Origin of the sequence: Bradyrhizobium sp. LTSP857 (genome assembly GCF_000938285.1) — a bacterium.
Classification (GTDB): Bacteria; Pseudomonadota; Alphaproteobacteria; order Rhizobiales; family Xanthobacteraceae; genus Bradyrhizobium.
Map to the genome: position 1 here is coordinate 781,246 of NZ_JYMS01000049.1, position 57,671 is coordinate 838,916.

A 57,671-nucleotide genomic window follows, 5' to 3' on the forward strand; every position below is an offset into this window, starting at 1 on the left:
AAGCGATCGTGCCCGTGTGGTCGTGATCCGCCAATTCGGTCCACAAGCCTTCAAGCGCACGCGCGGATGCTGCAAGTCCCTTTCCGGTGCGAAACAGATTCTTGTCGAACGGATGCATTTCGGCACGCACGCTGGCTCGAATCGCAGTGAGATCGACGGTCTGCACGCGCCTGCGCGGCTCGCGCCCGAGACCAAGTAGCCGAAAACGGCTCGTGCCCGTCTTCACGCCGCGTGCCACGCGCGCGGCGGCCCGTCCGGCGAACACACCCGATGAAAGCGCCCAGGCCGAATTGACATTGCCGCCGCCGGAGATCGCGCCCGCAACCTTCTCGCGTGAAGCATTGTCACCGGCCACGAACAGGCCTGGAACCGATGTCGTGCCATCCACATCGTGCACCCGCACTCCTCCGATGCCCCGAATGGTGCCGTCATTGTGCAAAGTGATCTCGAACCGGTCGCGGTATGGATCGATGCCCCAGCGATCGAACACCAGCGGCACGTTCGGCGAGATCGTATGCAGCCGCGCCTTGATGTTATCAGGCAGACGATGCAGCGAGCAGTAGACCGGGCCGCGCTGGAGCGCGCGCGCAAGACGGATAGTCTGGTCGGGGCCGAACGGAAGATCGAGCTCGTGCCCGTCGGCGTCGTAATAGGTCGCAAACGCATAGGCCATGGTTCGCGTCATCGTCGAATGCGCCGGCGCAATGGTGTAGGCCGCAGTGAACTCCATGCCGGACATCTCTGCACCTGCCTCGGCCGCCATGAGATAGCCATCCCCCGTGTTGGTCCACGATCCCAGAAGATGGGACAGGAAGCTGGTCCCGCCGGCTGCGAGCACCACCGCTCCCGCCTCGATCTGGTACGCCCGCCCGCCATCCTGCCGGCGCTGGCCACGGGCACCGCCAATCGAGCTATCGGATCGCGCCAAAAGTTCGAGGACCGGCGAATGATCGAGGATGGTGACGCCGTGGCTCAGCACCTGCTGGCGCAAGGCGCGCATGTATTCGGGCCCCCGCACAGCGCGGTAATTCACCCGTCCCTCGTCATCGACCCCGAATTTGTAGTAGCGGGCCAGCGTCGGCAACGTGCGCCAGGTCTGGTCGAGGATGCGATACATCCACTCCGCTTCGCCAAGACCAAGGCCGCTCGCAACACGATTGGCCACGGCCGCATCGCGCGCCGCCGGAGGATCGGGCGGGACCCACCAATGACCCGGCCCAGCCGCGGCCGTAACGCCACTGGTGCCGCAATAGCCCTTGTCGGCCAGAACGACTTTCGCCCCGGCCTGTGCAGCGGATGTCGCCGCCCAGGCGCCCGCCATCCCGCCGCCGACGATCAGCACGTCGGCATTTATCGACAACTCTTCGGGTGGCGATGACGCCATGCTCTCACGCTGCTTTGCGCGCACCGGCGCCGGCGTCGGCGGCTGTCAGCGCCTGGCTGAGATCCGCCAGGATATCGTCGGGGTGCTCGATCCCGACCGACAGGCGCACATAGCCAGGCGTGACACCGGCGGCGAGTTGCTCGGCCGCGGTGAGTTGTTGATGCGTCGTCGACGCCGGATGAATGGCCAGCGACCGCGCGTCACCAATATTGGCGACGTGATAGAACAGTTTTAGCGCATCGATGAAGCGCCGGCCGACCTCGACGCCGCCTTTCAGCTCGAAGCCGACGAGGCCGCCATAGCCGCCTTTCAGATAGGCGTCCGCCCTGCGCCGGTTCTCGCCGCTTTGCAGGCCGGGAAAGATCACGTTCGAGATCAAGACGTGCCTGGCAAGGAAGTTCGCGACCTTGATGCCATTCTCGTTGTGCTGACGGATGCGCAGCGGCAAGGTTTCGAGCCCCTGGATGAACTGGAACGCGTTTTGCGGCGCGATCGATGCACCGAGATCGCGCAGCAGCCTGACGCGCGCCCGCAGGATGTAGGCGATCGGGCCGAGCGGCTTCGCGGCCTCGGTCCAGATCGCGCCGTGGTAGGCGTCGTCGGGCTTGTTCAGAAGCGGAAAGCGATCGGCGTGCGCCGCCCAGTCGAAATTGCCGCCATCAACGATGGCGCCGCCGATCGCAGTGCCGTGGCCGCCGATATACTTGGTCGTGGAGTAGACCACCACCGCAGCGCCGTGCTCGAATGGACGTGCAATCAGGGGCGACGCCGTATTGTCGAGAATGAGGGGAACGCCGAGCGATCGGCCGATGTCGGCGACCTCCTTGATCGGAAAGACGTTGAGCTTGGGATTGGGAAGCGTCTCGCCGAAATAGGCCCGCGTCCCGGCGTCCGTTGCGCGGCGGAAGTTCTCGGGATCCGCTGGATCGACGAACCGGACCTCGATGCCGAACTGTTTCAACGTTTGCGAAAGCAACGTCCAGGTCCCGCCGTAAAGATCGGTCGAGGAGACGACATTGTCGCCAGCCTGCGCGATGTTGAGAATCGAAAATGCGGTGGCGGTCTGCCCCGACGCTACGGCAAGCGCAGCCGCTCCGCCCTCCAACGCAGCAAGCCGCGTTTCAAACGCGTCCTGCGTCGGGTTGCCGATGCGGGTGTAGATCGGGCCGAGCTGCTCGAGCGCGAACAGGCGCGAGGCGTGATCGGTGTTCTCGAACTGGAACGACGTGGTCTGGTAGATCGGAACCGCCACGGCGCCGGTGGCCGGATCGGCGCGATACGATCCGCCGTGCAATGCCAGCGTCTCGAAGTTCCGGGTCTCCAAAGCCATCTGCAACTCCTTCGCTCTCAAGGGCTCGCGCGGCGCTCGGTCCGCCTCGCCTGTCGATCGAAGGATGCGTTTGGATTTCTGCGCTGTCGAGCGGGTAGGGAAAATAGCGATGCGCGTGCTGCCTGATCGCGGTTTCGGAATTCGTTTGTTCCTGATCGTTCGCCGAATTGGAAACAAACTCACTCGCACAAAAGAGTCCCAGAGTGGGCAAAGGGCGCTTGCTCAAAAACAAAAATCTGAAAAACAACCCCATGCACAGTAGAACCGCCACCGGCCGGTTGCCGGGGGTGGGGCGGCTTAAGCCCAGGTCAGGCTTGGTTGAATCGACACGCGGGCGCAGAATGCGACGCAGCTCTCCGTGGCGAGGGCAAACCACCAAGCAAGCCTGATTTCATCAAGCTCAGGCCCTTTGACTCGTCGGGCAAAACAGCGGCAAGATCGGATCGTGGAAATCAGGCTCGCGAATGATATTCTCGCCCAGCCACACTCCAGCGCAGCCTTTCCCTACCGAGAGCGACCACCGCACAGCGAACGTTGCGAATTCGCGCATACGACAGTTTTGCGCTTCATTCGACGGTCGCGGCACGATATCTGCGTCTATCGCAAAGCCACCGACGGAACGTGCTATGCTGCCACGCCAATTGCACCTGAACGTCAACCTGCTTCACTCCGGCGTCTATCCGTCGGCATGGCGGCTGCCGGACAGCGATCCGCGCGCCTTCTTCGATCTCGGCCATTACGTGCGTGTGGCGCAGATTGCAGAGCGCGGTAAATTCGATGCGATCTTTCTGGCGGACTCGCCGGCCGTGAACGACCGCATCGACTATCGGTCGTTCACGTCGCTGGAACCGACGATCGTGCTGGCGACTGTCGCGGCCGCGACCAGACATGTTGGGCTGATTGGAACGGTGTCCACAACTTATAACGAGCCCTACAACATCGCCCGCCGCTTCGTGACGCTCGACCATGCCAGCGGCGGACGCTCGGGATGGAACGCGGTCACGACGGCCGACGCTGCTTCGGGCCGGAATTTCGGCCTCTCGTCCGTGACCGAGCACAAAGCGCGCTACAAACGCGCCAAGGAATTCACCGAAGTCATCCACGCGCTGTTCGATAGCTGGGAGGACGACGCTTTCGTCGGCGACAAGGCCAGCGCTCGCTTCGTTGATACCTCGAAAGTGCACCCGATCGCCCATCGCGGCCCGCATTATTCGGTGGCGGGTCCCTTGAACGTCCCACGATCGCCGCAGGGACGCCCGGTCACCGTGCAAGCGGGCGGGTCGAACGACGGCCGCGATTTCGCGGCCGCCTACGCCGAAGCCGTGTTCACGTTGGCACAGAGCATTGAGGAAGGCGTCAGCTATGCCCGCGATCTGCGCGCACGGGCCGCCACCTACGGCCGTTCCGGAGATTCCATCGTCATCCTGCCGGGACTTGCCACCGTCATCGGCAGCACCGAAGCGGAGGCCAGGCGGCGGCAGGACGAACTCTGGGAATTGGTACCGATCGAATACAGCCTGGCGCGGCTTGCCGGCACGCTCCAGATCGACCCTGCACTGCTCGAGCTCGACAAGCCCCTGCCCGATCCGTTGCCGTTGCCGGTCAACGCCAATCACACCATGTTCCAGGGCACCGTGAATCTCGCCCGGCGCGGCAATCTGACGGTACGGCAGCTTATCCGCGCGCTCGGCGGCGGCGTCGGGCATCGCATCATCGTCGGCACGCCGGAGCAGATCGCCGATGATATCGAGGCCTGGTTCAAGGCCGGCGCCGCGGACGGCTTCAACCTGATGCCGGATGTGCTGCCGTCCGGGCTGGAGACCTTTGTCGATACCGTCGTGCCGATCCTTCAGAAGCGCGGGCTGTTCCGGACCGAATACACGGGATCGACGCTCCGCGATCATTTTGGCCTGCCGCGACCGGAGAGCCGCTTCGCGAAGCAGACGCCGGAGGTGGCATCGGCCTAGCCGCTTCCACGATCTATCCCCGCGACTGGACCAGCCCCTCGGCAAGTCCCGCCGACTGCCTCGCCCGCACGCGCGGGATCACCTCGTGTGCAAACCGACGCATCTCGGCCTCGAACGGCTGGAATTGCAGCATGAAGAGTTCGATACCGGCTGCATGGAACGCCTCGATGCGCGCCGCAACCTCGTCATAGCTCGCGACCAGTCCCGCTGCGGTGCCGCCATTGCTGCCGACGCGCGGCGTCTTCTGCATGGTCTGCATCATCACGACCTTGGGGTCGGTATTCTGCTTCTGGATCGCCTTCATCGGCGCGTCCTTTGCGGCCAGGCTAAGCAGCCGCGCGTGGGCGGCCTGCGCCTGCTCCCGGGTTTCGCGGGCGACGACAAAGGCAGAAAGGCCGAAACGCAATGGCGGCGTTGCACCGCGCGGACGCGCCGCGACATCGGCGATCAGGCCGGCCACATCTTCCAGAGGCTGACCGTTGATGAACCAGACGTCGCCGTGGCCGGCAACCAGATCGCGCGCCGGCTCGGATTCACCGCCGACATAGATGGCCGGGCGCTTGCGGTACAGGCTGGTCGGGCGCAGCGCGTAATCGGTGACGTTGAAATGCTCCCCGCTGAAGTTGAGACGCTCACCCTCCATCAGGCGGGTGACGACAGATATCCACTCCCTGCCGTAAGCATAACGGGCATCGTGCTCCGGAAAACCGATCCCCGCCTTCTCCAGTTCCGGGCGGTTCCAGGCATTGACGAGATTGAGCGCAAACCGGCCACGGCTGATGTTCTCGATCCCGAGCGCGAGCTTTGCCAGCACAACGGGGTGATAGAGATACGGCTTGATCGCAGCGATGATCTCGATGCGCTTCGTCAGCGCCGCAATCGCCGCCGCCGCACTCCAGGCCTCGAGTTGATCGAGGTCTTCCTGATGCGGATTGATGGTGTGTTGCGCGATCAACGTTGAATCATAACCGAGCTCTTCAGCCGCGAGCACGAGATCCCGATTGCGTTCCCAGGACGCATCATAAGGCTCTTCCGGATCCTGATGCGCGGCCCGCGGGCCATGCACCAGCGCCCAGATCCCGAAGCGAAGAGGTGAGCTCGCCATCGTACTCTCCCGTGACTTTCCCGGCTCATGTTAGCAATCGTTACTCGTTCTCGCCAATGGCCGGCGCGAGATCAAGCATATCCGCCATCAAAAGATGTTCTTTGTCGCAGACCTGCGCCGTGACGACAGCAGATCACTCCGGAGCGGACGACAATTGAAATAGCGCTCTATTTCTGCCGGCGTGATTTCGTGGGACATTTTGCGCTGAACGAGGTCTCAAATCTTGAGCAATATCGAACTGAGCCAAATCGAACGCACGGTGATCGGTGCGGATGGCGGCCTGCCGTCGCAAAGCAGCGACACATCGCTCGCATCGGCAAGCAGGCTTGGCGCTCGCGGCCTTCTGCTTCTGTCCTGGCTTGCACCCGTGTTGCTGGTCATCGTCTGGGAAGCGCTTGCGCAAGCGGGATGGCTCTCGCCGCAGGTGCTGCCCGCACCCAGCAAGGTCATCCGCACCGCGTTCAAGCTGGTGACCACCGGAACCTTGCTGAACGATCTCGGTGTGAGCTTGCTGCGCGCCGCGGCGGGCTTCGCGCTGGGTGCGGCGGTCGGCGCCGCATTCGGAATTCTGGTCGGCTTCTCGCGGATTGCGGAGGCTACGATCGATCGCAGCGTGCAGATGATCAGGGCCATCCCCTTCCTCGCCTCGCTGCCTTTGGTCATTGTCTGGCTCGGCGTCGGTGAAGCGGAGAAGATCTTCCTTGTGGCGCTTGGCGTCACGTTTCCGATCTACATCAACACCGTGCTTGGCATCCGGCAGGTCGACCCCAAGCTGCTCGAGCTCGGCCGGGTCCAGGGCCTGAGCTCGATCCAACTGATCAGCCGCATCATCCTTCCCGGCGCGTTGCCGTCGATCCTGACCGGGGTTCGCTATGCTCTGGCCACGGCATGGCTTGCACTGGTCGTGGCCGAAACCATCGGCGCGCAGTCGGGTATCGGCTTTCTCGCGATGGACGCACGCGAATTTCTGCGCACCGACGTGATCATCCTGACCATCGTGATCTATGCGCTGATCGGCATCGCGGCCGACGCCATCGCCCGATTGCTCGAAAGGCGCCTGCTCGCCTGGCATCCGAATTACGGAGCGGCGCGATGAACGTTCATGTCGCTCCGCGTTACGCAGCGCCTTCCGAGTCAGGACCGGCCGTCATTGTCAGCAATCTCGTCCGCCGCTACGGCAGCCGCGTCGTCATCGAGAAGCTGAACCTGCGCATCGAGCGCGGCGAGTTCGTCGCCCTGCTGGGCGAGAGCGGTTGCGGCAAGACCACGCTGTTGCGGGCCCTTGCCGGCCTCGATCCCGTCCAGGGCGGACGCATCGTGGCGCCCCGCCGGCCGGCAGTGGTGTTTCAGGAACATCGGCTGCTGCCCTGGGACAACCTCTGGCGCAACGTCGCGCTCGGCTTGCAGGCCCAAGACGCGCGCGAACGCGCCGCCGAAGCGCTCACCGAGGTCGGCCTCGGTGACAGGCTCGACGACTGGCCGCGCAACCTCTCCGGCGGACAGGCGCAGCGCGTGGCGCTCGCTCGGGCGCTGGTGCAGCAGCCCGAGCTCCTGCTGCTCGACGAGCCGTTTGCCGCACTCGATGCGCTGACCCGAATTCGCATGCATGAGCTCGTCCGCGAACTGGTCACCAATCATCAGCCAGGCGTCCTGCTGGTCACCCACGACGTCGACGAGGCGATCGCCCTCGCCGACCGCATCCTGGTGATGCGTGATGGCGCAATCGCCTTTGAGCATCGCGCGGCGCGCGACGGTTCGGCATCCATCTCGCGCGCGGAGCTGCTCGGCGAGCTTGGCGTGATCTCTCATTCTCCCAACTAGGTTCTCCGGAAGGCCAACATGTCCGATTCCTCCATCGCCAAACCCTCCCGGCGCAGCTTCCTCGGCTCCGCAGCCTTCGGCATTGGCGCGCTCGCCGGCATGAACATCTCTGAGCTCGCGCAGGCCGCGCCCGGCCGCACCACGGACACGGTCCGCCTGACCTGGGGTCTGGGCGGCCTCAACCTGATCGCCAGGGAGCGCGGCGAGTTCGAGAAGCAGCTCGCCAGGGACGGGATCAAGGTCGAATGGCTTGGGCCCTTCCCGAACCACGCGCCGACCTTGCAGGCTGTCACCGGCGGCAGCGCCGACTTCAGCTTCGGTGGCAGCACCACGCCTGCGCTGGCCGCCATCATTGCCGGTTCACCGCTGGTGTTCACGCAGTTCGTGGTCTACGAGCCCCGCACCACGGCAATCATCGCCAAGGACGGCTCCGGCATCGACAGGATCGAGGATCTCGTCGGCAAGTCGGTCGCGGTCAATCGCTCGGGCCTCGGCGAATTCCTGCTGGTTGCAGCACTCGAGAAGCACAAGGTCGACCGCTCCGCGGTGAAATTCGTCTATCTCAATCCGCCGGATGCCGCGCCGGCACTTGCCGCCGGCAAGGTCGACGCCTGGTCGATGTGGAGCCCCGGCGTCGACATCGCCCGACTCGAATACAAGGCGCACGACATCTTCCTGGAAGGCCGCGACCTCGAATTCCAGATCGACTACACGTCCTACCTGACCACCCGCAAATTCGCGACCGACAACCCTGCACTGGTCCGCGCGGTGACCGACGCGTTCCGCGCCGAAGGCAAGTGGGTCTCGGAGAACAGCAAGGACGCCGAGTACATCGCGCAGAAAGCCGGGAAATACAGCGACGAGGTTCGCGACCGGTTCATCGCAATGAAGCGGCAGTATCGCTACTTCGCGGTCAACGACGAGCAATTCATAGGCGAGCTGCAAAAGGCCGCCGACTGGCTCGTCGCCCGCAAGGTTCTGCCCGAACCGGTCAAGGTGACCGATCACCTCGCCCAGCTCTAAGTCCGTTCCAACAGGCCGAGGCAATGAACAAGACCGTATCCACGCCCTCTCTGACGCCGTCCGAACCGCTCAAGACCCGCTCATCGGAACTGGAGGCCTTGCTCAACCACATCGCCGAAGGCGCAAGCGATCGCGAGCGCGACCGCGTGCTGCCGTTCGACGTGATCGATCTCATTCGCCACGCCCGTCTCGGCGCGCTGCGGCTCCCGGTAGGCGCCGGCGGCGCCGGCAGCACGATCCGTGATCTCATCGCATTCGTCATCCGGCTCGGCGAGGCCGACGCCAATGTGGCGCATATCCTGCGCAACCATTTCAGCGTGGTCGAGCGGCTGGTACGCACTCCCAAGGATGAACAGAGCCGGCAATGGCAGAAGGCGGTCGCCGAGGGAGCCATCATCGGGCTTGCAACGACCGAGCTCGAAAGCCCCCTCGTCGGCAATGTGACGCCGGGTACGACGTTCACACCCGATGGGAACGACGATTATTTGCTGAACGGCACCAAATATTACAGCACCGGGACATTGTACTCGGATTATGTCCTGGTCCGCGCTGCCGATCCGTCCGGCGCGACCGGCACCACGATCGTGCCGATCAAGCGCGACGGGATCGAGCTGGTCGACGACTGGGACGGGCTCGGGCAGCGTCTTACGGCCACCGGCACGACCCATTTCCGCAACGTCAGCGTCAAGCGCGAGGAAGTGGTGTTCGATGCGCCTGATACCGGCTACGGCGTGCCCTACTCCAATACGTTCGCCCAGCTGTTCCTGACGGCGGTCGTTGCGGGCATTGCGCGCGCGACGCTGCGAGATGCGACAACGCTGGTGCGCTCGCGCAAGCGCACGTTCTATTACGCGCCGACTGAAATCCCGACCGAAGACCCGCTTCTCCAGCAGACGGTCGGCCAGATCGCCAGCGGCGCTTTTGCGGCCGAGACGGTCGTGCTCGCGGCGGCCGAAGCGCTGGACGTCGCGACCGACGCCTTCGACACCGGTGCCTCCAACGCGGCAGAGGCAGCTCACGCGGCGGCCCTGCTCTCGGCCAAGGCAAAAATCATCGCGGACGATTTCGCCATCCGCGGCGGCAGCCTGCTGTTCGATGTCGGCGGCGCGTCGGCCACCAAGAAGGTCACCAACTTCGATCGACACTGGCGCAACGCACGGACGCTGTCGTCGCACAATCCGACGACCTACAAGGCGCGTTCGATCGGTGAACACGAGATCAACGGCACGCCGTTGCCGGCGAAGGGCTTCTTCTAGGGAAGCCGATGCCGGCATGCGACGGTCCGACGCAAGGAGAGACTGACATGGGAAGGTCGGACATCCATCTCGTCACCGACGGCAACGAGATCGAACATCAGTTCCGCGCGGTGATGCGCCGCCTCGCTGGCGGCGTCAGTATCATCACGGCCGGGCATGACGAGGACATCAACGGCATGACCGTCACGTCCCTGACATCGCTGAGCGCGAGTCCGCCGCGCGTGCTGGTCAGCGTCAACCGGCAGGCGTCATCCTTCGCGCTGATCGAGCGCTTCGGCGTATTCGGCGTCAACATCCTGGGCTCCGACCAGCAGGAGCTGGCGAGCCGGTTCAGCAACGGTCGTCTCAAGGGCCCGCAACGTTTCGAAGGCGTTCCGTGGTCTGCGGGGACGTCGGGCGTGCCGCTGCTTGGCAACTCGCTGGCGACCGTCGAATGCCGGGTCGAAGAGATCATCGAGCGCTACTCGCACGGGATCATCGTTGGAAGTCTCTTGAGCTTCGAGCTGTCATCCCAGCTGTCCGGACTGGTCTACTGGAACGGGCAATACATCGAGATCAATCACGATGTCGACCTCGATCTGCTTGCCGAGATCAGTATTCCCCTGGCCCATGTCAGGTGACATTATCATCCGACACCACCCCGATGGGACTGAGGCGGTATGAAGCACGAAATCCCCCACGAACCATCCGACGACGAGGCGCGCGCCCCCGATAGCCCGACGCAGCGGCGGTGGCAGCTCGAACGGGTCGTCGCCGCGCTCCGCGTCTCCCGGGAGGAGACCCACAGCATCCGCCGGGATGGCGAGGCCCGCCGCGCCCCCTCGCGCGAGGCGCTTCAGGCGATCCTGGACGGCCTGACCGAAGCGCTGTTCCCGCGTCACTATGGCCAGTTCGATCTCGACGGCGAGAATATCGACTACTTCGTCGGCAACCGTCTCAGCATCGCGCTCGACGGACTTTGCGACCAGATTCACCGTGCTGCGCTCTTCATCGGCGACGAGCTCACGCCCGGATTCCGGCGCGACGACACGGTCGAGCTGACGCGCAAATTCGCTTCCCAGCTACCCGACGTGCGCGGGCTGATCATCAGCGATCTCCGCGCCGCCTTCGTCGGCGATCCCGCGGCGAGAAACTTTCCGGAGATCCTGATCGGCTATCCCGGGATGACCGCGATCATCCACCACCGCCTGGCCCACATCCTCCATCAGCTCGGCGCGCGGCTGATTGCGCGGTTGGTGGCGGAGATCGCGCACACCCGGACCGGGATCGACATTCATCCCGGCGCCAGCATCGGCTCCGGCTTCTTCATCGACCACGGCACCGGTGTCGTCATCGGGGAGACCGCCATCATCGGCGACAATGTGCGCATCTATCAGGCGGTCACGCTGGGCGCCCGTCACTTTCCAACCGACGACGAGGGCCATCTGATCAAGGGCGACGCGCGGCATCCGATCGTCGAAGACGACGTCGTGATCTATGCCGGCGCGACGATCCTTGGCCGCATCGTCATTGGCCGCGGCTCAACGATCGGCGGCAATGTCTGGGTGACCAGGGATGTGCCGGCCAACAGCGTGGTGACACAGGCCACGGCCGGAACACGATCGGCCTAGACGCCCGCCAGCTCTCAACACCCTAACGCGGCATCATCTCCGTCTCGCGGCATTGCCGCTAGATTCATGCTCGCTTCGCATTCAACAACGCAAATCCATTTCATCGACATTGCTCTCGCTGACGCCATAGAGTTCGGTCCAATCGTGCCGCATTGACGGCCTGCATCCGGACATCCGAACCATGAGCAACCAACGGCAGCTTGTCCTCAATCTCTTCATCTACCCCGGCGGTCACCACGAAGCCGCGTGGCGCTACAAGGGATCGGCGTCGGATCGCATTCTCGACATCACCTATTACCAGGAGCTGGCGCAGCGCGCCGAGGCGAGCAAGTTCGACGCCATCTTCTTTGCAGACGGACCGGCACTGGCCGATAACGTCCGCTACGCCCAGCGCTTTCGCTTCGAGCCGATCACGTGGTTGGCGGCGATCGCGGCCGTCACCAGCCGCATCGGCCTGATCGCGACGGCATCGACGACCTATACCGAGCCGTACAATCTGGCACGGCTGTTCGCGTCACTCGACCATCTGAGCCGCGGCCGGGCCGGCTGGAACATCGTCACCACCAGCGCGCCACAGGCGGCGCAGAACTTTGGCCTGCCCGAGCATCCCCCGCACCACGAGCGCTACGAGCGTGCCCGCGAATATCTCGACGTGATCTCGCGGCTCTGGGACAGCTGGGAGGATGACGCGCTCGTCAACGACCCCGCCTCGGGCATCTTCGCCGACACCAGCAAGATCCACACGCTCGACCATGTCGGCAAGCATTTTCGCGTGCGCGGTCCGCTGAACATCTCTCGCACCCCCCAGGGCCGGCCGGTCTATGTGCAGGCTGGCGCCTCCGACGACGGCCGCGCCTTCGCCGCCCGTTACGCAGAGGCGATTTTCACGGCTCACCAAACGCTGGAGTCGGCCAGAGCCTTTTATGCGGACATCAAGCGCCAAGCCCGCACCTTCGACCGCGGCCCCGATGAGATCAAGATCCTGCCCGGCATCAGCCCCTTTATCGGCAGCACGCAGGCCGAGGCGGATCGCCTTCAGGACGAGTTCAACGAGCTGATCCAGCCCGAATATTCCCTGACCCAGTTGCGCCAGATGATCGGCGTCGATCTCACCGGATATGATCTCGACGGTCCCGTCCCCCGGCATCTGATCGACACCGCGAGCGCGCGCGGCGTCGCCAGCCGCTTCAAGCTCGTGGTCGACATCGTCGACCGCGAAAAGCCGACGATCCGCCAGCTGGTGCAGCGCCTCGCCGGTGCGCGCGGCCACTGGGTCATCGCCGGAACGCCGGAAAAGATCGCAGACAATATCCAGACCTGGTTCGAAGGCGGCGCGGCCGACGGTTTCAACGTGATGCCGCCCTGGCTGCCCGGCGGCATCGATGCCTTCACCGAGCACGTCGTCCCGATCCTGCGCAAGCGCGGCCTGTTCCGCGAGGAATACACCGGCACGACCTTGCGCGAGCATTACGGCCTCGTACGGCCGGCGAGCGTCTACTCCAACGCGGTCAAGGCGATCGCCTGAGACCGCACCCGCACTCACCTTCAAACTCGAGATCAGTCAACAGACATGAAGACAGCGTTGTTTCTCCTCTCCGGCCTTTTGGCTCTCTCCCCCTTCGCCGCCGTAGACTCTCTGGCCCAGCAGCCCGCGAAACCCGAGCTGAGGGTCGGCTTCGTGCCGGGGCCGTATATCGATGAGTTCAAGATCGGGGTTGAGCCCGAGCTGAAGAAGAAGGGCTACAAGATCCGCTATGTCGAATTCTCGACCGGCCTTGAAGCCAACAACGCCGTGTTCAAATCCGAGATCGATGCCAATGTAATGCAGCACACGATCTTCCTCGATTCCTACAACGAGCGGCAGAAGACCGATCTCGTCGGCATCGTTCACGTCCCGACACCACCGATGGGTCTCTATTCGAAGAAGCACCCGCTGGGTTCGCCGATCAAGCCGGGTTCCAGCGTCGCGGTGCCGAACGATCCCGTCAATCTGCAGCGCGCGCTGTGGGTGCTGCGCGACCTCGGCCTGATCGAGATCCGCGATAGCAAGCCGGTCGAGGTCTCCGAGCTCGATGTCATCAAGAATCCCGGCGGCATCAAAATCGTTCCGCTCGAGGCCGCGCAGGCGCCGCGGGCGCTCGACGATGTGGATTATGCCGCCGTCCAGGGCAATTTCGCGATCTTCAGCGGATTGAAGCTGACCAACGCCTTTGCACTGGAGAAGATGACGACGCCCTACATCAACGTGCTTGCGGTGAAGAAGGCCAACGCCAATTCCGAATGGGCCCAGGACATCGTCGCCGGCTACAAATCGCCGACGTTCAAGGTCGCGATCCAGGCCGACCGGTTCTATGACGGGTTCACTTTGCCTGATTACATGAAGTGAGCGGAACGCATGTTCGAATTCACGCTTGAATGGGCCAACCGCCGTTCCGTTGCGGAGCTAGTACCGTGCCGATCGTTGTGCTGACGACAGCGAGCGGCGCGATATGCCCTCAACCAAGGGCCTGGCTTGCCAGCGCGTAGGTTACGGGCATCTCTTCAGAACGCTCGTTGGGATCGCGGAAGTGTCCTCCCAACGACATCGTCGTAACGGTGTCGAAGACAGCCAGGCCCGACCGAGCGACGAAGGAGGAGAATTCCCCGTCAGCAAGGTGCGTATCAAGCCTCAGAAACTCTCCATCATGGGCAGTCACATGCGGCGCCACCACAGCAATCGCGTCTCTGTCGTTCGAAGCCACCACAGGACCGATGACATGCCCTCGCCCAAACGGACGGCAGAGCGCAAAGGCCTCGAGGCGGCCACGCCGGTAGAGGCCAAAGCCAACGGATTGCTGCAGGAGAGCTGCGAGCAGCTCGAGGCGACATGCACCAAATCCTTGCGCATCAAGTTCAGCGACACCCGCAAGATCGGCTTGATCCAGACGACGCAGTTCGGCTCCTTCGGGAGGGCGCGGCATCTCATCGGGTCGCCGCGCCTCGGCTTGACGCTGGAAAACCGTTCTCTCAAGGCGGAAGCCGAGCGACAGATAGAGCTTGCGCGCTGCACGCGTGGCATTGAGGCGCAGATTGCGTCCCTTGCATTCGGACAGAACGCGCTTCATCAGCCACTGCGCGGTGCCGAGGGCCTGAAGACGCGGAGAGGTGATGACCATGGCAACGGTGGCGAAGTCTGAGCCATGGGGAAACCACATGGCCGATCCGAGTACCCGTCCGATTTCGTCGTGAGCCACGATGCCGTGGCCAACCTCACGCAGAAACTGCCAGTCCTCGGCGCGATGCGGCCAGCCGACGCCAATTGACAGCGCATGGAGCCAGTCAAGCTCGACCGTATCGATATCGGCCGCATGTGCCTCAAAAGTATCGACTGTAAACGAACTGGAGATGCGCTTTTCCATGGCTCCCTCTCGATGAGCCCAATATCGATCGAATGATCTCACTCCGGGCGCACTCGAGCGGCCCAGGCGAGATCAGCATAAGCCATACGCCGCCGCAGAATGCATTTCAAAATGACCGCGGCGCGAAACAATCCACCAAATCGCAATCGCATTCGGCATGGAAACGAGCCCTCGTCCGCTTATGTTCCCTCCATCCGGCGAGTTCGCCATCTTCTGCCCCTGCAAAATCGACCAATGGCTTTTCTGTTCAATTCCGACGCCGAACGTGGAGCCGTTTTTCGCAACGCCTTCGCTCGCGAGCTCCCCGACCTGCCCTTCGCAATCGATTCCGCCACGATCGATCCCGATCAGGTTCGCTACGTGATCAGCTGGACGGTGCCCCATGGGCTCGAACGCTATCGCAATCTCGAACTGCTGTTTTCAGTTGGGGCCGGCATCGACCAATTTCCGCTAACATCGATACCATCCGAGGTGAAGGTGGTCCGGATGGTGGAAGACGGCATCATCCGGATGATGCAGGAATATGTCACACTCGCGGTGCTGGCGCTCCACCGCAACCTCCCGGCCTATCTCGATTTGCAGCGGCAACGCCAGTGGCGGCCTCTGCCGCAGAAGCAGGCTACCGACCGGCGGGTTGGGCTGCTCGGACTTGGCGTGCTCGGCCGCGCCGTGCTGGAGAGTCTGAAGCCCTTCGGCTTTCCTTTGAGCGGCTGGAGCCGATCAGCCAAGACGATAGAGGGCGTTGCGACATATTGCGGCCACGCTGGCCTCAGCCAAATGCTCGGCGAGACCGACATCCTCGTCTGCCTGCTTCCTCTCACGGCAGACACCCACGGGATCTTGGATCGCAGTGTGTTTGCGCGGCTGCCGAAAGGCGCGGCGCTGATTCATGCGGGACGCGGCGCGCAGCTCGATCACCTCGCGCTGCTGGCCGCTCTGGACGACGGTCAGCTCGCCGGCGCCGTCATCGACGTCACTGAGCCGGAGCCGCTGCCCTCCGATCATGCGTTCTGGACTCATCCGAAGGTGCTGCTCACCCCGCATGTGGCAAGTGCGACTCAGGCCGAGACCGCTGCGCGCGCGGTCATCGACAACATCAAGCGATACAAGGCGGGCCTCGATCTGATCGGGCTCGTGGATCGAACTCGTGGTTACTGAAAGGAGCCCAATTTGCTACTGAAATCGATTGATCCCAACCCGGCCTTCGCTCCAAAGGAGTCCGGTCCAACGCCAGAGCGGCTCATTGCCGGCACACCGCACTACAAGACCTGGGCACAAGACGCGGCCAAGGGCGAACTCGTCCATACCGGCGTATGGGAAGCGACGCCCGGCGAAACGCGTTCCATCAAGGGCGAGACCTTCGAGTTCTGTCACATCATCTCCGGCACCATCGAGATCACCCCGGACGGCGGCGATCCCGTGACCTTCACAGCCGGCGACAGCTTCGTCATGAAGCCCGGATTTACGGGCGTGTGGAAGACCATCGAGACCGTCCGCAAGATCTACGTCACGGTGGCGTGATGCCTTTCGGCTGATCCCAGGAGAAGGATGAGACATGCGGCAACTCAACGACAAGAACCTCTTCCGCCAGCAGGGTTTGATCGGCGGCCATTGGGTCGGGGCGCTCTCGGGCAAGACGATCGACGTGATCGAGCCGGCGACGCAGACTGCTCTTGGTAGCGTACCAGACATGGGGCGAGATGAGACTCGCGCCGCCGTTGCCGCTGCGGCCGAGGCGTACCCCGCCTGGCGCGCCAAGACGAGCGCCGAGCGTGCCGCGCTTCTGGAAGCCTGGCATGGGCTCATGATCACGCATCTCGATGACCTGGCGCGCATTCTGACGCTCGAACAGGGCAAGCCATTGGAAGAGTCCAGGGGCGAGATCCGCTACGGTGCCTCCTTCGTCAAATGGTTTGCGGAGGAAGCCCGGCGGATCGGCGGCACGACAATCCCGTCACCAACGCCCGACCGGCGCATCGTTGTTCTCAAGGAACCGGTTGGCGTATGCGCAATCATCACGCCCTGGAATTTCCCGAACGCGATGATCACGCGCAAGGTGGCCCCCGCGCTCGCGGCGGGATGCACAGTCGTGATCAAGCCATCGGACTTCACGCCCTATTCGGCGCTGGCTCTCGGGGTATTGGCCGAGCGCGCCGGAATTCCCGCCGGCGTCATCAACATCGTCACCGGCCTGCCGAGCGAGATCGGCGCGGAGATCATGGCCAACGAAAAGGTGCGCAAGATCTCGTTCACAGGCTCGACCCGCGTCGGCTCACTGCTGATGCGCGGTGCCGCGGACAGCATCAAGCGCGTGAGCCTCGAGCTCGGCGGAAATGCACCCTTCATCGTTTTTGACGATGCCGATCTCGAACTCGTGGTCGAGGGCGCAATCATGTCGAAGTTCCGCAATGGCGGACAGACCTGCGTTTGCGCCAATCGGATCCTTGTGCAGGCCGGCGTTTACGACGCCTTCGCGGACAAGCTCGTCGCCCGCGTCAAGGCCATGAAGGTGGGATCTGGCCTCGAGCCGGGCGTGGCTATCGGACCGATGATCAACGAGGCGGCGATCAGCAAGATCAACCGCCATGTCGCCGATGCGCTGTCCAAGGGCGCCCGTATCGCCGCTCAACCCGCGACCTTGCCCAAGGGTCCGCAATTTGCCGCGCCGATCGTCCTGACCGAGGCCACCACCGACATGGTGCTGGCGCATGAAGAAACATTTGGTCCCGTCGCGCCTCTCTTCCGCTTCGAGACCGACGAGGAGGCGATTGCCATCGCAAACGCTACACCCTACGGTCTTGCCGCCTATTTCTACACCCGAGACCTCAAGCGGTCCTGGCACGTTGCGGAAGCGCTGGAAGCAGGCATGGTCGGCCTCAACACCGGTATGGTGTCGACGGAGGTGGCCCCGTTCGGCGGTGTCAAGCAATCCGGCCTGGGGCGCGAGGGCGCGCAGGTCGGGATCGAGGAATACCTCGAGATGAAGACCTTCCACATCGGTGGATTGGGCTAAGCGGCCACGGAGCGGAGAAGGCGCACATCCGCGCCCTCCCCGCTATCCCGGCAAACGCTCAAGACAGATCGGCCCTCTGCGAGCGCGCGCATTTGTCCCCGTCAGGCTACTGAATGCGATCAAGCATCTTGTAGTACATTCCCACCAGCGGCAGGAACCACGGCTTGCCAAAGTGGCCGGGCACCGCAGGCCAGTCGAGGTCCTTCATCGGATTCCGGTCTTCGCGTCCAAGCATCGCATCGGCGATGATCATGCCGAGATGGGTCGACAGCTGCGCGCCATGGCCAGCATAACCCATCGCATACCACAGCCCGTCCTGATAGCCCGCGCGCGGGAAGCGGTCGCCGGTCATGTCGACGAGGCCACCCCAGCAATAGTCGATCTCTATGCCGGCGAGTTGCGGAAAGATTCGCGTGAGACCGTCAACGAGAATGGCGCCGCTCTTTGCGTCGGAGCGCTGGTCCGATGTCGCCGAGAAGCGCGCCCGTCCGCCGAATATCAGACGATTGTCGGATGCCAGGCGAAAATAATTGCCGACATTCATCGACGTGACGCAGGTGCGATTGCCGGGCATGACGGCCGCGATTTCGGCCGCGTCCAGCGGCCGGGTCGCTATGATGAAGCTGCCGACGGCGACGAGGCGTCGCCGGAAGTAACCGAAATTGGGCGTGGTATAGGCGCCCGTCGCAAGCAGCACCTGATCGGCGGTGACGCTGCCGCGAGGCGTCGTCAGGCGATGCCGCGATCCTTCGCGCGCCTGCGCCGTGACCGGTGCCTGCTCGAAGACGATCGCGCCGCGGCGCTTGGCGGCCTCGGCCAGTCCGACGCCATAGCGACCCATATGCATCATCGCGCTCTTCTTCGAGAGCATTCCGCCAAAGAAGGGCGAGCCGATCTCCGCGCCGAGATCCCGGGCGGACAGCAATGCTGTGTCCGGATCAACCTCGCGATGGACCACTTCGAAATTGCGCGCGATGGCATCGAAATGCTTCGGCTTGGAGGCGAGCTTCAGCTTGCCGGCGCGGCGAAAATCGCACGCGATGCCCTCCTCCGCGATCAACGCTTCGAGCGTGTCGATCGAGGCGTCGAGCGCGCGGTAAAGCGCGATGGCTCGCTCCTTGCCCAATTCAGTCTTGGCAGCGAGATAGCTGTGGGCCAGACCATTGTTGAGATGCCCGCCGTTCCGGCCCGATGCGCCGCCGATCACCCGGTCCGCTTCGAGAACGACAACCTTCGTACCCGCCTTCGCGAACTGGCGCGCAGCTCCCAGACCCGTGAAGCCACCGCCGATCACCGCAACGTCGTAGTGCCCCTCGACGGGACCTTCGGCGCCGCCGGAGAAGCGTGGTGCGGTATCGTGCCAGTAGGAGACGTATTTCACGACAGATCCCGCCGGCTCAGAGCCCGAACACACCTGGCAGACCGCCGATGTCCTTGATCTCGACATAGCCATAATAGGGGTTGGCGGGCTCGTGCCCCCGATTGACCCACACCTTGTTCTTGATGCCGAGGTCGTGAGCCGTCATCAGGTCATAGCGGAAGGACGAGGAGCAGTGCACCACGTCCTCAGGCCCGCAGCCCAGCGTATCGAACATGAACTCGAAGCCCTTCATGCGAGGCTTGTAGGATTGTGCCTGTTCGGCCGTGAACGCGGCGTGAAACGGCGCTCCTAGCTTCGCCACGTTGGACGGCAGTTGCGCATTCATGGCGTTGGAGAGGATGACGAGCGGAATCTCCTTGGCGACCTTGGCAAGGCCGGCGGGAACGTCGGGATGCGGCCCCCAGCTCGGCACCCGGTCGTAGACTATCCGTGCATGCTCGGCCTTGAAAGCAACGTCATTGCGCTTGCAGGCGCGCTCCAGCGCGTTGTGGATCACGTCGGCATAGGGTTTCCAGTCGCCGAGAATCTCGTCGAGCCGATACGCCGCGAAATCCCGCACGAGCGCAGCCATCTGCGGTTCAGGGAGATGCGCGCAATAGAGATCCTGCGCCGCTTCCGCCATCTGGAAATTCGTCAGCGTGCCGTAGCAGTCGAAGGTCACGTATTTCGGGCGAAACTGGCTCATCATTCCTGTCCTGGTGCGCTCGCACGATGTCAGGACCGCAACAATAGAGCGCCAGCGCGGCATAAGATGCGGCTTTTTCGCCGGCTGCGGTGGAAGATGTCGTTCGTGCGGCGGCCTTCAGACGATCTGCGTATCGCCAAAATACGAGACTGGTGCCGGACAGAAAAACCGGTCGATGATCCCGAGCACCATATCGCTCAGCGCCTTCCGCCCCGAACATCTCGAAGGTGCGTTGCGCCTTTCGCGTCAAGCCGGCTGGCCGCACCGCCTCGAGGACTGGCAAATGGCACTCGATCTGAGCGCGGGATTCGTCGCAATGGCGGCGAATGCTTCAACCGTGCTCGGGACGGTTCTGATGACGCCCTACAAGAGGGATGTCGCAACCATCAACATGGTCATCGTCGATGAAGCCGCCCGCGGGCGCGGATTGGGCCGTCAGCTCATGAAGGCCGTCACCACGCTGGCGGGTTCGCGCGCGCTGAGGCTCATTGCAACGGGCGAGGGCCTGCCACTCTATCAAAAGCTCGGCTTTTGCCGGGCCGGAACCATCGTCCAGCATCAAGGACAGGTCCTGCATGTCGCCCCGCCCACTAAAGCCCGGCCGGCCGAGTCGCGCGATATCTTCGGGATCCTCGAGCTCGACAGAAGCGCGTACGGCGCAGACCGGAGAGATCTGCTTCGTACGCTCGCGAAGGTCGGCCAACTCGCTGTGCTCTGCAACGGCCAGGGGCTTACCGGATTTGCGGCGCTGCGCCGATTCGGCAGAGGCGAGGTGATCGGTCCCGTCGTGGCCACGAACGCGGACGATGGGAAGGCTCTGCTCGCCTATTTCATGGCCGAGCGGGAAGGACGCTTCGTTCGCGTGGATACTGCCGAGTCCTCTCAATTAGGGGCCTGGCTCGCAGACAGGGGACTCGTCCGGGTGGACGAGGGCATTGCCATGCAGCGCCCTGTCGTTGCGCGATCCAGCTGCGCGCCATTGACCACATTCGCCCTCGCCAGTCAGGCTTTCGGATAAGCTGAGACTTTGATGCTCAGCAATTCGCTCATCGAGTTTGATCGAGCACATCTCGTCCACCCGGTTGCATCGCTGGCCTATGCTGAAGTTTGCGCCGCGCTGCAATATTAATAGGCATGCACAAGGAGTCAGCTGCACGCAGGCTCGAAATACTAGAAAGCGAGGCATCTTCGCAATTTTGTGCCGCGGCCCACGGTTTTTTCGACCGAAGCCGCGGGACTATCCTGCGAGACTTCGATCGCGGGAAGGAATGCACTCCTGAGTGGAGACGCGGCATGGTCGTTTTGACGGGACCGCGCCGGCGTCCACCCCAATTGCGCGACAGAACAATCTGCCGCTCACCGCAGCATGAGCCGTAGCCTTCCAGCGACGAGGGATTAACATGAGCGACACGACGACGAACTGGTCTTGTTCAGACGATGCCATGGTCGAGAGCGCTATTCGTCGCGGGGCTTCGCGCCGCGACCTTCTGAAGTTGATGCTCGCCAATGGTGTGGCTCTGGCTGCCGCCAGCGCTGTCTTCGGCCGCGCGTCGGAAGCGGTGGCGGCGACGCCCGTGAAGGGCGGCGCCATGAAAGCGGCGGCCTGGTCCTCCTCGACCGCCGACACGCTCGACCCGGCCAAAGCCTCGCTCTCGACCGACTATGTGCGTTGCTGCTCCTTCTACAACCGCCTGACATTTCTCGACCAGACCGGCGTGCCCCAGATGGAGCTCGCCGAGTCGATCGAAAGCGGCGATGCCAAGACCTGGACGATCAAGCTGAAGAAGGGCGTCACCTTCCACAGCGGCAAGGACCTCAGCGCCGACGACGTCATCTTTTCGCTGAAGCGCCATCTGGACAAGGCGACCGGTTCGAAGGTCGCGGCGATCGCTTCCCAGATGACCGACTTCAAGGCCGTCGACAAGAACACCGTCGAGGTCACGCTGGCGAGCCCCAACTCTGATCTGCCGACGATCCTGTCGATGCATCACTTCATGATCGTGGCCGACGGCACCACCGATTTCTCCTCGGGTAACGGGACCGGCGCCTTCACGTGCAAGCAGTTCACCCCCGGCGAGCGCTCGGTCGGCATGCGGAATCCGAACTATTTCAAAGGCGGCCCGAACGTCGATTCATTCGAGTTCTTCGCCATCCCCGATGAAAACGCCCGGATCAATGCGCTGCTGTCCGGCGATATTCATCTCGCGGCCTCGATCAACCCGCGATCGGTGCGCCTCCTCGACGGCCAGAGCGGCTTCGTGCTGTCCACCAGCACGTCGGGGACCTACACCGACCTGAACATGCGCATGGACATGGCGCCCGGCAACAACCGCGATTTCGTAGAGGGCATGAAATACGTGGTCAACCGCGAACAGATCGTCAAATCGGCCCTGCGCGGCTTCGGTGTCGTTGGCAACGACCAGCCCGTATCGCCCGCCAACGTCTACCACAATGCGACTCTCAAGCCGAAATCGTTCGACCTGGACAAGGCCAAATTCCATTTCCAGAAGGCCGGCGTCCTCGGTCAGACCATCGAGATCATCACCTCCGAGGCGGCCGGTTCGGCGATCGACATGGCGATGATTGTCCAGGCAACCGCCGCCCAGATCGGTATGAAGCTCGACGTGAAGCGCGTGCCCTCCGATGGCTACTGGAGCAACTACTGGCTGAAAGCGCCGATCCATTTCGGCAATATCAACCCGCGTCCGACGCCCGACATCCTGTTCTCCCTGCTCTACAAGTCGGATGCGCCATGGAATGAGAGCCGGTTCAGCTCGGAACAATTCGACAAGATGCTGCTCGAAGCTCGCGGCTCGCTCGATCAGGCCAAGCGTCGCGAGATGTACAATGAGATGCAGGTCCTGGTATCGGAACAAGCCGGCACCATCATTCCGGCCTACATCTCCAACGTGGATGCCATCACTGCCAAGCTGAAGGGACTGGAGCCCAACCCGCTCGGCGGCATGATGGGCTACGCTTTCGCCGAGTACGTCTGGCTTACCGCCTGATCGGCGTCGGCGAGGTCACGGCTCCGGCCATGGGAACCGGGGCTGAAGCAAATGACGAGCGTGGTGCGGGAGCGCGAATGTGAGAAGACAGGTTTCGTCGCTTGTGGTGAGGCGGCTTCTCATCGCCTTGATTACCCTCGTGATCGTTTCCTTCGCCGTCTTCTCTGCGACCGCGCTCCTGCCCGGTGATACAGCTACGATCCTGCTCGGGCAATCCGCGACGCCGGAAGCCGTCGAGGGCCTGCGCAAGGCGATGCATCTCAACGATCCCGCGATCATTCGATTCCTGAGATGGATGGCCGGCCTCTTTCAGGGTGATTTCGGCACGTCCTATGCGAACAATGTGCCGGTCGCCACCCTGATACGCGGACGGTTTGTCAATACGCTGAAGCTCGCCGGATTGACCGCCGCGATTGCCGTGCCGCTCGCGCTGACACTTGGTATCACCTCTGCGATGTGGCGCGGCACGCTGTACGACCGCATCGTGACCATCGGGACCATCGGCATCATCTCGGTGCCGGAGTTCATGATTGCGACGCTCGCGGTGCTGCTCTTCGCAGTCTATCTCAAATGGCTGCCGGCCCTTTCCCTCACCAACGAGGTCAAGTCGTTCTATGATCTGATGCGAATCTACGCCATGCCGGTCGCAACACTCACGATCGGCGTTTCCGCGCAGATGATCCGCATGACGCGCGCCGCCGTGGTCGAGACGTTGAACACGCCCTATGTGGAGATGGCGCTCCTCAAGGGCGCCTCGCGGCCCCGGCTGGTGCTGAGACATGCATTGCCCAATGCGCTTGGCCCTATCGTCAATTCGATTGCGCTCTCCCTGTCCTATTTGCTCGGCGGCGTGATTATCGTGGAGACCATCTTCAACTATCCAGGCATCGCCAAGCTGATGGTCGATGCCGTTTCGACCCGCGACCTGCCGCTGATCCAAACATGCGCAATGATCTTCTGCCTGGGTTATCTGGCATTGATCACGGCGGCCGACATCATCGCAGTCCTGTCCAATCCGAGGCTCCGATGAAGCAACCGAGCTTGTTCGGCCGGCTCGGCATGCGATTGGGCTATCGCTTCAATCTCATAGGCCTGTCGGCGCTGGGCATACTCCTTCTCTGGGCCGGCATCGCCCTTTTCGCTCCGCGCATTATCCCGCATTCCGTCGGCGAGATCGTCGACACCGATTATTTCGGACCTGTCAGTCGAGACCTGTGGTTTGGCTCCGACTATCTCGGCCGCGACATCTTTTCGCGCGTCCTGATGGGCGCGCGCTACACGCTCGGCATCTCGCTCGCCGCCGTCTCGATCGCCTGTTTCAGCGGCGTCGCACTCGGCATGACGGCGGCAGTTGCCGGAGGATGGCTCGACACCGTCCTGAGCCGATTTCTCGATGCGCTCAACTCGATTCCCAGCAAGCTGTTCGGCCTCGTCGTGGTCGCCGCGGTCGGCTCGTCGATCCCTGCGCTGATTGCGACGCTCTCGGTCATCTACACCCCGGGCGCCTATCGCTTCGCCCGCGCGCTCGCCGTCAATGTCAACACGATGGACTTCGTGGTGGTCGCCCGCATTCGCGGCGAAGGCCTGCCCTATCTCATCGCCTCCGAGATCCTTCCCAACATACTCGGTCCCGTGCTTGCCGATCTCGGCTTGCGCTTCGTCTTCATCGTGCTGCTGCTCTCCGGCCTCTCCTTCCTCGGACTCGGCGTGCAACCACCCTATGCCGACTGGGGGGCGCTGGTTCGTGAAAACATCGGCGGCCTGCCCTTTGGCGCACCGGCAGTGATCTTCCCTTCGCTCGCCATCGCGAGTCTGACCATCAGCGTCAATCTTCTGATCGACAACCTGCCGAGCAGGATCCGCGACCGGAGCGCCGAATGACGGGAAACCTCGTCGAGATCCGCAATCTCAGGGTTGAGGCAACGACCGACGCCGGCAGACGGGTCGAGATCATCAAGGGTGTCAGCCTCGACATCGCCGAAGGCGAGATCCTCGCCCTTATCGGCGAAAGCGGCTCAGGCAAGACCACGATTGCCATGACGCTCATGGGCTACACAAGGCCAGGCTGCGCAATCACCGGCGGCGAGGTGCGCCTGGCCGGCGTTGACATGATGAAGCTTTCGGAAGCGGAACGCGCCGGCATTCGCGGCACGAGCGTCGCCTACGTGCCACAGAGCGCTGCGGCCGCCTTCAACCCCGCGCTCACCATCATGGATCAAGTTGTCGAGGTGGCGCGGATCCACCGGCTCATGTCGCCTGCCGAGGCGCAAGCAAAAGCGCTTTCACTGTTCAAGGCACTGTCGCTGCCGGACCCGGACACAATCGGCAACCGCTATCCGCACCAGGTCTCGGGCGGTCAGTTGCAGCGCCTTGCCGCCGCGATGGCTCTGATCGGCCAGCCGAAGGTCGTCATCTTCGACGAGCCCACCACGGCGCTCGACGTCACGACGCAGGTTGAGGTGCTGCGGGCCTTCAAGGCTGTCACGGCGCAGCACAACATTGCCGGCATCTACGTCTCACACGATCTGGCCGTGGTGGCCCAGATCGCCGACAGGATCGTCGTGCTCAAGGACGGCACTGTCCAGGAAATGGGGACGACCAATGATATCCTCGAAGAGGCCCAGCACCCCTATACAAGGCAGCTGCTGGCCGCGTTCAGGCCGAAGACTCAGCAGCGGGAGCCTGAAGACGAGGGCACGACGAAGCGCCCGCTACTTCAGGTCGACAATCTGACGGTCGGCTACGGACCCCGCTCGCGCGATGGACAGCCGCTGATCAATGCCGTCCAGGCGGTCAGCCTCAGGCTGGATCGGGGGCGAAATCTCGGCATCATCGGGGAGTCCGGTTGCGGCAAGTCAACGCTGGCCCGGGCGATTGCCGGGATCCTGCCCGCTCATGCCGGCGACATCATCTTCAACGGTCGCGAATTGGGGAAGGCCGGCCGCAATCGCACCCGCAACGAACTCCGCCAGATTCAAATCGTGTTCCAGCATGCCGACACCGCACTCAACCCGGCGAAGTCGGTGGAGGACATCCTGAGGCGTCCCCTCACCTTCTACCACAGCATGCGGGGCAAGGCGCGCGATGCGCGCGTCAGCGAGCTTCTCGATCTGGTCCGTCTCCCCAAATCCGTGCGCCATCGATTGCCAGGAGAACTTTCAGGCGGCCAAAAGCAGCGGGTGAATTTTGCGCGAGCACTTGCGGCCGAACCGACGCTGATCCTGTGCGACGAAATCACGTCGGCGCTCGACACGGTCGTGGCGGCTGCGGTGGTTGAACTGCTGAAGGAGTTGCAGCGCGAACTCGGCATTTCCTATGTCTTCATCAGCCACGACCTGTCGGTCGTCGAGGCGATCTGCGACGAGATCGTCGTGATGTATCGCGGCCAGAAGGTCGAGCAGATCGCGTCGACCGGACTGGCGACCCCGCAGCACCCTTATACGCGGCTGCTGTTCTCTTCGGTGCCCAAGCTCGATCCTGGCTGGCTCGACAATCTGGAACAGAATCCCGAAGAGGTACGCGCCTATAGTCATCAGTAGAAGCGGCTGGTGCCGCTGGCGATCAGGCCGAAAACAGGCTGGTCAGCGGCATCTGCGAGCGTACGATGGGCGACTTGAGGACGACGAAGCTGAAATACTTGTCGATGCCGATATCCATGTCCGTCAGGCGCTCCATGATCGTCTGGTACTCGCCGATGCTGGCGGTCACAAACTTCATCATGTAGTCGTAACCTCCCGAGACGAGATGGCATTCGATCAGCTGGTCGACCTTGTCGACCGCCGCCAGGAAACGAGCAAAGTCGATTTGTCTATGGTTCTTCAACGTTACTTCGGTGAACACGGTCAACGTCTGTCCCAGCTTGCGCACGTTGATCAGCGCCGCGTAGCCCTCGATGTAGCCCTCGGTCTGCAATCTCTTCACACGCATGAGACATGGACTGGGTGACAGATTGACCAGCTCGGCGAGCTCGACATTGGTGATGCGGCCGTTCTTCTGGAGCTCGTGGAGGATCTTGATGTCGATCCGATCCAGCTTCATTGGTGTCTCTCCGTTGAGCACGCGCCAAGAGGCACAGCAGAAAATTTGGCACAACGAGCCGAAAGCTCACTCACCCCGCATCCATCGTCTTATCGCTGACATCGTATCTTCCAGCCAGGACGCTGTTTTGTGGCACAGCGAGCATACAGCATAAAATGCTGGGCTACCATCGAATCCAGCGCCGCCCGCGGCGATGCACGACTTATGCTGCGACGACCGAAATCCAGGAAGCCAGGATGCCCGCGCCACTCAGCCATATCGAGACCTCGCCGGATCTTCCCTCCAGCGCCGATGTGGTGGTCATCGGGGGCGGCATCATCGGGGTGTTCGCGGCCTACTATCTCACCCTGCGAGGCCTCAGCGTCGCTCTCGTGGAGAAGGGACGGATCGGAGCCGAGCAGTCCAGCCGAAACTGGGGCTGGTGCCGCCAGCAAAACCGCGATGCTCGAGAGTTGCCGATAGCGACCAAGAGCCTGGACTTGTGGGAGAGCTTTGGCGCTGAGAGCGGCGAGAGCACGGGTTTCTCCCGCTGCGGCCTTCTGTATCTCAGCAACGACGAGGCCGAGCTCGCTGGCTGGGCACGCTGGCGCGAGTTCGCGCGAACGGTCGGCGTCACCACGCACATGCTCGATGCGACCGCGGCAACGCAGCGCGGCGCCGCGACGGGGCGCGCCTGGAAGGGCGGGGTCTTCTCGCCAACCGACGGCATCGCCGATCCCGCCAATGCTGCGCCGGCGGTGGCGCGGACCATCCTCAGGCATGGAAGCACCGTGCACCAGATGTGCGCGGCGCGCGGGCTAGAGACCGAGGGCGGCCGCGTGAGCGCGGTCGTGACAGAGCGCGGCACAATTCGCACGCGTGTCGCCATATTGGCGGGCGGCGCGTGGTCCTCGTCGTTCTGCCAGCAGGCCGGTATCCGGCTTCCGCTCGCCTCGATCCGCTCGTCCATTCTGTCCGTCTCCGGCGGTACGAAGGGCCTGCCCGACGCGCTCCACACCGCGGCCATTTCGGTTACGAAACGCGGCGATGGCGGTTATACACTCGCCATCAGCGGCCGGGGCCGCATCGATCCGACTGCCCAGCAGCTCCGCTTTGCTCCGCAATTCCTGCCGATGTTCTTGCGACGCCGGCGCAGTCTGCTCCCCGGTGGTCTCGAAGGCGCGCGGTCGGGACATGAAACGCTACGCCGTTGGCACATCAATGGTCCGACACCGATGGAGCGCGTTCGTATTCTCGATCCGGCGCCTGATCGAAGCACAATCGAACTCACTCATCGACGCGCCCTCGAGCTGCTACCCGCACTGAGGGACACGAAGATCACTGCTGCATGGGCGGGCTACATCGATTCGACGCCTGATGGCGTGCCAGTCATTGGCGAGGTATCGCGTTTGCCTGGTTTGATATTGGCTGCGGGCTTCAGCGGCCACGGCTTTGGCATCGGTCCTGGGGCGGGCCATCTGATCGCCGACATTGCGACCGGCGCGGCGCCAATCGTGGATCCAAGGCCCTACCGGCCAGATCGCTTTGCTGGACTCAGCGTCGGAAAGGTCTCGGATTTCTAGGAATCGACGCTGAGAGGCGCGTTGCGGCGAAGTCCGATCCAGACTCGGAATTTCATCTTCAAGCAATCACTCGGTGGCCGGCGGCACTGCCTCTTACCTCGCCCCTTTCAACCGATCCGCCATGCACTCAGCAATGGCGACCGTGGTCAAATGGGTGTTGGCGCGCGGGACCTCCGGCATGATCGAGGCGTCGATCACACGCAACCCCGTGCATCCGATCACTCGGCATTCGTGATCGACGACCGAGCGCGCATCGTCCGGTGCGCCCATGCGGCATGTGCCGCTCGCATGCTGCGCGTCGCTGCACTCGGCGAACAGCCAGTCATCCAGCTCTGTGTCGCTAAGCGGCTCGTCCATCGGGCGACCGCTGGCGCCATAATCAACGCGGTGAGCAATATCGGTCACACCAGGTTGCAGGCAGATATCGCGCAGGCGGCGAACGCCGTCGCGCAGGCGCACCAGATCGCGGGGGTCAGACAGCATGCGCTCCTCGACCTCCGGATCGACGTCGGGGTCGGTCGTGGTGATACGGACATAGCCCTGGCTGAAGGCCTGATAGACGGAGACGGCGATGCGTCCCAGCGCCACATCAGCCATCGATTGCCGGGAGCGTGCGAGATTGCCGGCGATCATGATCATGTCGTTGTCGCCGGCGCCTGCGAGGCCAGACGAGTAGCGCAGGCAGCAATTGGTGTGCCGGTGCATCAGCGTGCTCACTTGGCTGCCTTCGCGCAAATGCAGCAGTGCGTTCACGATCGGATGGTCGAGCAAGTTCTCACCCACCGGTAAGTCCGCGCGGATCGGGATGCCGAGCGTCTCCAACAGGGCGACAGGCCCGATGCCGGAGCGTTGCAGGATGGCCGGCGAATGGATGGCGCCAGCGCAGAGGATCACCTCACGCGCCGCGCGGGGCGTATAGGATTGGCCGTTCACGCGGACCCGGACGCCGCTGGCGTGCAGCCGGTTGCCTTCGAAGGTGATGGTGTCGACCAGGGCATGACCGACGATGTCGAGGTTGGCGCGGCCGCGCGCCGGCTCCAGATAGCCGTCATTGGTGGAGATCCGCAGTCCGGCGTCGCTATTGATGGCATAGGGCGAGACGCCGGTGCCGGTCGGCGCGTTGTGGTCCTCACACCAGCCATAGCCGAGGGCAAGCGCGGACGAACGCAACGCCCGGTCGACATTGCCCCAATCGGGGATCGGAGCTCGATACACCGGGATCGGACCACGATCGCCGTGATAGGACGCGTCGGGGAAATTCTTGTCGGTCTCGAGCTTGCAGAAATAGGGCAGGATCTCGTCCCACGACCAGCCCGTGCAGCCCGCGGCCGCCCAGCGGTCGAGATCGTCGGGCACGGCGCGGATCGCGATCTGGCCGTTGATTGTGGAGCTGCCGCCCATGGCACGGCCGCGCCAGAGCAGCAGCGGCGGCTGCCGCTCGGTGCGTCGCGCCAGGAGCCTCGGCCAGCGGAAGTCGTCATCGCCGATGGCGTGCATCGGGTTCGGAATGCGGATGTGTTCCGGCGTGGTCGCGGTGCGCAGATCTTGCCCGGCCTCGAGCAGCAGCACGCGATGCGTCGGGTCTTCGCTAAGGCGCGCGGCCAGCGTCGCTCCAGCTGAGCCTCCGCCGACGATGATCGTGTCGTATTCCTGTTCAATCACGTCGGGTCACTTCCGCTGCCTGCGCTCGTTCCAGGGAGAAAATCGTAGCATGAGAGTGATACCGAATTCAGCTCCAACCAATACACCCCTCTAGGTTGCTGAATTTCCGGAAGCAGACTTTTGCATGTAGAATTGGCAATCCGCTCTTGCGACGGGGCAAGTTGACGAAATTGAGACAAGTGATACGTTTTAAATGCGTTTTCCATAAGCTGATTGAATCGAATGCCGGGGTACGGGCGTGAGGGCCGGCCAGTTGTGCCGCTCGTCACGCGTTCGCCCTGCCTCTTATGACCGGCGCGAGCGAATAGAGAGATTTGCTGACGTCGCATTGCTGCAGCGCGGCGACTTCAGGGGGCTAGTGTGGAGCAACCGGGCGAGCCGTTCGGCTCGGGATCGGAGTTCGGCCGCGCATGGTTTACCGACATGAACCTTTCATCGTTTTTGGGCGCAGGCTGGGTCCACGGTCAGCAGGTCCTGTGTGACGACGAAGGAATTCTGTTGTGCCGCGCCTGCCGTGAAAACAGCGACGGCGAGCGAAATATCGTACTGGCCGTGCTCCCGGCAGCGGAGCATCCAAGTCCACAGAGCCTTGATCGTCTTGCGCACGAGTTCGGATTGAAGGACGAACTGGACGGCGCCTGGGCAGCGAAGCCGCTGGAGCTTCTGCACGATCGCGCCCGAACCATTCTCGTGCTCGAAGACTTCGGCGGCGAGCCACTCACGTGGCTAATGGACGCACCCATGGAGATGGGAGACTTCCTGCGCCTCGCCATCCAAATCGCAGGAGCGTTGGGCAAAGTCCATCAGTGCGGTCTGGTGCACAAGGACGTCAAACCGGCCAACATCCTGGTGAATCGCACCGAAACAAGCGTGCGGCTTACCGGCTTCGGCTTTGCGTCGCGCCGGCCGCGAGAACGACAGTCCCTGGCGCCCCTCGAATCGATCGCCGGCACACTCGCCTATATGGCGCCCGAGCAGACCGGGCGCATGAACCGCTCAATCGATTCCCGCAGCGACCTGTATTCGTTCGGTGTCACGCTCTACCAAATGCTCACCCGCGCGCTTCCCTTCACCGCGACCGATCCGATGGAGTGGGTGCACTGCCATATCGCCAGAAAGCCAGCACCGCCAAGCGACCGCTTGGAGAATGTGCCACCTGCGGTGTCCCGGATCATCATGAAGCTGCTCGCCAAGATGGCCGAGGAGCGTTACCAGACTGCGGCCGGCGCCGAGAGGGACCTGCGGCGATGTCTTGCCGAATGGGAGGCTCAGCACCGCATCGACGAATTCCCGCTTGGCCAGCACGACACGCCGGATCGGCTGCTGATCCCCGAGAAGCTGTACGGGAGGGCGCGCGAGGTCGAGAGTTTGCTCGCCTCCTTCAGCCGCATCGTCAGGAGCGGCGTGCCGGAATTGGTGTTGGTTTCGGGATATTCCGGTATCGGCAAATCCTCGGTCGTCAATGAACTGCACAAGGTTCAGGTACCGTCGCGCGGGCTCTTCGCATCGGGCAAATTCGATCTCCACAAACGCGATGTCCCGTACTCGACGCTCGCACAGGCATTCCAGAGCCTGGTTCGGCCGCTTCTCGGCAAAAGTGATACGGAGCTGAGCGCGTGGCACCGCGACTTTCTGGAGGCGCTGGGCCCAAATGGACAGCTGATCGTCGACCTGATCCCCGAACTCAGGCTCATCATCGGCGAACAACAGCCGGTTCCGCAGCTTCCGCCGCAGCAGGCGCAAACCCGCTTTCAGGGAGTGTTGAAGCGGTTCATCGGCGTCTTCGCCCGCCCCGAACATCCGCTTGTGCTGTTTCTCGACGATCTCCAATGGCTCGACGCAGCAACGCTCGACCTGCTCGAGGATCTGTTGACGCGGTCGGATCTGAACCACCTGATGCTGATCGGCGCCTACCGCGACAACGAGGTCGATGCCGCTCATCCCCTGATGCGCATGCTCGACGTCATCAAGGCCGCGGGCGGAACGGTCACGGAGATCACGCTTGCGCCGCTCGGCCGGAAGCATCTCGGGCAGTTGCTTGCGGATGCGCTTCGCTGCGAGCCGGAGCAGGCGGCGCCGTTCACGCAGATGGTGCTCGACAAGACCGGCGGCAATCCGTTCTTTGCCATTCAGTTCATGTTCTCGCTTGCCGATGAGGGACTGCTGGCCTTCGACCACGACGCAGCATGCTGGTCCTGGGACCTCGATCGCATTCACGCCAAGCGATACACCGATAACGTCGTGGACCTCATGCTCGGGAAGATCACCCGACTGCCGGCTGCGACGCAGGCCGCCCTACAGCAGATGGCCTGCCTCGGAAACATCGCGGAGACCGCGATGCTTTCGATCGTGCTTGGAATTTCAGAGGAGCAGGTGCATGCAGCCCTGTGGCGGGCCGTCCGCCAGGAATTGGTCGAGCCCCAGGCGGGCGCATATCGATTTGTCCACGATCGCTTCCAGGAAGCGGCTTACGTGATGATCCCCGAAGACGACCGACCCGCGACCCATCTGCGGATCGGCCGATTGCTCGCGGCGCGCACGGCAGAAGAAGCAATCGAGGCAAACGTCTTTGAAATCGTGAGCCAGCTCAATCGCGGCGCGGCGTTGATCAGCGCAACGGAGGAGCGGGATAGACTGGCCGAGCTGAACCTGTTGGCCGGCCGGCGCGCCAAGGTGGCGACGGCCTTTGCCATGGCGCTCGCCCACTTCAGCTCCGGCGAGGCGATGCTGACGGATGACCGCTGGGAGCGGCAATATGCGCTCAGCTTCGCGCTGGCGATGCAACGTGCGGAGTGCGAATTCCTGACCGGCGAGCACGAGGCTGCGAAAGCGCGCCTCGCCGAGTTGGCGGGCCGTGCAGCCACTCTTCCCGACCTCGCCGCCGTCACGCGACTGCAAATGGAGCCAAAAGACCGCGACGTCGAAATTGGCCTCGCCTATCTACGCCGCGTCGGCATCGTGTGGCCGGCGCAGCCGACGTCGGAGGAGGTCGAGCAGGAATACCAGCGGATGTGGCGGCATATCGGTGAGCGCCCGGTCGAGGCGCTGCTGGAGCTGCCCCGGATGACCGATCCGGTCGCACGCGGCACCATGGACGTCCTCACCGTGTTGGTGTCGCCCGCCTGGTTCATCGACGAGAACCTGCGCCGCCTCATCATCGCGCGCATGACAAATCTGAGCCTGGAATTCGGCAACTCCGACGCATCGTGCCTTGCTTATATCGTACTCGGCACCGTGCTTGGGCCTGACTTTGGCGACTACGAGGCGGGCTATCGCTTCGCCCAGCTCGGCCTTGACTTGGTAGAAAGGCACGGATTGGGCCGCTTCAAGGCGCGCGTCTATCTGGGCTTCGGTAGCTGGACGCGGCATGTCCGGACGGGGCGGCCGCTGTTGCGGCGGGCCTTCGACGCGGCGCAGCAGGACGGCGACTTCAACTATGCGAGCTTTACCCGTCATCACCTCCTGACGCATCTTCTCGCCTGCGGCGATCCGCTTGTGGAGGTGCAGCGGGAGGCCGAAGCCGGTATCGACTTCGCGCGCCGGGCACGGGTTGACCTCGCGGTCGACAGGATCACCGGGCAGTTGCAGCTGATCCGCACGCTGCGCGGCCTGACGCCCAAGTTTGGCAGCTTCGACGATGCCGATTTCAGCGAGGAGCAGTTCGAGCGCCGTCTGGAGGCGGATCCGCAGCTGGTGCACGCTGCTTACTGGTATTGGATCCGCAAGCTTCAGGCGCGCGTCCTTGCTGACGATCCGACCGCCATTGCCGTGACGTCGAAGGCCGAAGAGCTGCTGTGGACATCGAAGGCGCTGTTCGATCGGGCGGAGTTGCACTTTTACGCTGCGCTGGCGCACGCCGCTCTCGACGATGCGGCTACCGCCGCGGAGCGCACCCTGCGTCTTGAGACCATAGCCGTCCACCATCGTCAACTTCAGCAATGGGCCGACATCAACCCGGAGGATTTTGCGGACCGCGCCGCGCTCGTCGAGGCGGAGATCGCGCGCATCGAAGGCCGCGAGCTCGATGCGATGCATTGCTACGATCGAGCGATCGGCGCGGCGCGCGCGAGCGGCTTTGTCCATAACGAGGCGATCGCCAACGAATTGGCCGGGCGTTTCTATGCAGCGCGCGGTTTCGAGAAGATCGCCCAAGCTTATCTGCGCGACGCTCGCTATGGCTATCGCCGTTGGGGCGCCGATGCCAAAGTGAAGCAGCTCGAGCGTCTTTACCCGCGGCTGCATGTGGCGGAAGACGGTGGCGCTGCCGGGAAGGCAAGCGAGTCGGTTCCGCAACTGGACGTCACCTCGGTGGTCAAGGCGTCGCAGGCCGTATCCAGCGAAATTGAGCTGCCGCGGCTCATCGAGACATTGATGAAAATCGCGCTGCAAAACGCCGGCGCGGATCGCGGCCTGTTGATCCTGTCACGTCACGATGACTTCCGGATCGAAGCGGAGGGACAGTCTAACGGCGACGAGTTCGCAGTCGCGATGCGCCAGGCGCCCGTTTCGGGTCCCGATTGTCCGGAGCCGCTGCTGCGCTATGTCATTCGCACGCAAAAGACCCTCATCCTCGATGACACGTCGCGGCCCGATCCGCTGTGCGATGCAGACTATGTAAATCGTCGGCGTCCCAGATCGATCCTCTGCCTGCCGCTGATGAAGCAGGCCAAGCTGACCGGGTTGCTCTATTTCGAGAACACCCTGGCCACGCACGCCTTCACACCGGACCGGGTCGCGGTGCTGGAGATGTTGGCAGCTCAGGCCGCGATTTCGCTCGAGAACACCCTACTCTACCGCGATCTCCAGGAACGCGAGGCCCGCATCCGACGCCTCGTCGATTCCAACATCATCGGAATCCTGTTCTGGGATGCAGACGGCAACATCAGCTATGCCAACGACGCCTTCCTGAGCATGACCGGTTACTCCAGGCAGGAGCTGGTGTCCGGAGCGGTCAGCTGGAAGGAGATGACGCCGGCGAAACACGAAACTCTCGACGTCGAACGGATTGATCAACTCCGCTTGACGGGAGAGGTTGCGCCCCGCGAGAAGGAGTTCTTCAGAAAGGACGGCAGCCGGATTCCCGTGCTGATCGGCTCGGCCTCGGTGGCGGGATCGCCCAATCAAAGCATCTCTTTCGTGCTCGATCTGACCGCGCGAAAGCAGGCGGAAGAGAAGTATGGGTTGCTTATGGAGCAGGCCCATGACGCGATCCTGGTGCTTGATCAAGGCGGCATGGTGATCGAAGCGAACCGCATGGCCGAGGCCATGCTCGAACGATCCCGTGAAGACATTATCGGGCGCTCGTTCCGGTCTGTTGTGGCCCCCGCGGGAGCAAACCAGCTCGACAGTTTGCTCACGCCCGGTTCGGCCGGATTGATTCAGCTGCGCCTGGCCGGCACCAAGGGTGTCGACACGGAGATGTCGGCGGCCCACGTGTCGACCGGCGGGCAGGAGCTGATCATCGTCATCGGGCGCGACATCACTCATCGTCTTCGCCTCGAGCAGCAGCTGCGTCAATCGCAGAAGATGGACGCGATCGGCCAGCTCACCGGCGGAGTGGCGCACGACTTCAATAACCTCCTCACCGTGATCACGGGGACTATCGGAATCCTGATCGATCATCTTTCCGACGAGCCTGAGCTTGCTTCCATCGGCCGCATGATCGACGAGGCCGCGAGCCGCGGCGCCGATCTGACCAGACAGCTTCTGGCGTTCGCTCGTAAGCAGCCCTTGCAACCGCGCGATACCGACATCAACAACCTCATCGATGATACGGCGAGGCTGCTGCGACCGACGCTCGGCGAACAGGTCGCGATCAATTCGACGCTGCAAACCGATTGCTGGCACGCCTTGATCGATCCAAGCCAGCTGTCAACTGCCCTGATAAATCTCGCCGTCAATGCCCGCGACGCGATGCCTGCCGGCGGCAAGATCGTGTTCAGCAGCGCCAATGTGAGCTTTGAACCGTCGGTTTTCGATACCAGTCCAGAAGGGATGCTCGGGGATTACATCATGGTCACTGTGAGCGACACCGGCGCTGGCATTCCGGCAGCGATCCGCGACAAGGTGTTCGAGCCGTTCTTCACGACCAAGGAACTTGGTAGGGGGACAGGGCTCGGATTGAGCATGGTTTATGGTTTCGTCAAGCAGTCCGGCGGCCACATCAAAATCGACAGCGAGGAAGGGCGCGGAACGACGATCACACTATATCTGCCACGCGGCGTCGCAAGAGCCGCGCTCCCGAGTGTAGCCGCGACAGCCGGGCCGCAAGGCGGCAGCGAGACCATCTTGATCGTCGAGGACGATGAGCTGGTGCGTGGGTATGTGGTGGCGCAACTCAAGAACCTCGGCTATCGCACGATGACCGCAGCCAATGGTCCCGATGCGCTGGCTCTGTTGAACGAGCATGTGACGTTTGATCTGCTGTTCACCGACGTCATCATGCCCGGCGGCATGAACGGACGCGAGCTTGCTGACGCCGTCACGCGGCAGCGGCCCGGCGTGGCGGTGCTCTATATGTCCGGATATCCGGATGCTGCCATGACGCATGATGGCCGCCTCGACCCTGACATCACCTTGCTGAGCAAGCCTTACCGGCCCGCGGAGCTGGCGCGGCTGATCCGCAAAGTCCTTGATCAGCGGAACGTTCGAGACGGTTTGAACTGATCTCGCGCGGCGATCGACCGGCAAATCCTGCCTGTAATTTTACTGGGCCGACAAGTGGACTACATTCCATGACGCCGGCTTCAGCGTCGCTCGCATTCGCGTGCCGTCGATGGCGACGCCCTGCAACGGCTCCGGCTTCACCCGCCCCGCCGCGTCCCTGGTGTTGGTCGCCTGGAGATCGTCGTGACACAATTCGAGCGCCTCACTCACGATGAGTCGGCCAAAGCTCCGGGCCTCAAGGCTCACCTCCATCTCCTGCTTCAGATCGCGATTGAGCATGAAGAGCGAAAGACCGCCCGCTTCCCCCGCGACCGCCGCGATCTTGAGATAGGCCACGTTCGACACCGGAAAGGTGAATTCCTGGATGCCGCGCGGATCGAAATATGACGAATCGTAGGTGTCCGACTCGACCTGGGTGCGCAGAACCTTGCCACGTCCGAGGCGACTCATATGCGCAAACGGAAAGAAAATGGTCTGGCGCCATGCGCTGCCACCGGTCTCGGTCATGATCGGTGCGATCGCGTTGACGAGCTGCGCAAGACAGGCCGTTCTCACCCGATCGGCGTGATTGAGCAGCGAAATGCAGGCGCCACCGAAGGCGAGCGCGTCCTCCATGGTGTAGATTTCTTCCAGGATCGACGGCGCCACCGGCCAGCCCTCCTTGACCCGATCGGCTCGGTTGCGGCGGGTCCGATACCAGACATTCCATTCATCGAAGCTCAGCATCATGCGCTTGCTGGAGCGCCGCTTGGCCGCCACCGCGTCCGCCAGCGCGACAACCTCGTCGATGAAGTTGTCCATCAGGTCGGAGCTGGCGAGGAAGGATGCAGCGTCCTGCTTGTAATTGTTGAGATAGGTATGAAGCGAGATGTACTCGGCATGATCGAACGTGTGCTCGATCACGGCGTCTTCCCACTGGCCGAATGTCGGCATGTTTCGCCCAGACGAGCCGCACGCCGCAAGCTCTATGGTCGGATCCACCCACCGCATCATCTTGGCCGCTTCGCGCGCGATCGTGCCGTAGGCGTCGGCGCTCTTGTGCTCCATCTGCCATGGACCGTCCATTTCGTTGCCCAGACACCAGAACCTGACATTGTGCGGCTTCTCCCATCCGTGAGCGCGGCGCAGATCCGACCACGCCGACCCGCCCGGATGGTTGCAGTATTCGACCAGATTGCGGGCGGCATCCCCGCCCCTGGTGCCGAGATTGACCGCCATCATCGGCTCGACCTCGGCGGCCTTGCACCAGTCGATGAACTCATTGGTGCCGAATTTATTGGGCTCGGTGCTAAACCACGCGAGGTCGAGACGCGCCGGACGCCTGTCCACCGGGCCGACGCCGTCCTCCCAATTATATCCAGAAACGAAATTGCCGCCGGGATACCTGATGATGGTCGGGCCGAGCTCCCTGACCAACGCCAGCACATCGCCGCGAAAGCCGCTTTTGTCCGCAGTTGGATGACCGGGCTCGTAGATGCCGCCATAGACGCAGCGCCCAAGGTGCTCGACGAAGGCGCCGAACAAACGCGGGTCCGTGTGCCCGATGGCAAAATCGCGATCCATCAGAACATTTGCTTTTCTCATGTTCGCCTCTCGGATGGCCTGGGGCTGGTGAGATAGGTTATGTCGGCAGGAAGGGCCGCCGCAATTTCAGGCAATAACGCAGCTTCGCGCAACTGACGCGAATAGGGATGCTGTGGTGCCATCAACACCGTTCTCGCGTCGCCGCTTTCGACGACGCTGCCCTGCCGCATGATCATGATGCGGTCGCTGATGTAATAGGCGGTCGCCAGATCATGGGTGACACAGATGATGGAGATGCCGAGATCGTCACGCAGCGTCTTGAACAGGTTGACGATGGATATGCGCAGTGACGCATCGACCATCGACACCGGCTCGTCAGCCACGATCAGCTTCGGATTGGCCAGCAGCGCGCGGGCGATCGCTACCCGCTGAAGCTGCCCGCCGGAAAGCTCGTGTGGGTATCGACCGCGCACCTCCCTCAGCGACAGTCCAACCTTGTGCAGCGCCTCGTCGACGGCCATCTCGGGCGGGATCTGCCGGCCCGCCGCGATGAAACGGCGCTGCGTCATGAACAAATAGCGCTCGATCCGCTTCAGCGGGTTGAAAGACTCGAACGGATTCTGGAAGACCGGCTGCACCTTGTGCATGAAGGCACGGCGATGGGCACCGGTGCGGATGGTCGCAAGGTCGACGCCATCGAACAACAGTTTGCCGCTGGTGGGCGCCTCGATATTCAGGATCATCCGCGAGAGCGTGGTCTTGCCGCTGCCGGATTCGCCAATGATGGCAAAGATCTCGGGCCGCCCTGCGTCGAGTTGGAAGCTCACGTCCTTGACCGCCGCAATTCGCTGGCCTGACAAGAGTCCTCCCCGGGTGAAGGTCTTGCTGACCTGGCACACATCGAGCAGCAGCTCGCTCATGCCTCCTCGCTCCGGTTGACGGCAAAGCAGGCGACGCGGTGCCCGGGCGCAGTCTCCAGCATTGCGGGGACCTCGCACTTGCAGATCTCCATCGCGAGCGGGCATCGCGGGTGGAAGCGGCACCCCGGAGGCGGATCGGCGAGATTTGGCGGTGCGCCGACAAGTCCCTCGCGGGAGACGTCATCGCCGATCCGAGGCAGGCTGGTAATGAGATGCCGCGTGTAAGGATGCAGCGGGTTGCGGAATATCTCCACCTTCGCGGCCTCCTCGATCAGGCGGCCGGCATACATGATGCCAAGGCGATCACTCACATGCGCGTGCACGCCCAGATCATGGGTCACCAACAGCACCGACGAGCCGATCTCGCGCCTGATACTGCTGATCATACCAAGCACCTCCTTCTGCACCACGACGTCGAGCGCGGTCGTGGGCTCGTCGGCAAGGATAACATCAGGACGGCAGATGGTGGCGAGCGCGATGGTGGCGCGTTGACGCATGCCGCCAGACAGCTCGTGCGGGTAGGCCGCCAGCACCGAAGCGTCGAGCTTGAGGCGCGCCAGATGGGCGACCACCTCCCGCTCGAATTGCCGGCGGCTGCCGCCAATATGCGGATAGGCGAAGTCAACGAAGGCTGATCGGAGCCGACGCACCGGGTTCAGCACATTCATCGAGCCCTGCATAATATAGGATAAATGCCGCCATCGAATCCGCGCCACCTCAGCCGGTGGCGCGCGGTGCAAGCCGCCGTAGCCGGCCAGGAATGCGAAATCCACCTGGCCGCCGACCACCTCTAACGGCGGCCTGACTGCCCCGACGATTGCCTTGAGCAGCGTGGTCTTGCCGGAGCTGGATTCACCGGCTAGCCCATAGATCTCGCCGCGGCGAACCGCGAAGCTGATGCCGTCGACCGCCTTGACGACGCGCTTGATGCCGAATCGATCGGTCCGGAAATGAGCCTTCAGGTCGCGGACCCACAGGACCGGCTGCGCCTCTTCGGGCGGCTCTGCTTGCGTCGCCTCCGCCAGCATCAAGATACCTCTCCGAAGCTGCGGAGACGGCTGCGCGGATCGATATAGTCGTTCATCGATACCGCCAGCAGGAACAGCCCGATGAAGGTCATGATCACAGCGATGGTCGGAAAGGCGATCCACCACCAGACTCCCGCTACCATCGCGGTGTGCTGGTTGGCCCAGTAGATCATGCCGCCGATCGTCGGCGTGTTGATGTCGGTGAAGCCGAGCACTGCCAGTGTCACCTCCAACCCGATCGACCATACCATGTTGTTCATCGTCGTCGAGAAGACGATCGGCATCACATAGGGCAAGTGCTCCTGAACCAGGATCTCGCGCGTGCTCATGCCGGAGAACAGGCTGCTCTGCGTGAATTCGCGCGCCTTCAGACTCATGGCCACCGCGCGGATCAGCCGCGCGTCATAGGCCCAGCCGAGGCAGGCCATGATCAGCGCCAACAGCAGCCAGGACATGCGATCGCGCATCACGAAATAGAACAGCACCAGGATCGGCAGCAGAGGGATGACGATGAAGGTGTCATTCACCGACATCAGCACCCGATCGATCCAGCCTCCCTTGTAGCCGCTGACCAGCCCGACCACGAGCGCCAGCAGACGGCTGATCAATGCCACGGTGCAGCCAAACAGCAGGGTATTGCGGATAGCAAAGGTCAACTGCCAGAACACGTCCTGGCCGCGCGACGTGGTGCCGAACCAGTAGGTCAGCGACGGCGGCACATCCGGCGGCACCACATAGACATCCTGCGGCGGATAAGGCGAGAAGCTCGCCAGCACCGACAACAGCAGCACGACGGAGATCAGGGCGGCACCGATCCGGAATTCGGCGTTGTAGCGCAGCAGGTCGCGCAGGATTGCAGCCATCAGCTGACCTTTATCCTGGGATCGAGCAGTGGATACAGGAGATCGATCACGAGCACGCCGATCGAGACGCCGAGGATAGAGACAGTGGTCACACCGAGCACGAGCCCATAGTCCCCCGCATAGACGGCGTCGACCAGCAGCGAGCCGACACCGGGATAGCCAAACACCTTTTCGGTGATCACCGCACCGTTGAAGATGCCGCCGAGCGAGATGGCGAGCCCGGTCAGCTGCGGCGGCAGCGCATTGCGCATCACATACGATGACAACACACGCCAGGGCCGGACGCCCGCCAGTTCGGCATAGACGACATAATCTTCGGTCACGACATTGGACACCAGCGCGCGCATACCAAGGAACCAGCTGCCCACGCCGATCAGGATCAGCGAGAGCGCGGGCAGGATGGCGTGCTGCAAAACGCTGATGACGAAATCAAACGTCAAGGTCTGCGGCAGGTTCATCGCGGATCCGCCGCTGATCGGAAGTACCGGCCAGATGAAGCCGAACACGATCAGCAGCACGAGCGCGAGGATGTAGTAAGGGATCGGGTGCAGCCCCATGGCGATCACGCCCATCAGCTTCAGCCCGCGGCTGTTCCGGTAATAGCCGGCAAGTCCGCCAAGCAGGCTTCCGAGTCCCCAGGCGACGATGGTCGAGACCACGAGCAGCCCGGCGGTCCAGGGCAGCGCACGGCCGATCAAGGTGGAGACGGGCGTTGGGAACGCCGACATCGAGGGACCGAAATCGACGCCCAGGATCCTCTTCCAGAACACCAGATATTGCGCGACGGGCGAGCCGCCCAGTCCGTAGAGCTCGCGCAGCGAGGTGCGCATCTGCTCAATCGCCTCCGGAGCCGTGTTGCCATAGGAGGTGACCGCCGAGATCGACTGCTCGACGGGATCGATCGGCGAGGCATGGGTTATGACATAAGCGAGGTTGATGCCGATGAAAACCACGAGCACGAACTGCGCAAGCCGCCGGCCCACATAGGCGAGATATCCGATCATCGGCGCTCCCAGGACGCCGGACCGCAGCGTTCGGACAGACACGACCGGCCGTCCGAGAGATGCCATCGCCGCTTCCTCATCACGTCCTAGCCGGCCGGCTTGAGCTTGACGAGCATATAGCGCGAATTGCCCCAGTTCGGCACCGGATTGGCGTAAGGATTTTCCGACGTCGGAAATCCCGTCCAGTAAGTCTGGTCCATCGCGGTGAAGACATTGTAAGCCATCAGCGGGATAGTCGGCATCTCTTTCACTGCGAGCTTGATGTAGTCCTTGCCGAGCTCGATCGATTTCGGATCGTCGAAGCCCACCGTGCGGATGCTCTCGATGATCTTGTCCAGCGCGGGGCTCGACCAGCGCTGCCAGTTGCGCAGCGGCTGGGATTTGCCGGGCTCGGCGACGAACTGCGAGTGCCAGCTGTCGAGAAAGTAGGACAAGTCCGGGTGGCCGCCCCAGGTCTCGACGCTCCAGCCGATGAACGTATCGAAATCGCCGGCCGCCCGTCGCGTCGGCAGCGTTCCTTGGGCGACATCGATCCTTGCGTCGATGCCCGCCTGCTTCCAGAGCTGCACGATCATGGTGCCGGCGCGCGTCATCACCGGGCGCAGGTCGCCTTCGACCATGACACGGACGATGAAGGGTTTGCCGTCCGGCGTGGTCCAGGCGCCGCCGCGCTTGGCGAAACCGGCCTTCTCCAAAAGCTCCTGCGCGGCCTGCGGATCGACCTTCCACCAACCCATGCCGAAGGCACGGGCGATTTCCGCGGGATCGGACGGGATCTGCTCGCCCATTGAAGGCCGCAGCATCTCGGCGATCTGCTTGCCTATCATTGGATCGTACGGCTTGATCTTGCGCTTGCCGGTGTCGATCTCAAAACCCTTGAGCCATTCTTCCATCGGCTGATGATAGGTTGCCGGATGGGCGCCAGTCGGCGGCACGCCGATGGCCGTTATGGTGGCGGCGCCGCGATAGGCCGCCATCGACACCGCCTTGATGTCGATCAAGAGCGCCAACGCCCAGCGCACGTCAGGATTCCTGAACAGCTCGTTCTGGGTGTTGAAGATCACCGCCGGGAGCGTCGGATCGGGATGGCCATAGGGAAAACCCTTGAACCAGGCCCGCGTTACCTTGCTTTGCTTGGCGAGAGCAAACATGCCCTCGGGCGCGATGTCATGGATCACATCGAGTTCGTGGTTGAGCTGCGCAATGACCCGCTTGTCCGGTGGGCCGGGATCGATGTAGGCGAGATATTTCGGCCCCGGCTTGCCGTACCGCCCGAGCGTGGTGCGCTGCCAGTCGTCGCGCAATTGCCAGATGTACCATTTGCCATCGGGATCGTAGCTGTTGAGCACATAGGCGCCGAGCGAAACCGGCTTGTTGAAATCGAACCTGGTCGGGTCTGCCTCCTTCTCGAAAACATGCTTGGGCAGGATCCACACCGCTCCCCATCGCACCGTGAAGTTGGCGTGGAAGCGTGAGTTTGGCTTCTTGAGCTTGAACACCACCGTATAAGGATCCGGCGCATCGACGGTCGCCACGTTGCTGGCCAGCACCGCGCTGAAACGCATCACAGGATTCTTGATCTGCGTCGTGACCGTTGAGACGACATCATCGGCGGTGAACTCGATTCCGTCACTCCAATAGATCCCCTTGCGGAGCTTCGCCGTCATCTCGGTGAAATCGGCATTGTATTGCGGCTTGTCGGCGGCCAGCGAATTGTCCCAGACGCCGTCGAGGCCGCTCTCGGGATCAATGTACCAGAGCGTATCGAGGGCGACCTGCTGCAATCCGTTCGACTGCGATCCGGCATTGATGGCCCAGATATTGAACCATCCGGCGTTCTTGACGGTCCCTTCGGGGTTTTCCAGGATCAGCAATTCCTTCCTGGGGATGTTCTGCGGAATGCCCTGCGCATGGCCCGAAGTCGCCAACAGGAACGGCAACGGCAGGAGAACGCACGCAACCAGCAGAAGTGCACGAATGCAGCGCATCGTCTTCCTCCCGGTGCAGTTTGTCTCGACACGGTTGCGAAGAATGCTAGAGGCGTCAAAAACCAGGGACAATAGAAATTTTGGTCGAGAACGAAGAGCGGCTGCCCCTGCCCGGATCGCACGTGCTCATAGGTGTCCGGTTTGCGCCAGGCCTACCTGGCCCCGCGAGGTCTCGTCTCGAATTGCGCGGACGCTTCATGGGTCCGCCCTGGCATTTCCCGCGAAATTTGCTCCGCCCCGCAAAAGCTCTTGCATTGACCGACCGGACGGTCAATCTTAGCCACACAATAGGTCTCCCTATCGGGGAGCCAAATTTCAACAGGGAGGGTACCAATGAGCAGACGCGGCTCGCGCTCGAACTCATCTCGTTTGGCATCGGCTGGAGTTGCATTCGCGGGATCATTGCTGGCTGCCAGCGCCTCAGCCGCTGGCCAGGCGCCTACCACAACCCCATGCGCCGCTCTCGCGTCGCTATCGATCCCAAACACGACGATCACCAGCGCTTCCATGGTTCCCGCCAATGGCGCGACGCCGGCCTATTGCAACGTGCTCGCCACCGTTGCGCCTCAGACCGACATCCAGGTGCGGATGCCGGCGAATTGGAAGGGGCGGTATCTCCATCTCGGCGGCGGCGGTTTCGACGGTACGATCGCGACAAATGCACCCGCGGCCTACAACGTGAACCTGCTCGCCCAGGGTTACACCATCGGCGCTTCCAATGGCGGGCACCGGGCGGCGCAGTATCCCGGCCCCACCTTCGCCGGCGACCAACAACTCGTCCTCGGATACGCCTACACCGCGATCGGCGACACCGACACGGTCGCCCGTGCGCTGATCCATGCCTATTACGGCAAGCCCGCACATTATCGGTATTTCGATGGCTGCTCGAACGGCGGCAAGAATGCATCCGTCGCCGCCGAGCGATTCGGCAAGGACTATGATGGCGTGATCGGCGGTGACGGCGTTTGGGGCCATGCCTATGAGCGCGGCGGCGGCGGCGACATGGCCGGCCTGACAGCCGTGTGGGCCCGCGTCGTCAACGTCACGAGCACCGTCAATCCGGCAACTTTCCCGGCGAAGCTGACAGCGCTCTACAACGCGCAAATCGCAAAGTGCGATGCGCTCGACGGAATTGCCGACGGCATCATCTCCAACCCCGGCAAATGCCATTTCGACCCGGCAGCGCTGGCGTGCGCCAAGGGCGCCGACACGCCGTCATGCCTGACGGCAGCCGAGGTGACGGCGGTCAAGACACTCCAGAGCGATCTGCTGCTCAATCATGAGGTGGTCGGAGCACCCTACGGCCTCGGTAACCTCGTGAGCGGGCTGAGTGCGGTGGCCGGTGGCGGGCAAGGGCTCGGTCAGGGCTTCCTGGCCATGGCTTACAACAACCCGGCATTTCCCATTTCGAGCTTCGATCTCCAGAGGGACTTCTCATACATCACGAACCGGTTCGACATGATCGACGACATGACGGGTTCGCTGCGCGGCATTGCCAAATATGTCGGCGAAGGCGGCAAGCTGATCGTCTGGACCGGCGGCGAGGACCCGCTGGTACCGGCCGCCGGTTCGGTGCGGTTCGTCGAGCGCCTTCGGGAGGCCGTTGACGATCGCGGCAGGGAGAATGTCCGCCTGTACACCCTGCCCGGCGTCACCCATTGCGGTGGAGGCCCCGGTGCCGACACCATCGATCTGCTGACGCCGATCGCCAATTGGGTGGAAAATGCCGACCGGCCGAAGCAGTTGATCGCCTCGAAACTCAATGCCGCTGGCGCAGTGACCTTTACGCGCCCGCTCTGCCCGTTCCCGCAATGGCCGAAATACACGGGAGGCAACGGTAACAGTGCATCGAGCTTCACTTGCGCCAGACCTGACAACGACGACAGGCGCGTGGGGTGGGATCGCTAGGTCCAATCGGACCGAAGCGGCGTTGAAGCTGCATCGATCAAAAAAAGCCCGCTGCCCAAAGGCAGCGGGTACGGTCACGACATCGCGACCCAGTTGAGGGGAGGAAACGCCCCACGTACGGCGGAAGCGAGGCTCCCGCCACCGTCCGACGCCGCGAAAGGCCCCGGACGATTCCACGACATCCCGACGTGCGCAAAGCCGGCGAATGATGTCTTACTCAAATCCCAAATACGCGTTCTTGACTTTCGGATCGGACAGCAGCGCCGACGCCTTGTCGGAAAAGGCGATGCGGCCGGTCTCGATCACATAACCACGATCGGATATCTCCAAGGCCGCCGCCGCGTTCTGCTCGACCAGCAGCACCGTGACGCCATCGGCGCGTAGCGCTGCGATCGCGGCAAGGATCTGATCGACCAGCAGTGGCGAAAGCCCGAGCGAAGGCTCGTCCAGCAGGAGAAGTTTTGGCTTGCCCATCAGCGCGCGCCCGATCGCGAGCATCTGCTGCTGTCCGCCGGACAGTCCGCCCGCGAGCAGATGCCGCTTCTCGTGCAGGACCGGAAACATCGCGTAGACTCGCTGACGATCGGTCTCGATCTCCTTGTCGCGGCGGACGTAGCCGCCCAGACTGAGATTGTCCTCGACGCTCAACGGGCCGAACACGTGCCGGCCTTCCGGCGATTGCACCATGCCGCGCCTGACGCGGGCGTGCGCGGGCAGCCGCTCGATCCGTTCGCCGAGAAATTTGATGGAGCCGCCCGTGATCGGTTGCACCCCGGACAGCGCTCGCATCAACGTCGTCTTGCCGGCGCCGTTGGATCCGATCAGGGCCACGACTTCGCCAGCCTGAACCTCGAGGTTGACGCCCTTGAGCACTTCGATGCGTCCGTAGGCGCTGTGCAGATTTTCGATCTCAAGCACCCTGCACCTCCTTCGCGCCGCGGTTGCCAAGATAGGCTTGATGGACCACCGGGTTCGCGCGCACTTCGGCCGGCGTTCCTTCGGCGAGGAACCTGCCGCGGTCCAGCACGAGAATGCGATGCGAGATTTTCATGACGAGCTTCATGTCGTGCTCGACCAGGACGACCGCGATGCCCTTGTCGGCGACGCGGCAGATCAGCCGGTCGATGTCCTCGGTCTCGACCGCGTTGCACCCGGCAGCCGGCTCGTCGAGCAGCAACACGCGGGGACCTGTGGCCAGCGCGCGCGCGATCTCGAGCCGCTTGCATCCGCCGTATGAAAGGTCGCCGGCGAGCACATCCGCCTTGTCGCGAAGACCGACCTCGTCCAGCAATTGCAGCGCGGCCTCCCGCGTCTCTCGATTCTGTCGCCCGACGGAAGGCAGCCGCAACAGGTCGGCAAAGAGATTGCGGCGCTCCTTGAGGTGGCGGCCGACCATGACGTTCTGCACCACGGTCATGCGCTGGAAGATCTGGAGGTTCTGGAAGGTGCGCGACAGGCCGCGCGCCGCGAGCGCGTCCGGACCGAGGCTCGTAACGTCCTCTCCGCCCAGCTCGACGCTGCCGTGACTGGCGACATAGACGCCGGATATCACGTTGAACAGCGTCGTCTTGCCCGCCCCGTTCGGGCCGATCACCGTCAGGATCTGGCCCGCGCTGGCGGAGAAGCTGACGTCGTCGATGGCCTTCAGCGCCCCGAACGATATCCCGATGTTCTTGACCGCCAGCATCACCGCGCGCTCGCGATGAGCTTCGACGCCATCGGAACGATGCCGTCACGCATGAAGACCATCGCAACGATGATGATGAATCCCAGCATCAGATTCTCGTATTCCTGAAACACAGTCAGCGCCTGCGGCAACACGACGAGGACCGCCGCGCCGACGATGCTGCCGACGATGGAGCCCAAGCCCCCGAGCACCACCATCGTCACCAGCTCGACCGAATGCTGGAAGCCGGCCAGATCGGGATTGACGAAGCCGTTCATCATGGCGAGCAGCGAGCCGGCGATCGAGGCGTAGACGGCGGCGATGACGAAGGCCCGCAGCTTGAGTCCGGCGACGTCGATGCCGACGACACGCGCCGCGACCTCGCTGTCGTGCAGCGCCAGAAGGGCCCGCCCCGTCGGCGTGTCGTCGAGATTGAGCGCGATCCACGCGCCCAGCAGCAGGAACGCGCCGGACAGCCAGTACCAGGCGTATGCAGTTCCGATGCGCCACCCGAACACGGTCAGCTTCGCAACCGGCATGCCGTCCGGCCCGCCGGTCCAGCGGCTTTCCGTCGTGATGACGAGCGCGACCAGCACGCCGAAACCCAGCGTCGCGATCGCGAGATAATGTCCCTTCAGGCGAAGGATCGGCCTCCCGACGAGATAGGCCAGCAGCCCCGAGACACAAGCGCCGATCACGAGCGACGCCCACGACGGCAGGCCGAGATGGGCAGGCCCGATCGCCGTCGAATAGGCGCCGATGCCGAAGAAGGCGGCGTGACCGAGACTGACCTGGCCGGCCTTGCCCATCAGAACGTTCAATCCGATGGACGCGAACGCGGACACCCAGACCAGCGAAGCGACCCGGAGGTAGTAGCTCGACGGAAAAGTGAATGGGAGGATGGCGATGACGACAGCGAGCGCCGCCACGATAGCGTAGCGATTGTTGAGCAACGCGGTCATCGCCTAGACCCGATCCACGGTGCGCCGGCCGAGCAGTCCCTGCGGCATGGCGAAAAGGATCACAAGGATCATCACGAATGCGAATCCGTCCTTGTAGGTCGAACTGACATAGCCGGCACCCAGGGTCTCCAGCAGACCAAGGAGCAGGCCGCCGACGACGGCACCGAGCGGATTTCCCATTCCGCCCAGCATGGCCGCGGCAAACCCTTTCAGCGCCATCATGGTCCCGACGTCGTAGCTCGTCAGCGTGATCGGCGTGACGAGGATGCCCGCGATCGCGCCGATCGCAGCCGATCCGCCGAAAGCCAGGGCCATGATCGTGGCCGTGTTGATGCCCACCAGGCGCGCAGCGAGGTGGCTGGCGGAGGTCGCCAGCACCGCCTTCCCGACCAGAGTTTTCTCGAGGAAGACGTACAGGATCAGGACGGCCGTCGCCGTCCCGCCCAGCACCCAAAAGCTCTGCGACTGAATCGAGGCGCCGAGCACATCGATTGGAGCATCGCCGGAGAACGCCGGCAGCCTGTGGAATTGCTTGTCGAACGCAATCTGCGCGGCCCCCTTCAGGAGGATCGAAGCACCGATCGTGATGATGATGATCGAGACCGCCGACGCGCCTCGCGCCGGGGCGATCGCGAGCCAATAGAGCAACAGCCCGACCGCGACGGCGACGGATACTGCAATCAACGCAGCCACCGGCAACGGAATGCCGGCGGCCGAGGCGAACACCGTCACCATCCCGCCGAGCATCACGAATTCGCCCTGCGCGAAGTTCACGACGTCGGAGGCGTTGTAGATCAGCGTGAAGCCGAGCGCGACCAGCGCATAGACGGCGCCGACCGTAAGTCCCGAAAAGAAGAGCTGGAGGAATTCAGACATGCTCGCGTAACGGCCTCTCTCTGCCGGTGTGGCGCCGCGAGAATTCACGGCGCCATCGGAGGCACTTCAGATACTGTTGGAGTCGCCTCGGTTCAGCTTCCGGGCTGGATCAGCGTCCAATCCCCGCCCTTGATCTCCAGCATCCGGAACGCCGAAAGATCGAGACCGAGATGGTCGGTCGGAGACATCGTCACGATTCCTCCCGTGCCCACGAAGCCCTTGGTTTTTTCGATCTCGTCGCGCACCTTGCCGGAATCGGCCGAATTCGCGCGCTTCATGGCGTCGACCAGGATGAAGAGCCCGTCATAGGCATGACCGCCGAACGTCGAGACCGGCTGCTTGGCCGATGCCTCGTAGGTCTGCTTGTAGTCCACCACGATCTTCTTTTGCGGATCGGTATCAGGCAACTTGTCGCCGACCAGAAGCGCGGCGGCCGGAAGCCGGACGCCGTCGGCAGCAGATCCTGCGAGTTCGATGAAGCTCTTCGAGGCAACGCCATGGCTCTCGTAGAGCGGCGTTGCCGACATTCCTAGCTGCGCATAGTTGCGGGTGACGATCGCCGGGCCCTGTCCGAAGCCGGGATTGACCACCGCTTGAATCCCGGCAGTGTTCTTGATCTTGGTCAACTGTGCCGTCATGTCGGTATCGCGCGGGCCGTAGGTCTCATCGGCGACGACCTGGATGCCATAATTTCCGGCGACCTTGAGACACTGCGCCCTCATCGAGGTCCCGAAGCCATCGGTACCGGAGATCATCGCGATCTTGGTGAAGGTGCGGAGCTTGAGGTTCTCAAAGATCTTCTCGCACGCCATCTTGTCCGTATGCGGCGTCTTGAAGACATACTGGCGCACGGGATCGACGACCTCGATGGCACCCGCGAGTGAAATGAACGGCACCTTGGCTTCCTCGAATACGGGGATCATCGCCATCGTCGTGCCGGTGGTCGAGCCCCCCACCATCGCGGAGACCTTGTCGTCTTCGACCAGACGCGTGGCGAAGGTGCGTGCCTTGTTGGCGTCGCCGCCGTCGTCATACACGACGAGCTCGATCTTCTTGCCAGCGACGCCGCCCACGGCGTTGATCTTGTCGACGTACAATTTCAGGGTCTTTTCCTCGGGATCCCCCAGGAACGACGCGGGCCCCGTGACCGAAAGCACCGATCCGATCTTGATCGTCTCCGCGGCGTAGGCCGGGCCGCAAATAGCGAGTCCCAAAATGGAGAAGCCCAGCAGGCAGCGGGCCGCGCGTCGATTGAACTGATTCAGATCCGGCATTTTCGTCGATCCCTCCCGTGTCGGGAACCCTTCGGTTCCGCTGATATTGTTGTCCGGACAATTACTATTGACCGACCGGTTGGTCAATAGTAATTCATCGGACGATTTCAATTCTCAGATCGCGGCCGTCAGAAGCCGCTTGCGGGAGGTGGACGTGGAGAAAGACCTGATATTGACCGAGGTCAGGGACGGCTATCGCGTGCTCACGCTCAACCGGCCCGACCGGCTCAATTCCTTCACCTCGGCGATGCACACCACGCTCATCGCCGCATTGTCCGAGGCGGAGTACGACAAGACCTGCCGCGCCTTGATCCTGACCGGAGCGGGACGCGGCTTCTGCGCGGGCCAGGATCTTTCCGACGGGGTCTTCACGCCGGGCGAGACCCCGGATCTCTCGGTCCCCATTGCGAAGTACTACAATCCGCTGGTGCGCAAGCTGCGCCACATGCCGCTCCCGGTCATCTGTGCCGTCAACGGAATAGCCGCGGGCGCCGGCGCGAACGTCGCGTTCGCGTGCGACATCGTCATTGCCGCGCGCTCGGCCAAGTTCAGTCAACCCTTTGCCAAGCTCGGTCTCGTCCCAGACGCGGGCGGCACCTGGTCTCTGCCTCGCCTCGTCGGCGGCGCCCGGGCTCGCGCGCTCGCGCTGCTCGCAGAGACCATTCCAGCGGAAAAGGCCGAAGCCTGGGGAATGATCTGGAAGACTTTGGACGACTCCGAGCTGATGGCGGAGGCCCATCGGCTCGGCACCTATTTCGCGAGCCAGCCCACCGATGGACTGGCGCTGATCAAGCAGGCCTTCGTCGCCTCCGAGACCAACAGCCTCGACCAGCAACTCGATCTCGAACGCGACCTGCAAGGCCAGGCCGGCCGGACCGCCGACTACGCGGAAGGCGTCAGTGCGTTTCTGGAGAAGCGTCCTCCGAACTTCGCGGGACGGCGTTAGGCGACCACGCGACTGTCTTCCGACCCGAGACCGAAAACCCGGAGTCTCCTCCTTGTTGCACATCCCCTTGCGTAAGCTCGACGAGCTCAAGCCTCGATCGACCGATCTCGACCGTTTCGAAAAGGCGACCACTGACGAGCTGCGGGCATGGCAGCGCGACCAGATGCTGTGGTCGCTCCGGCACGCCTATGAGAACGTTCCGCACTATCGCGCCAAGTTCAATCTGGCGGGCGTGCGTCCGGACGACCTCAAGGGCCTCGAGGATCTCGCGAAGTTTCCCTTCACCACGAAGTCCGATCTTCGCGACAATTACCCGTTCGGCATGTTTGCCGTTCCGAGACAGAACGTCGCGCGCATCCACGCCTCGTCCGGCACCACGGGCCAACCGACGGTCGTCGGATACACCAAGCGCGACATCGAGATCTGGAGCGACGTGGTGGCGCGGTCGATCCGCGCCGCCGGCGGACGGCCCGGGATGAGGCTGCACAATGCCTACGGATACGGATTGTTCACGGGCGGGCTCGGTGCGCATTACGGCGCCGAACGTCTCGGCTGCACCGTGATCCCGATCTCCGGCGGGATGACCGAGCGTCAGGTGCAGCTCATCCACGATTTCGAGCCCGAGATCATCATGGTGACGCCGTCCTACATGCTGGCGATCCTCGATGAGTTCCGAAAGCAGGGCCTCGACCCGCGGAAATCCTCGCTACGGATCGGCATCTTCGGCGCCGAGCCCTGGACCAACGCCATGCGGGAGGAGATTGAAGAGGCCTTTGATCTTCACGCCGTCGACATCTATGGTCTCTCAGAAGTCATGGGACCGGGGGTCGCGAGCGAATGCGTCGAGACCAAGGACGGTCTCCATATCTGGGAGGATCACTTCTATCCCGAGGTGATCGATCCCACGACCGGAAGGGTCCTGCCGGACGGTGAAGAGGGCGAGCTGGTTTTCACGTCGCTGACGAAGGAAGCGCTGCCGATCATCCGCTATCGCACGCGCGACCTGACCCGCCTGCTTCCCGGCACGGCCAGGACCATGCGCCGCATGGAAAAGGTCACCGGCCGCACCGACGACATGATCATCCTTCGCGGCGTGAATGTATTTCCAACCCGGATCGAGGAGATTATCCTCACGGTGGACGGACTGTCGCCTCACTTCCAGATCGTCCTCACCAGGGAGGGCCGCATGGACCAGATGGAAATCAGGGTGGAGGCGCGCCCCGATGCGCTCGAGCCGGACGTCCGTCTCGCCGCCGCGACCCGGCTCGAACATTTCGTCAAGAACACCGTCGGCGTCTCCGCCCGCGTCTGCGTCCTCGATCCCGAGGGCATCGAGCGCTCGGCTGGAAAGGCAAGACGCATCATCGATCAAAGACCAAGGGAGTAGATCTCGATGACACAGCCTCGAACTAACGGCGTGCTGCCGGGCCAATCGGCAGAAGACGTCGTGAGGCTCGCGAGCTTCATCCGCGGCAACTGGTCAGCCGGCCAGGATTCGACGGACGTGCTCAGCGCCGTCACCGGCGACGTCGTGGCGCACGCAACCAGCGGCGGCTTCGACATGCGCGACATGCTGGCTTACGGGCGCACGGTCGGCGGCCGCAATCTGCGACGGCTGACCTTCCATCAACGTGCCGCCATGCTGAAGAAGCTTGCCGAGCATCTCAACGAACGCAAGGAACCGCTCTACAAGCTTTCGTTCCAGACCGGCGCCACGCGCACCGACGCCATGATCGACGTCGACGGCGGTATCGGCACGCTGTTCGCCTATGCCGGCAAGGGCCGCCGCGAATTGCCAAATTCGACGTTCCTGCTGGACGGAGAGATCGAAGGGCTGTCCAAGGGCGGGACGTTCGCCGGCCAGCACGTCGTGATGCCGCTGCGCGGCGTAGCGGTCCACATCAACGCCTTCAACTTCCCCTGCTGGGGTCTGCTCGAGAAGCTGGCCCCTGCCCTGCTCGCGGGCATTCCCGTGGTCACCAAGCCCGCGACAGTGACGTCCTACGTCGCGCACGAACTGGTGCGGACTATCATCGCGTCCGGCATCCTGCCCGAGGGCGCGCTCCAGTTCGTCGTCGGCTCGACCGGGGACCTGTTCGACCATTTGACCTGCCAGGACCTGGTGTCCTTTACGGGTTCGGCCGACACGTCGCAGAAGCTGCAACGCCACCCGGTCATCTCGCGTGAAGCCGTCCGCTTCATCGCGGAGCGGGATTCGCTCAACGCCGCGATTCTCGCGCCGGATGCGACGCCCGGAAGCCCCGAGTTCGACCTGTTCGTCAAGGAAGTGGCGAAGGAGATGACGGTGAAGGCGGGGCAGAAATGCACAGCCATCCGCCGTGCGCTTGCGCCCAAGGCACACATCGATGCGGTCGTAGCGGCACTGCGCGAACGCCTGTCGAAGGTGACGGTCGGCAATCCTGAACTCGATTCCGTCAGGATGGGACCGCTGGTTGGGCTCGCTCAGAGAAGCGACGTGCTGGCCAATCTGCACAAGCTCCGTACCGAAGCGGAGATCGTCGCCGGAGACCTCGACGATTTCCGGCCGATCCAGGGCGACGCCTCGCGAGGCGCGTTCCTTCCTCCCATTCTGCTGCATTGTCCCAATCCGCGAGACGCAGCCCACGTCCATGAGATCGAGGCGTTCGGTCCGGTCTGCACCGTCATGGGTTACGACGATCTGGAGGATGCCGTCGCGCTCGCGAACCGCGGCGGCGGCAGTCTCGTCGCCTCCGTTTACACCCACGACACCGCGACGGCCGCCGAGCTCACCTTCGGCATCGGCACCTTCCATGGACGCATGGTCTTCATCGACCGCGACTGCGCCAAGGAGCAGACTGGCCACGGCTCGCCCCTGCCGCAAATGGTCCATGGTGGCCCCGGCCGGGCCGGCGGAGGCGAGGAGCTGGGCGGCGTCCGCAGCCTGCATCACTACATGCAGCGTTCCGCGTTGCAGGGCTCGCCCGCGATGCTTACCGGCATCACCGGACGATGGTCCAAGGGTGCTCCCGTTCTCGACGGGGACCGCCATCCATTCCGATATCATTTCGAGGATCTCGAGATCGGCCGCACCTTCATCTCGAAGGAGCGCACGATCACGCTCGACGACATCGAACATTTCGCGCACTTCACCGGCGACACCTTCTATGCCCACATGGACGAGGAAGCGACCAAGGGGCATCCGTTCTTTCCGGGCCGCGTCGCCCACGGATATCTTCTGCTGTCGTTCGCGGCCGGTCTGTTCGTCGATCCCGAGTATGGTCCGGTGCTGGCCAATTACGGCCTCGACTCCCTGCGCTTCCTGAAGCCGGTGCAACCCGGAGAGGCCATCAAGGTCAGGCTGACGGCAAAGGAGAAGGCCCCGCGCAACAAGCAATATGGCGAGGTCCGCTGGGACGTCGAGATCACGACCGGCACGGGTGAAACCGCCGCCACCTACGAGCTGCTGACGATGAACGCCATGCGAACCTAGGAGCTGGAAGAAGCCGCAGCGAAGCTGCGGGAGGAAGAGCGGCTAAAGCAGCTCTTTCTGCCGCCCCTTGCTCGCCGGCTTCGACTTGCCGTTCGATCGCGTCAGCGTCGCCGCCGCGTCGGCCGCTCCGGACAGGACGAGGCGCGTGACGAACTCCGCATATTCGGCCCGCGTCATCGAACCGCCTTCGCGGAACCAGAGATAGTGCCAGTTCAGCATCCCGAAAACCGTCATGGTCAACGGCTTCAACACGCGCTTGTGGTTCACGCTGGGTCGCGCGGCGGCCAGCGCGTCGGCGAGGATATCGACAAGGATCCTCTCCTTCGCCAATAGCGGTTGCTGCTTGTCCTTCGGCAGAAGCTTGAGGCTGGCGATCTGCACCTGATGCTCGGCATCGGCATGCCGGTATTGTTCGAGGAAAGTCCCGATGACCGTCTTCAACCGCGCCTGGGGCGTTGCGGTCTCGTCGTCGGCCTTCTGGACGGCCGCGACCAGCTTTTCGAGATGGGCCGAGAGGATGTCGAAAAGAAGCGCCTCCTTGTCCTGATAGTAGTGATAGAGCAGCGCCTTCGAAACGTTACAGCCGTCCGCGATCGTATTCATGGACGTTCCGACGTAGCCCGATTCCGCGAACAGCTGGGCCGAACGGTGCAGGATAAGGAGACGCTTGTCGTCGTAATCCTTCGCGCGGGAGCGAGCCATATCCTGTTCCATTCTCTGCCAAATCGGCGCTCAATATCTCAGTGATAAATCAATAAAGATAAATTTCCAAACCATGCAACAGCCGGCCCTGCGCATGCGGGTGGCGCTCCAATGGACTATTGACCGACCATACGGTCAATATTACACGGTGTCGGTGGGCCATTTGGGCCAGATGACCGGCTTGTTTGCCGGATCGGCGTTTCAACGCTTGATGATAACGCCTCTTGTCGAAGCAACCGCTCATGACGCGGAATCTTCGCGAATCGGATCGACCGATGTGAGCGCGCGACAGACGCGGAATGGGTTGTAGCCATCACCTTCGAGATCGGCGTAGTCGCAGACTTGCTCACCGATACTGTGGACCCGGTCACGGGTCTCTAACTTGCCCTCGACCTGCATCGCTCGGAAGAAGGCAAGCACGTCAGGTCGCTTGATGTCTTGCCGGTAGAGCTTGCCGAAACGCTTCTTTAGAACAAACCGTGACGGACACCGATGTACGCAAATACCTGCTTTTCAGGGGATTTTCGCAACTCGTGAACAGCATCGAACATCCTAGCTCGACTTCGAATAGGCGCCGCTTTTACCCTCGAGGTAATCGAATTGGGCCTCGGACCAGCGCATCTTCGGTCGCAACAGGAGATGACCATGATCGCGCTGCTGCTCTACCGGACCGTCGCTGACCACCTTGCGCCCTGGGCGATGACGTTCGCAACCCTGATGCTCGCCCGCAGCCTCAACATGCCCGAGCCGCTGGTGCATTCGACCGGCGACTATGTCGTCGCGCGCGTCATCGCCTTCGAGCATGGCGTCGGCAAGAGCCTCTGCCCCTTCCGCCTCGCCCGCCAGCTGCGCGCCTGGTGGCGCTGTTTGCACTGAGTTCACCCCAAGCCCAACCCAACCATGGAGACCCCAGATGATCGACGCATCCACCTTCCTTCGCCGCACCCTGCTCGCCGACGCCATCTTCAGCGGCATCGCCGCGCTCGGCTTCACCTTCGGCGCAGGCGCGTTTGCAACGCTGTTCAACCTGCCCGAGCCGCTGCTGCGCGAGACCGGCTTGTTCCTCATCGCCTACACCGCACTGGTCGGCTGGCTCGCCTCGCGCGCGGTGATGCCGAAACCACTGGTGCTGCTGGTCGTGGTCGGCAATGCCGCCTGGACGGTCGGCAGCATCGCGCTGCTGTTCTCGGGTGCGGTGTCGCCGAACCTCCTCGGCGAGCTCATGGTGATAGCGCAGGCAATCGCGACCGGCGTATTCGCCGAGCTGCAATATGTTGGGCTGCGGAAGAGTGGGGATGCGGTCACGGCGTAAACCTTCGTGTCCCGGACGCCCTGCAACGCCTTTACCATTGCTGCGCCGCGTCCGGGGCACGAGAGGTGAGTGAAGCGCACGCCTGTCTCCACATCGTCATAGCGAGCCGAGCGAAGCAATCCAGAATTCCTCCGTGGTGATGGTCTGGATTGCTTCGCTCCGCTCGCAATGACGGCGTGTGCAGTAACGCCATTCACTTCCAACTTACATCACAAATCGCTGACACACCTTCGCGTCCTAGCGGCTGCCTTCGCCATCGGCCGGTGATGTTAGGATAATAAGTCGGCTGCCAGTTGGTTGTCAGGAGTTACACCAGC

General features: G+C 63.0%; 47 protein-coding genes (1 of these 47 running past the window's edge). 26 read left to right on the forward strand and 21 right to left on the reverse strand.

The genetic code is table 11. From position 1 onward, the window contains the following. Window positions 1-1,384, reverse strand: the 5' portion of a protein-coding gene (locus UP06_RS37195) for an FAD-dependent oxidoreductase (RefSeq protein ID WP_045008591.1). 218 nt of this gene lie to the left of the window's left edge; 1,384 of the gene's 1,602 nt are visible here — the first part of the coding sequence; its start codon is at window positions 1,382-1,384; its stop codon lies off the left edge, out of view. Between the two features lie 4 nt (window positions 1,385-1,388). Then, window positions 1,389-2,714 (reverse strand): O-acetylhomoserine aminocarboxypropyltransferase/cysteine synthase family protein, encoded by a 1,326-nt coding sequence (locus UP06_RS37200; protein ID WP_045008592.1) that lies wholly within the window; start codon window positions 2,712-2,714, stop codon window positions 1,389-1,391. A 64-nt stretch (window positions 2,715-2,778) separates the two neighbouring features. On the opposite strand from UP06_RS37200, the gene UP06_RS41295 reads away from it, so the two are divergent. After that, on the forward strand, window positions 2,779-2,976 hold the full coding sequence (locus tag UP06_RS41295; protein WP_156163457.1) for a hypothetical protein: 198 nt from the start codon (window positions 2,779-2,781) through the stop codon (window positions 2,974-2,976). A gap of 364 nt (window positions 2,977-3,340) precedes the next feature. Then, a complete protein-coding gene (locus tag UP06_RS37205; RefSeq protein ID WP_045008593.1) occupies window positions 3,341-4,681 on the forward strand; it encodes an LLM class flavin-dependent oxidoreductase in 1,341 nt (446 codons plus the stop codon). Window positions 4,682-4,694: 13 nt separating this feature from the next. Here UP06_RS37205 and UP06_RS37210 read toward each other — a convergent pair whose 3' ends face one another. Beyond that, window positions 4,695-5,786, reverse strand: coding sequence for an LLM class flavin-dependent oxidoreductase (locus tag UP06_RS37210; RefSeq protein WP_045008594.1), 1,092 nt, complete (start codon window positions 5,784-5,786; stop codon window positions 4,695-4,697). Between the two features lie 280 nt (window positions 5,787-6,066). Between UP06_RS37210 and UP06_RS37215 the strand changes: the two genes are divergently transcribed. From UP06_RS37215 to UP06_RS37250, 8 genes are all read left to right on the forward strand, one after another. Next, on the forward strand, window positions 6,067-6,882 hold the full coding sequence (locus tag UP06_RS37215; RefSeq protein ID WP_045008857.1) for an ABC transporter permease subunit: 816 nt from the start codon (window positions 6,067-6,069) through the stop codon (window positions 6,880-6,882). Then, window positions 6,879-7,607 (forward strand): ABC transporter ATP-binding protein, encoded by a 729-nt coding sequence (locus tag UP06_RS37220; protein ID WP_045008595.1) that lies wholly within the window; start codon window positions 6,879-6,881, stop codon window positions 7,605-7,607. Before UP06_RS37215 ends, UP06_RS37220 begins: the two co-directional genes overlap by 4 nt. 18 nt (window positions 7,608-7,625) lie before the next feature. Next, window positions 7,626-8,630, forward strand: coding sequence for an NrtA/SsuA/CpmA family ABC transporter substrate-binding protein (locus tag UP06_RS37225; RefSeq protein WP_045008596.1), 1,005 nt, complete (start codon window positions 7,626-7,628; stop codon window positions 8,628-8,630). A gap of 23 nt (window positions 8,631-8,653) precedes the next feature. Continuing rightward, window positions 8,654-9,886, forward strand: coding sequence for an acyl-CoA dehydrogenase family protein (locus UP06_RS37230; protein ID WP_045008597.1), 1,233 nt, complete (start codon window positions 8,654-8,656; stop codon window positions 9,884-9,886). Window positions 9,887-9,933: 47 nt separating this feature from the next. Further along, window positions 9,934-10,506 carry a flavin reductase family protein gene (locus UP06_RS37235; protein ID WP_045008598.1) on the forward strand — a complete coding sequence of 191 codons (573 nt, stop codon included), beginning with the start codon at window positions 9,934-9,936 and terminating at the stop codon, window positions 10,504-10,506. Window positions 10,507-10,545: 39 nt separating this feature from the next. Further along, window positions 10,546-11,496, forward strand: a complete 951-nt coding sequence (gene epsC, locus UP06_RS37240; protein ID WP_045008599.1) for a serine O-acetyltransferase EpsC — start codon at window positions 10,546-10,548, stop codon at window positions 11,494-11,496. 181 nt (window positions 11,497-11,677) lie between these two features. Next, window positions 11,678-13,021 (forward strand): LLM class flavin-dependent oxidoreductase, encoded by a 1,344-nt coding sequence (locus UP06_RS37245; RefSeq protein WP_045008600.1) that lies wholly within the window; start codon window positions 11,678-11,680, stop codon window positions 13,019-13,021. A 45-nt stretch (window positions 13,022-13,066) separates the two neighbouring features. Then, a complete protein-coding gene (locus UP06_RS37250; protein ID WP_045008601.1) occupies window positions 13,067-13,882 on the forward strand; it encodes a MetQ/NlpA family ABC transporter substrate-binding protein in 816 nt (271 codons plus the stop codon). A 109-nt stretch (window positions 13,883-13,991) separates the two neighbouring features. On the opposite strand, the gene UP06_RS37255 is transcribed toward UP06_RS37250, so the two are convergent. Further along, window positions 13,992-14,894 (reverse strand): GNAT family N-acetyltransferase, encoded by a 903-nt coding sequence (locus UP06_RS37255; RefSeq protein ID WP_045008602.1) that lies wholly within the window; start codon window positions 14,892-14,894, stop codon window positions 13,992-13,994. Window positions 14,895-15,128: 234 nt separating this feature from the next. On the opposite strand from UP06_RS37255, the gene UP06_RS37260 reads away from it, so the two are divergent. The 3 genes from UP06_RS37260 to UP06_RS37270 are packed head-to-tail and all read left to right on the forward strand — an operon-like array spanning window position 15,129 to window position 17,907. Then, entirely contained in the window at window positions 15,129-16,052 is a 924-nt protein-coding gene (locus tag UP06_RS37260; RefSeq protein ID WP_045008603.1) for a 2-hydroxyacid dehydrogenase, read from the forward strand. Between the two features lie 12 nt (window positions 16,053-16,064). After that, entirely contained in the window at window positions 16,065-16,415 is a 351-nt protein-coding gene (locus UP06_RS37265; RefSeq protein ID WP_045008604.1) for a cupin domain-containing protein, read from the forward strand. A 34-nt stretch (window positions 16,416-16,449) separates the two neighbouring features. Then, the gene (locus tag UP06_RS37270; protein ID WP_045008605.1) at window positions 16,450-17,907 is read left to right on the forward strand and encodes an NAD-dependent succinate-semialdehyde dehydrogenase; all 1,458 of its coding nucleotides are present in this window, start codon (window positions 16,450-16,452) and stop codon (window positions 17,905-17,907) included. Window positions 17,908-18,013: 106 nt separating this feature from the next. On the opposite strand, the gene UP06_RS37275 is transcribed toward UP06_RS37270, so the two are convergent. Continuing rightward, window positions 18,014-19,288, reverse strand: a complete 1,275-nt coding sequence (locus tag UP06_RS37275; RefSeq protein WP_045008606.1) for an NAD(P)/FAD-dependent oxidoreductase — start codon at window positions 19,286-19,288, stop codon at window positions 18,014-18,016. A gap of 16 nt (window positions 19,289-19,304) precedes the next feature. Continuing rightward, complete coding sequence (locus tag UP06_RS37280; RefSeq protein WP_045008858.1) at window positions 19,305-19,973, reverse strand: haloacid dehalogenase type II; 669 nt, start codon at window positions 19,971-19,973, stop codon at window positions 19,305-19,307. Between the two features lie 175 nt (window positions 19,974-20,148). On the opposite strand from UP06_RS37280, the gene UP06_RS37285 reads away from it, so the two are divergent. From UP06_RS37285 to UP06_RS37305, 5 genes are all read left to right on the forward strand, one after another. Then, complete coding sequence (locus UP06_RS37285) at window positions 20,149-20,991, forward strand: GNAT family N-acetyltransferase (protein WP_045008607.1); 843 nt, start codon at window positions 20,149-20,151, stop codon at window positions 20,989-20,991. 382 nt (window positions 20,992-21,373) lie between these two features. After that, the gene (locus tag UP06_RS37290) at window positions 21,374-22,981 is read left to right on the forward strand and encodes an ABC transporter substrate-binding protein (protein ID WP_045008608.1); all 1,608 of its coding nucleotides are present in this window, start codon (window positions 21,374-21,376) and stop codon (window positions 22,979-22,981) included. A gap of 79 nt (window positions 22,982-23,060) precedes the next feature. Then, complete coding sequence (locus UP06_RS37295; RefSeq protein WP_045008609.1) at window positions 23,061-24,011, forward strand: ABC transporter permease; 951 nt, start codon at window positions 23,061-23,063, stop codon at window positions 24,009-24,011. Further along, the gene (locus UP06_RS37300; RefSeq protein ID WP_045008610.1) at window positions 24,008-24,862 is read left to right on the forward strand and encodes an ABC transporter permease; all 855 of its coding nucleotides are present in this window, start codon (window positions 24,008-24,010) and stop codon (window positions 24,860-24,862) included. Before UP06_RS37295 ends, UP06_RS37300 begins: the two co-directional genes overlap by 4 nt. Further along, window positions 24,859-26,520 (forward strand): ABC transporter ATP-binding protein, encoded by a 1,662-nt coding sequence (locus tag UP06_RS37305; protein WP_045008611.1) that lies wholly within the window; start codon window positions 24,859-24,861, stop codon window positions 26,518-26,520. Before UP06_RS37300 ends, UP06_RS37305 begins: the two co-directional genes overlap by 4 nt. Before the next feature lie 22 nt (window positions 26,521-26,542). Here UP06_RS37305 and UP06_RS37310 read toward each other — a convergent pair whose 3' ends face one another. After that, complete coding sequence (locus UP06_RS37310; protein ID WP_045008859.1) at window positions 26,543-27,019, reverse strand: Lrp/AsnC family transcriptional regulator; 477 nt, start codon at window positions 27,017-27,019, stop codon at window positions 26,543-26,545. 236 nt (window positions 27,020-27,255) lie between these two features. On the opposite strand from UP06_RS37310, the gene UP06_RS37315 reads away from it, so the two are divergent. Then, the gene (locus tag UP06_RS37315) at window positions 27,256-28,581 is read left to right on the forward strand and encodes an NAD(P)/FAD-dependent oxidoreductase (protein WP_045008612.1); all 1,326 of its coding nucleotides are present in this window, start codon (window positions 27,256-27,258) and stop codon (window positions 28,579-28,581) included. A 93-nt stretch (window positions 28,582-28,674) separates the two neighbouring features. Here the strand turns inward: UP06_RS37315 and UP06_RS37320 are convergent, their stop codons facing one another. Then, window positions 28,675-30,243 (reverse strand): GMC family oxidoreductase, encoded by a 1,569-nt coding sequence (locus UP06_RS37320; protein WP_045008613.1) that lies wholly within the window; start codon window positions 30,241-30,243, stop codon window positions 28,675-28,677. A gap of 423 nt (window positions 30,244-30,666) precedes the next feature. On the opposite strand from UP06_RS37320, the gene UP06_RS37325 reads away from it, so the two are divergent. Continuing rightward, window positions 30,667-36,909 (forward strand): AAA family ATPase, encoded by a 6,243-nt coding sequence (locus UP06_RS37325; RefSeq protein ID WP_045008860.1) that lies wholly within the window; start codon window positions 30,667-30,669, stop codon window positions 36,907-36,909. 39 nt (window positions 36,910-36,948) lie between these two features. On the opposite strand, the gene arfA is transcribed toward UP06_RS37325, so the two are convergent. From arfA to UP06_RS37355, 6 genes are all read right to left on the reverse strand, one after another. Further along, the gene (arfA, locus tag UP06_RS37330; protein ID WP_045008614.1) at window positions 36,949-38,493 is read right to left on the reverse strand and encodes an arabinosylfuranosidase ArfA; all 1,545 of its coding nucleotides are present in this window, start codon (window positions 38,491-38,493) and stop codon (window positions 36,949-36,951) included. Continuing rightward, complete coding sequence (locus tag UP06_RS37335) at window positions 38,490-39,353, reverse strand: ABC transporter ATP-binding protein (RefSeq protein ID WP_045008615.1); 864 nt, start codon at window positions 39,351-39,353, stop codon at window positions 38,490-38,492. Before UP06_RS37335 ends, arfA begins: the two co-directional genes overlap by 4 nt. Continuing rightward, window positions 39,350-40,381, reverse strand: a complete 1,032-nt coding sequence (locus tag UP06_RS37340) for an ABC transporter ATP-binding protein (RefSeq protein WP_045008616.1) — start codon at window positions 40,379-40,381, stop codon at window positions 39,350-39,352. The genes UP06_RS37335 and UP06_RS37340 overlap by 4 nt, the downstream gene beginning before the upstream one ends. Further along, complete coding sequence (locus UP06_RS37345; RefSeq protein ID WP_045008617.1) at window positions 40,381-41,244, reverse strand: ABC transporter permease; 864 nt, start codon at window positions 41,242-41,244, stop codon at window positions 40,381-40,383. The genes UP06_RS37340 and UP06_RS37345 overlap by 1 nt, the downstream gene beginning before the upstream one ends. Next, window positions 41,244-42,248, reverse strand: coding sequence for an ABC transporter permease (locus tag UP06_RS37350; protein WP_045008618.1), 1,005 nt, complete (start codon window positions 42,246-42,248; stop codon window positions 41,244-41,246). The genes UP06_RS37345 and UP06_RS37350 overlap by 1 nt, the downstream gene beginning before the upstream one ends. 86 nt (window positions 42,249-42,334) lie before the next feature. Continuing rightward, a complete protein-coding gene (locus UP06_RS37355) occupies window positions 42,335-44,236 on the reverse strand; it encodes an ABC transporter substrate-binding protein (RefSeq protein ID WP_050032607.1) in 1,902 nt (633 codons plus the stop codon). 507 nt (window positions 44,237-44,743) lie between these two features. Between UP06_RS37355 and UP06_RS37365 the strand changes: the two genes are divergently transcribed. Then, entirely contained in the window at window positions 44,744-46,144 is a 1,401-nt protein-coding gene (locus UP06_RS37365) for a tannase/feruloyl esterase family alpha/beta hydrolase (RefSeq protein WP_045008620.1), read from the forward strand. Between the two features lie 213 nt (window positions 46,145-46,357). On the opposite strand, the gene UP06_RS37370 is transcribed toward UP06_RS37365, so the two are convergent. From UP06_RS37370 to UP06_RS37390, 5 genes are all read right to left on the reverse strand, one after another. After that, window positions 46,358-47,062: an ABC transporter ATP-binding protein gene (locus tag UP06_RS37370; RefSeq protein ID WP_045008621.1), complete on the reverse strand. Its 705-nt coding sequence runs from the start codon at window positions 47,060-47,062 to the stop codon at window positions 46,358-46,360. Continuing rightward, the gene (locus UP06_RS37375) at window positions 47,055-47,831 is read right to left on the reverse strand and encodes an ABC transporter ATP-binding protein (RefSeq protein WP_045008622.1); all 777 of its coding nucleotides are present in this window, start codon (window positions 47,829-47,831) and stop codon (window positions 47,055-47,057) included. Before UP06_RS37375 ends, UP06_RS37370 begins: the two co-directional genes overlap by 8 nt. Then, window positions 47,831-48,772, reverse strand: a complete 942-nt coding sequence (locus tag UP06_RS37380) for a branched-chain amino acid ABC transporter permease (protein ID WP_045008623.1) — start codon at window positions 48,770-48,772, stop codon at window positions 47,831-47,833. The genes UP06_RS37375 and UP06_RS37380 overlap by 1 nt, the downstream gene beginning before the upstream one ends. Before the next feature lie 3 nt (window positions 48,773-48,775). Further along, window positions 48,776-49,648 (reverse strand): branched-chain amino acid ABC transporter permease, encoded by an 873-nt coding sequence (locus tag UP06_RS37385; protein WP_045008624.1) that lies wholly within the window; start codon window positions 49,646-49,648, stop codon window positions 48,776-48,778. A 92-nt stretch (window positions 49,649-49,740) separates the two neighbouring features. Further along, window positions 49,741-50,922, reverse strand: a complete 1,182-nt coding sequence (locus UP06_RS37390; protein WP_045008625.1) for an ABC transporter substrate-binding protein — start codon at window positions 50,920-50,922, stop codon at window positions 49,741-49,743. A 154-nt stretch (window positions 50,923-51,076) separates the two neighbouring features. On the opposite strand from UP06_RS37390, the gene paaG reads away from it, so the two are divergent. From paaG to paaZ, 3 genes are read left to right on the forward strand one after another with little or no spacing between them, the layout of a single operon-like run. After that, on the forward strand, window positions 51,077-51,868 hold the full coding sequence (gene paaG / locus UP06_RS37395) for a 2-(1,2-epoxy-1,2-dihydrophenyl)acetyl-CoA isomerase PaaG (RefSeq protein WP_045008862.1): 792 nt from the start codon (window positions 51,077-51,079) through the stop codon (window positions 51,866-51,868). A 52-nt stretch (window positions 51,869-51,920) separates the two neighbouring features. Further along, window positions 51,921-53,255, forward strand: coding sequence for a phenylacetate--CoA ligase PaaK (gene paaK / locus UP06_RS37400; protein WP_045008626.1), 1,335 nt, complete (start codon window positions 51,921-51,923; stop codon window positions 53,253-53,255). Between the two features lie 6 nt (window positions 53,256-53,261). Beyond that, window positions 53,262-55,340 carry a phenylacetic acid degradation bifunctional protein PaaZ gene (paaZ, locus tag UP06_RS37405; RefSeq protein WP_502691294.1) on the forward strand — a complete coding sequence of 693 codons (2,079 nt, stop codon included), beginning with the start codon at window positions 53,262-53,264 and terminating at the stop codon, window positions 55,338-55,340. A 42-nt stretch (window positions 55,341-55,382) separates the two neighbouring features. Here the strand turns inward: paaZ and UP06_RS37410 are convergent, their stop codons facing one another. Both UP06_RS37410 and UP06_RS42750 read right to left on the reverse strand, forming a co-directional pair. Then, on the reverse strand, window positions 55,383-56,042 hold the full coding sequence (locus UP06_RS37410; RefSeq protein WP_045008627.1) for a TetR/AcrR family transcriptional regulator: 660 nt from the start codon (window positions 56,040-56,042) through the stop codon (window positions 55,383-55,385). 240 nt (window positions 56,043-56,282) lie between these two features. Further along, window positions 56,283-56,546 (reverse strand): phage integrase central domain-containing protein, encoded by a 264-nt coding sequence (locus UP06_RS42750; RefSeq protein ID WP_502691296.1) that lies wholly within the window; start codon window positions 56,544-56,546, stop codon window positions 56,283-56,285. Between the two features lie 141 nt (window positions 56,547-56,687). On the opposite strand from UP06_RS42750, the gene UP06_RS37415 reads away from it, so the two are divergent. Both UP06_RS37415 and UP06_RS37420 read left to right on the forward strand, forming a co-directional pair. After that, a complete protein-coding gene (locus UP06_RS37415; protein WP_197087466.1) occupies window positions 56,688-56,918 on the forward strand; it encodes a hypothetical protein in 231 nt (76 codons plus the stop codon). 37 nt (window positions 56,919-56,955) lie between these two features. Then, on the forward strand, window positions 56,956-57,354 hold the full coding sequence (locus UP06_RS37420) for a hypothetical protein (RefSeq protein WP_045008629.1): 399 nt from the start codon (window positions 56,956-56,958) through the stop codon (window positions 57,352-57,354). Window positions 57,355-57,671 lie beyond the last annotated feature (317 nt).

Coding starts and splice junctions, on each gene's coding strand:
- UP06_RS37235 (WP_045008598.1), top strand. CDS start 9,934: ATGGGAAGGTCGGACATCCATCTCGTCACCGACGGCAACGAGATCGAA.
- UP06_RS37205 (WP_045008593.1), top strand. CDS start 3,341: ATGCTGCCACGCCAATTGCACCTGAACGTCAACCTGCTTCACTCCGGC.
- UP06_RS37280 (WP_045008858.1), bottom strand. CDS start 19,973: ATGAGCCAGTTTCGCCCGAAATACGTGACCTTCGACTGCTACGGCACG.
- UP06_RS37200 (WP_045008592.1), bottom strand. CDS start 2,714: ATGGCTTTGGAGACCCGGAACTTCGAGACGCTGGCATTGCACGGCGGA.
- UP06_RS37345 (WP_045008617.1), bottom strand. CDS start 41,244: ATGGCTGCAATCCTGCGCGACCTGCTGCGCTACAACGCCGAATTCCGG.
- epsC (WP_045008599.1), top strand. CDS start 10,546: ATGAAGCACGAAATCCCCCACGAACCATCCGACGACGAGGCGCGCGCC.
- UP06_RS37390 (WP_045008625.1), bottom strand. CDS start 50,922: ATGCCGGATCTGAATCAGTTCAATCGACGCGCGGCCCGCTGCCTGCTG.
- UP06_RS37385 (WP_045008624.1), bottom strand. CDS start 49,648: ATGTCTGAATTCCTCCAGCTCTTCTTTTCGGGACTTACGGTCGGCGCC.
- paaZ (WP_502691294.1), top strand. CDS start 53,262: ATGACACAGCCTCGAACTAACGGCGTGCTGCCGGGCCAATCGGCAGAA.
- UP06_RS37415 (WP_197087466.1), top strand. CDS start 56,688: ATGATCGCGCTGCTGCTCTACCGGACCGTCGCTGACCACCTTGCGCCC.
- UP06_RS37325 (WP_045008860.1), top strand. CDS start 30,667: ATGAACCTTTCATCGTTTTTGGGCGCAGGCTGGGTCCACGGTCAGCAG.
- UP06_RS37225 (WP_045008596.1), top strand. CDS start 7,626: ATGTCCGATTCCTCCATCGCCAAACCCTCCCGGCGCAGCTTCCTCGGC.
- UP06_RS37210 (WP_045008594.1), bottom strand. CDS start 5,786: ATGGCGAGCTCACCTCTTCGCTTCGGGATCTGGGCGCTGGTGCATGGC.
- UP06_RS37335 (WP_045008615.1), bottom strand. CDS start 39,353: ATGAGCGAGCTGCTGCTCGATGTGTGCCAGGTCAGCAAGACCTTCACC.
- UP06_RS37270 (WP_045008605.1), top strand. CDS start 16,450: ATGCGGCAACTCAACGACAAGAACCTCTTCCGCCAGCAGGGTTTGATC.
- UP06_RS37305 (WP_045008611.1), top strand. CDS start 24,859: ATGACGGGAAACCTCGTCGAGATCCGCAATCTCAGGGTTGAGGCAACG.
- UP06_RS37315 (WP_045008612.1), top strand. CDS start 27,256: ATGCCCGCGCCACTCAGCCATATCGAGACCTCGCCGGATCTTCCCTCC.
- UP06_RS37260 (WP_045008603.1), top strand. CDS start 15,129: ATGGCTTTTCTGTTCAATTCCGACGCCGAACGTGGAGCCGTTTTTCGC.
- UP06_RS37350 (WP_045008618.1), bottom strand. CDS start 42,248: ATGATCGGATATCTCGCCTATGTGGGCCGGCGGCTTGCGCAGTTCGTG.
- UP06_RS37380 (WP_045008623.1), bottom strand. CDS start 48,772: ATGACCGCGTTGCTCAACAATCGCTACGCTATCGTGGCGGCGCTCGCT.
- arfA (WP_045008614.1), bottom strand. CDS start 38,493: ATGAGAAAAGCAAATGTTCTGATGGATCGCGATTTTGCCATCGGGCAC.
- UP06_RS37355 (WP_050032607.1), bottom strand. CDS start 44,236: ATGCGCTGCATTCGTGCACTTCTGCTGGTTGCGTGCGTTCTCCTGCCG.
- UP06_RS37365 (WP_045008620.1), top strand. CDS start 44,744: ATGGTTCCCGCCAATGGCGCGACGCCGGCCTATTGCAACGTGCTCGCC.
- UP06_RS37310 (WP_045008859.1), bottom strand. CDS start 27,019: ATGAAGCTGGATCGGATCGACATCAAGATCCTCCACGAGCTCCAGAAG.
- UP06_RS37375 (WP_045008622.1), bottom strand. CDS start 47,831: ATGCTGGCGGTCAAGAACATCGGGATATCGTTCGGGGCGCTGAAGGCC.
- UP06_RS37250 (WP_045008601.1), top strand. CDS start 13,067: ATGAAGACAGCGTTGTTTCTCCTCTCCGGCCTTTTGGCTCTCTCCCCC.
- UP06_RS37410 (WP_045008627.1), bottom strand. CDS start 56,042: ATGGCTCGCTCCCGCGCGAAGGATTACGACGACAAGCGTCTCCTTATC.
- UP06_RS37290 (WP_045008608.1), top strand. CDS start 21,374: ATGAGCGACACGACGACGAACTGGTCTTGTTCAGACGATGCCATGGTC.
- UP06_RS37420 (WP_045008629.1), top strand. CDS start 56,956: ATGATCGACGCATCCACCTTCCTTCGCCGCACCCTGCTCGCCGACGCC.
- UP06_RS37220 (WP_045008595.1), top strand. CDS start 6,879: ATGAACGTTCATGTCGCTCCGCGTTACGCAGCGCCTTCCGAGTCAGGA.
- UP06_RS37340 (WP_045008616.1), bottom strand. CDS start 40,381: ATGCTGGCGGAGGCGACGCAAGCAGAGCCGCCCGAAGAGGCGCAGCCG.
- UP06_RS37255 (WP_045008602.1), bottom strand. CDS start 14,894: ATGGAAAAGCGCATCTCCAGTTCGTTTACAGTCGATACTTTTGAGGCA.
- UP06_RS41295 (WP_156163457.1), top strand. CDS start 2,779: ATGCGTTTGGATTTCTGCGCTGTCGAGCGGGTAGGGAAAATAGCGATG.
- UP06_RS37285 (WP_045008607.1), top strand. CDS start 20,149: ATGATCCCGAGCACCATATCGCTCAGCGCCTTCCGCCCCGAACATCTC.
- UP06_RS37300 (WP_045008610.1), top strand. CDS start 24,008: ATGAAGCAACCGAGCTTGTTCGGCCGGCTCGGCATGCGATTGGGCTAT.
- UP06_RS37230 (WP_045008597.1), top strand. CDS start 8,654: ATGAACAAGACCGTATCCACGCCCTCTCTGACGCCGTCCGAACCGCTC.
- UP06_RS37245 (WP_045008600.1), top strand. CDS start 11,678: ATGAGCAACCAACGGCAGCTTGTCCTCAATCTCTTCATCTACCCCGGC.